A 57,671-nucleotide genomic window follows, 5' to 3' on the forward strand; every position below is an offset into this window, starting at 1 on the left:
GCAGCCGCGGGTGCAGCCGCGGAAGATCTCCACGGACATCCGCTCGTGGACCGTCTCGGCGAGCGGCACGAGGGGCTGCTTGGGGTAGGGCCACTCGTCCAGGTCCATCACGGTGTGCTTGGAGACACGCCAGGGCACGCCCGAGCGGTTCGGGACGACACGGCCGATCCGACCGTCGGGCAGGTACTCGACGTCGTAGAACCGCGGAACGTACACCCCGCCCGTCTTCGCCAGGCGCAGCAGCAGTTCGTCGCGGCCCCCGGGACGGCCCTCGGCCTTCCACTCCCGGACGATCCTGGTGATGTCGAGGACGGCCTGCTCGCCGTCGCCGATCACGGCGGCGTCGATGAAGTCGGCGATCGGCTCCGGGTTGAACGCCGCGTGGCCGCCGGCCACGACGACCGGGTCGTCGGCGGTCCGGTCGGCGGACTCCAGGGGGATGCCGGCGAGGTCGAGAGCGGCGAGCATGTTGGTGTAGCCGAGCTCCGTGGAGAAGCTGAGGCCGAACACGTCGAAGGCCTTGACCGGGCGGTGGCTGTCGACCGTGAACTGCGGGACGCGGTGCTCCCGCATCAGCGCCTCCAGGTCCGGCCACACGCTGTAGGTGCGCTCGGCGAGGACGCCCTCCTGCTCGTTGAGGACCTCGTAGAGGATCATGACGCCCTGGTTGGGCAGACCGACCTCGTACGCGTCCGGGTACATCAGCGCCCAGCGGACGTCGCAGGACTCCCACGGCTTGACCGTGGAGTTGAGCTCTCCACCGACGTACTGGATCGGCTTCTGCACGTGCGGGAGCAGAGCTTCGAGCTGCGGGAACACCGATGCAGCGGTTTCGGCAGGCATCTCGACGAACCTTCGTGAGCTGACAGGGGGGACCCTCAAGCCTAACCCGCTCCCGGACCTGTCCCGTACGCCCGGAAGGGCTCCCGCCGGCACCGCGGAAGCCCGTGGGGCATCAGAGTTCGGTCTCCCGCACGATCGACGCCCAGGTCGCGGGCAGTGCGTTCTCCGAGCGCTCCGCACGGCGTTCCTCGCGGCCGTACAGCAGGCCGTAGGTGAAGCTGCTCTCCCCCGCGTCATGGGCCTGGGCGGCGATGGCGCGGAGGGCCTCGCGGGTCATGACACTGTCCTGGTGGTCGCCCAGGAGGCTCTGGAGGGACTTCGCCGAGCGGACGAGGCCGGCGGCCGCGTCCCCGAGCGCGGGGGTGGCGGCCTCGGCGGCGTACCGGGTGCGTTTGGCCTTCTTGCGGGCCTCGTGCAGGGCCAGGTCGCGGTCGTGGCCGGGGGGCAGCTCCAGCGCGTGCTCGATCAGGCGTGAGAGGGCGGTGAAGTCCTTGCGGACCGCCTTGGCGATCACTTTCTCGGGTCGGCCGGCGGCGGCCGGGAGGAACGGGGGGTCGGCGATCAGCGCGTCGAGTGCGTCGAGGAGGGCGAGGTGGCGCGCGCCGTCCAGAACGGCGATCAGGTGGCGGCGCGAGCCGCCGCTGCGGGCGTGCGCCCAGGTGCGCAGGCGGGTGCGGACGGGACCGACGGTGAGGTGGCGGGGCAGCTCGGCGACGGCGGCGGTGAGGCGTTCGGTGAGGACCTCCTGGTCGCGGTCGATGCCGAGCTCGCCCGCGAGCCACTTCAGCTCCTCGCCGACGGGGTCGGTGACGGCGCGGTCGAGGACGCGGCGGTAGGAGCGGAAGGCGCTGCGCATGCGGCGGGTGGCGACGCGCATGCGGTGCACGGAGTCGTAGGTGTCCAGGCGCACGGCCGGGTCGAGGGCGACGATGGCGTCCCGCTGGGCGCGCAGGTACGCCAGGACGTGGTCTCCGGCGGTGAGGGGGTCCGGGGCGGGCCGGTGTCGGCGCTTCTTCTTGGGGGTCGTCTCGGCGAGTGCCCGAGCCAGTTTCGAGGACGATCCGGAGGGCCGTACGCCGGCCTTGCGCAGGCGTTTCTCGACGCGGTCGAGGAAGGCGGGGTCGCCGCCGTCAGCGAGTTCGACCTCGATCTCGGTCCATTGGGCGTGACCGCCCTTGCCGGTGAGCCGGTCGGCGCGGACGGCGTCCAGGCTCACCTCGGCGAGCAGCCGGCCGTCGGCGTCGAGGAGGTCGCGCAGGTCGCGGTCGGAGCGGAGGCGGACTGTCGGCAGCAGTTCGGCGCCGCGGACGCGGGAGCGGACCAGGGCGGCGAGGGTGCGGGGGATGCTGTCGCCCAGGGGGGCGCGGATCTCGTCGCGGACGCCGGGCGCGACGGGGACCTTGAGGTGCCAGCCGGCGTCCGGGCCGCCGGTGCGACGGCGCAGGGTGATCGAGGCGGCGGCGAGGCGCTCGTCGGCGGTGTCGTAGTAGGTGGCGTCGAGTTCGGTGACGCCCTTGTCGAGGACGGTCGCGACGCCGGCGACGCCGGTCAGATCGGGCAGCCCGCTGTCGTCGGATTCGTACTTGCGCTCGATCTCGCGTTTCGTCTCCGCCATGCACTGAATCTAATGGCAGTGAGGCGGCTGCGGCAGGGCCGACGTTCGCTCGTTTGCCGGTCGGCGGCCGGATTCCGCCCGTCGGCCGGAGGAATCCGGTCCCGCCCGGGTGGACGCCGGGCGCCGGGCCGGGTCCGGCCGCGGCCCGGTGCCGCGGCCGGAGGGGTTCACGCGCCGGTGAAGGTTGGTGAAGGTTTCCGGCCGCAGCAGGCACTAGGCGGACATGGGTCGTTGGACCCGGATCGACTGGAGAAGTCCTACGGCGACCCATATGGCGAACATGGACGAACCGCCGTAGGAGACGAAGGGCAGCGGCAGGCCGGTCACCGGCATGATGCCGAGGGTCATGCCGATGTTCTCGAAGGACTGGAAGGCGAACCAGGCGACCACGCCGGCGGCGACGATGGTGCCGTAGAGCTCGGTCGTCTCGCGGGCGATGCGGCAGGCCCGCCACAGCACCACGCCGAGCAGCGCGATGATCAGGCCGGCGCCCACGAAGCCCAGTTCCTCGCCGGCCACGGTGAAGACGAAGTCCGTCTGCTGCTCGGGCACGAACTGGCCCGTGGTCTGTGAGCCGTGGAAGAGGCCGGAGCCGGTGAGGCCGCCGGAGCCGATGGCGATGCGGGCCTGGTTGGTGTTGTAGCCGACACCGGCCGGGTCGAGGTCCGGGTTGGCGAAGGCGGCGAAGCGGTTGATCTGGTACTCGTCCAGGATGTGCAGCTGCCACACGGCGACGGCGCCGAGTGCTCCGGCACCGATCAGGCCGAAGACCCAGCGGTTGGAGGCGCCGGAGGCGAGCAGCACGCCGAGCACGATGATGACCATGACCATGACCGAGCCGAGGTCGGGCATGAGGAGCACGATCAGCATGGGCACGGCGGCCAGCCCCAGGGCCTGCAGCACGGTCCTGTGGTCCGGGTAGGGCTTGTCACCCGCGTCCACCCGGGCGGCGAGCAGCATCGCCATGCCGAGGATGATCGTGACCTTGACGAACTCCGAGGGCTGGAGCGAGAAGCCGCCGCCGAGCACGATCCACGAGTGGGCGCCGTTGACGGTGGAGCCGAGCGGGGTGAGCACGAGCAGGATGCCGAGGACCGACAGGCCGTACAGGACGGGTACCGCGTTGCGCAGCGCGCGGTGGCCGAGCCAGACCGTGCCGATCATCAGCGCGAGACCGATGCCGGTGTTCATCAGGTGCCGCACGAGGAAGTAGTACGGGTCGCCCTGGTTGATCACCGTGCGGTTGCGGGTCGCGGAGAAGACCAGCACCGAGCCGATGAGCGACAGGGACAGCGCCGACAGCAGGATCGGCCAGTCGAGGCGGCGGGCGACGGAGTCGCGGGCGAACATCCTCGTCCAGCCCGCGCGCTCCGGTCCGTACCCGGAGACGGAGAAGCCGTTGGCCCCGGTCATGTGAGCTTCCTCCGGCTTCCCCGGCGCGGTGTCTTCCGTCGCCTGCGCGTGTCCCGGTTGGCGGCCGCGGGGGACGCGGTCGTCGCGCCCGGCTGCTGCTCGTCCGGTGCGGTGGCGCCCTCCTGGTAGGCGCGGGCGTCCTTGGCCGGGTCCTTGGCGACCTTCGGGGAGGTGATGGTGCCGTCGGTCTTGATCTTCGGCAGACCCTTCTGCGGGGAGGGCAGCAGCGCCTTGCTCCGGTCGATGGAGCCCGTGTCGGTGACGCCGTACAGAGCGTCGTATATGTTGCGCACGGCCGGGCCGGAGGCGCCGGAGCCCGTACCGCCCTGGGAGATCGTCATGACGATCGCGTAGTCCTTGGTGTACGTGGCGAACCAGGAGGTGGTCTGCTTGCCGTAGACCTCCGCGGTACCGGTCTTGGCGTGCATCGGGATCTTGTCCTGCGGCCAGCCGACCTGTGCGAACCGCCAGGCGGCGGTACCGCGGGTGGCGACTCCGGCGAGGGCCTCGTCCATCTGGTCCCGCGTGGCGGCGCTTATCGGCAGCCTGCCGTGGGACTTGGGCTTGATCTCGGTGACGGTCCTGCCGTCGGGGCTGACGACGGCCTTGCCGATGGTCGGGTTGTACAGGGTGCCGCCGTTGGAGATGGCCGCGTAGATGGTGGCCATCTGGATCGGGGTCACGAGGGTGTCGCCCTGGCCGATGGAGTAGTTGATCTCGTCACCGGCGCGCATCCGGTTGCCTTCGAGGCAGTTCTCGTAGGCGATCTTCTCGACGTAGGTGCCGTCCTTCTTGCCCTGCTTGCACCAGGCGTCCTTGTTGGCCTGCCAGAACCGCTGCTTCCACTGGCGGTCGGGGACGCGGCCGGTGACCTCGTTGGGCAGGTCGATGCCGGTCTCCTTGCCGAGGCCGAACTGGTGGGCGGCCTTGAAGAAGTAGTCGTTGGCGTTCTTCTTCGGCGTGATGCCGCCGTCCCGCTGCCATTCCTTGTGCGCGAGGCCGTAGAAGACGGTGTCGCAGGAGACCTCCAGGGCGCGGCCCAGGCTGATGGGGCCGAAGTTCTCCGACTCGAAGTTCTTGAAGACCTGGTTGCCGACCGAGTAGGAGCTGGTGCAGGGGTAGCGGCCGTCGAAGGGGTAGCCGGCCTCGACGGCGGCAGCGGTGGAGATCACCTTGAAGGTGGAGCCGGGGGCGGACTGGCCCTGCGTGGCCCTGTTGAGGAGCGGGTAGTTGGAGTCCTTGCCGGTGAGCTTGGCGTAGTCCTTGGCGGAGATGCCGCCGACCCAGGCGTTGGGGTCGTAGGTCGGGTTGGAGGCCATGGCGACGATCCGGCCGGTCTTGGCCTCCATCACGACGACGGCGCCCGAGTCGGCCTTGTACTTCTCTCCGGTGACCCGGTCCCACTGCTGGCGGGCGGTCTTCATCGCCTCGTTCAGCTCGTACTCGGCGATGCGCTGGACCCGGGCGTCGATGCTGGTGACGAGGTTGGCGCCGGGCTGGGCCGGGTCGGCCTCGGCCTGGCCGATGACCCGTCCGAGGTTGTCGACCTCGTAGCGGGTGACGCCGGCCTTGCCGCGCAGTTCCCTGTCGTACTCCCGCTCCAGGCCGGAGCGGCCGACCTGGTCGGAGCGGAGGTAGGGCGAGTCGGTGTCCTGGGCGGCCTGGATCTCGTCGTCGGTGACGGGCGAGAGGTAGCCCAGGACCTGGGCGGTGTTGGCCTTGCCGGGAGCGGGGTAGCGGCGCACGGCCTCCGGTTCGGCGGTGATGCCGGGGAAGTCCTCGGAGCGCTCGCGGATCTGCAGGGCCTGCTTGGGGGTGGCCTCGTCGGTGATGGGGATCGGCTGGTAGGGCGAGCCGTTCCAGCAGGGCTGGGGGGTCTTGGCGTCGCACAGCCGGACCTTGAGCATGACGTCCTGGGGGTCCATGCCGAGGACGCCGGCGAGTTTGGTGAGGACGGCCTTGCCGTCGTCCTTCTGTTTCAGCAGGTCGGTGCGGGAGGCGGAGACCACCAGGCGGGTCTCGTTGTCGGCGAGGGGCACGCCCCGGGCGTCGAGGATGGAACCGCGCACCGCCGGCTGGACGACCCGCTGGACGTGGTTGCCCGAGGCCTCCTTCGCGTACTCGGCGCCCTCGCGGATCTGGAGGTACCACAGGCGTCCGCCGAGGGTGCCGAGCAGGGAGAGGACGAGGATCTGGATGACGACGAGCCGGATCTGCACGCGGGGCGTCCGGCCGGTCTCGGGGATGTTGGTCACTGCTGCTGCCTCCCCCTTTCAGTGCTCGGACGAGTGGCCGGGTGCGAGCGGGTGGATGTGGTCGACCGGGCGGACGCAGTCGTACGGGCGGACGCGGTCGAAGGGACGGGCGTGGTCGAGCGGACGGCGTGCCGGGCCGGGAGGGTGGGTCCGGGCGGTCGGTTGCGGCCGGGCGATCGCCGGCGTTCGTGTGTCCAACGCCCGGCCGTCCAGGCCGGGTTCCCCCCGTACTCACCCGTTCCGGTGAAGCTTGCTGTGGTCACAGCCTCTTGACCCCCTTGATGCGTCCGGCGCGGGCGGTGCGGGCGCGGGCCGCCTTCACCCGCAGCCCGTTGCGCTGCCCACCGATCTTCAGGCCGGTGCCGCCCGCCAGCCAGCCCGAGGAGATGTCGGTGGATCTGGCGGAGGAGCCGGCGTCGGAGAGCGGATCGTTCTCGGCGCGGCGGGCCAGCGCCATGACGCCCGGGACCACGAAGGGCGCGAGCAGCAGGTCGTAGAGGGCGGCCGAGAAGAGCAGGCCGGTCAGGCCGACGTGGCGGGCGGCGGTGTCACCGACGAGGGCGCCGACACCCGCGTACAGCAGCGTGGAGCCGATCGCGGCGGCGACGACCGTCACCATGGGGCCGGTGGCCGACTTGACCTGGCCGTTCTCCGGTTTGATCAGTCCGGCGCAGTAGCCGATGACGCACAGCACCAGCGCGTAGCGACCGGCAGCGTGGTCGGCCGGCGGGGCGAGGTCGGCGAGCAGTCCGGCGCCGAAGCCGATGAGGGCACCGCCGACGTGGCCGTAGACCATGGCGAGGCCGAGGACGGTGAGCAGGAGCAGGTCGGGGACGGCGCCCGGCAGGTGGAGGCGGGCGAGGACGCTCACCTGGACCACCAGGGCGACGACCACCAGCACCGTGGAGAGCAGGATCCGGTTGACGCGCATGGAAAAGTCAGCTCCTACCGCTGCTCTTGGCCGTCTTGCTGCTGTCCGCCGTCGGCGGACGGTCCGCCGTCGACGGGCTGCCGCCCCTCGACGAGTTGTTCCTCGGTGCCCTGCTGCAGGCCGTCGGCCGGCGCCGTGGCGCCGGGCGTGACGGTGACGGTGACCGTCGGTGTCGGGGTCGGCTTGGGCTTCGGCGGGAGTACGGTGTCGCGCGGGTCCTTCTTCGGCGCCTCGACGACGACGCCGACGATGTCGAGCCGGGTGAAGCCGACGAACGGCGTGACGTAGAGGGTGCGGGTCAGGTCGCCCCCGGAGGGGTCGACCCGGGAGACGATGCCGACGGGGACTCCGGGGACGAAGGGCTTGTCGGCCTGCGAGCCGAAGGTGACCAGGCGGTCGCCCTTCTTGACGTCGGCCTTGCCGTTGAGGAGCTCCACGCGCAGCGGGCGGTCGCCCTGCCCGGAGGCGAAGCCGAGCTCGTCGCTGCCCTCCATCCGGGTGCCGACGGTGAAGTCGGGGTCGTTGGCGAGCAGGACGGTGGCGGTGCCGGGTCCGACGGTGGTGACGCGGCCGACGAGCCCGTCGCCGTTGAGGACGGTCATGTCCCGCCGGATGCCGTCGTCGGCGCCGACGTCGATGGTGATGGTCCAGGAGAAGCCCTGGGCTGCTCCTATGGCGATGACCTGGGCGCCCTTGATGCCGTACTGCCCCTCGCCGGCGACCTTGAGCATCGTGTCGAGCTGCTTGAGGCGGCTGCGGTTGCGGTCATCGCTGCCGAGCTTCGCCTTGAGGGCCGCGTTCTCCTTCTCCAGCCGCGCCAGCCGGTCGTGACGCTCACCGGAGTCGCGGACCGCCGAGACGGCGTCGCCGACCGGGTTCACCGCCGACGACACGCCGTTCTCGATCGGACCGAAGACCGCGGCCGCGGCCTGCCGGGCACCGTCGACCGGGGAGTCCTTGCCGCCGCGGATGTCCACCGTGATCAGCGCGAACGCGATGGCGATCAGCAGCACCAGGAGCAGCCGGCTCTCTCGTGTGTCCCTCACGTGCGGCGGCCGTGCCCTTCCTCATAGGAATTCGGGGAGCCCCGGGGCACGCCCAGGGCTTCATGGGGAGCTTATGTCTCGATATCAACGATCCGCCGCACGAGAGGAGATCGTCTCGTACGGCGGAAGCGTCCCGGCGCGTCATCTGCGGGGGGCGGCGTCCAGCACCTGCTGGAGCGCCTCGAACTCCTCCACGCACTTGCCGGAGCCGAGGGCCACGCTGTCCAGCGGTTCCTCGGCGATGTGGATCGGCATGCCGGTCTCGCGGCGCAGCCGCTCGTCGAGGCCGCGCAGCAGTGCTCCGCCGCCCGTCAGAACGATTCCGCGGTCCATGATGTCGCCGGACAGCTCCGGCGGGCACTTGTCGAGGGTCGTCTTCACCGCGTCGACGATGGCGTTGACGGGCTCCTCGATCGCCTTCCGCACCTCAGCGGCGGAGATGACGACCGTCTTGGGCAGCCCGGAGACGAGGTCCCGGCCGCGGATTTCGGTGTGCTCGTCGGAGTCGAGGTCGTACGCCGAACCGACCGTGATCTTGATCTGTTCGGCCGTCCGCTCACCCAGCAGGAGCGAGTACTCCTTCTTGACGTGCTGGATGATCGCGTTGTCCAGCTCGTCGCCCGCCACGCGGATGGACTGGGCGGTGACGATGCCGCCGAGGGAGATGACCGCTACCTCCGTCGTGCCGCCGCCGATGTCCACCACCATGTTGCCCGTGGCCTCGTGGACCGGCAGGCCGGAGCCGATGGCCGCGGCCATGGGCTCCTCGATGATGTGCACCTGACGGGCGCCGGCCTGGGTCGACGCCTCGATGACGGCACGGCGCTCGACGCCGGTGATACCGGAGGGCACACACACGACGACGCGCGGCCGGGCGAGATACCGCCGCTTGTGGATCTTCAGAATGAAATAGCGGAGCATCCGCTCGGTGATCTCGAAGTCGGCGATCACGCCGTCCTTCAGCGGACGCACGGCAACAATGTTGCCGGGCGTGCGCCCGATCATCTTCTTCGCTTCGGCGCCGACCGCGAGGATGCCACCGGTGTTGGTGTTGATCGCGACGACGGACGGCTCGTTGAGTACGATCCCGCGACCCCTCACGTACACCAGCGTGTTGGCGGTCCCGAGGTCGACAGCCATGTCACGGCCGATGAACGACATTGAGTTCCCCATCAGGATTCGTCTGGCCTTCCCATGAGCTTTTGAGGGCTTTTCAGGTCGGCAAAGTGGGTGCTGTGACGTGAAGGGCTCCATCGTAGTGGCGCCCGCACGAACACTGCGCGAGGGTCTTCGCCATTGTCAGCAGATGGCGAGCCACCTCGCTTGTGGAGACGACCCATCGGGGGCACACGTTCCCCCGATCGGCGCGGCATATGCCAAGGGACGGCCGAAAAGGTACGGCCGTCCCTGCTTTCGACGCGGGTCGAGATGACGGAGTCTCAGAAAAAACATTTCCGAGACCTGGGTGTGACAGCTCAGGCGCGGCCCGGGAAGAAGATCTTCACCTCGCGCTCGGCGGACTCCTCGGAGTCGGAGGCGTGAATCAGGTTCTCACGCACGATCACGCCGTAGTCGCCCCGGATGGAGCCGGGCGCGGCGGCGATCGGGTCGGTCGGACCGGCCAGCCGGCGCAGGCCCTCGATGACCCGCTCGCCCTCGACGATCATCGCCACGACGGCACCGGAGGCCATGAACTCCACCAGCGGCTCGTAGAACGGCTTGCCCTTGTGCTCTCCGTAGTGCTGCTCCAGCGTGTCCTGGTCCAGCGTACGCAGCTCCAGCGCGGTGATCTGCCAGCCGGCCTTGCGCTCGATACGGCTGATGATCTCGCCGGTCAGGCCACGACGGACGGCGTCGGGCTTGAGAAGGACGAGGGTGCGCTGGGTCACGGGAGGACTCCTTTATTCCTGCCAGGTGTGCGGTGGCACGAGGTTACAGGGCGTGTCGACACGCCCGTCAGGCAGCGTCAGCCGTGGAGGAACCGCTCTGCGCGGCGAATCTCGCCCTCGCCTCGTCGACCTTCCGCCCGAAGTGCACCGAGGCCCACCACAGCACGGCGAACACCGCACCCATGAAGAACATCGTCGGCACGAAGAACCCGGAGGCGACGAGCACGAGCTGCAGCACCCAGCCGAGCGCCACCCCGCCGGGCCTGGTCACCAGGCCGCACAGGAGCAGGCACAGCACCATCGCGGTGCCGCTGACCGCCCACACCGTGCCGGTGGACAGGTCCGGGTCCTTCATCGCGACCAGCGCGGCGAACCCGATGACGAAGAACTCGCCGATCAGCGTCGAGGAGCAGAGCGTACGCACAGGTGACCTCAGCCCTTCCCGAGGAGCAGGCGGGCTTCGCCCACCGTGATGACGGAACCGGTGACGAGGACGCCACCGCCGGCGAACTCGCCCTCCTCCTCCGCGAGGGTGATCGCGGCCTCCAGCGCGTCCGGCAGCCGCGGCTCGACCTGGACGCGCTCCTCGCCGAAGACCTCGACGGCCAGCGCGGCCAGCTCGTCGGCGTCCATGGCGCGGTGAGTGGAGTTCTGGGTGACCACGACCTCCGCGAAGACGGGCTCGAACGCCTCCAGCAACCCCCGAACGTTCTTGTCGCCGCTGGCGCCGACGACCCCGATCAGACGGCTGAACTGGAACGCCTCCCCGAGTGCGTCGGCGGTGACACGCGCGCCCGCCGGGTTGTGCGCGGCGTCCAACACGACGGTCGGCGACCGGCGCACGACCTCCAGGCGGCCGGGCGAGGCCACGGACGCGAACGCCTTGCGCACCGTCTCCAGGTCCAGCGGCTCCGCCCGCTGCGCCCCCACTCCGAAGAACGCCTCCACCGCGGCGAGCGCGACGGCCGCGTTGTGCGCCTGGTGGGCGCCGTGCAGCGGGAGGTAGACCTCGGTGTACTCGCCGCCCAGACCGTGCAGCGTCATCAGCTGCCCGCCGACGGCGACCTGCCTCGCCGCGACCCCGAACTCCAGGCCCTCCCGGGCCACGGTCGCGTCGACCTCGACGGCCTTCTTCAGCAGCACCTGCGCGGCGTCCACCGGCTGCTGCGCCAGGATCACGGTGGCGTCCGGCTTGATGACCCCCGCCTTCTCCCCGGCGATCTCCGCGGTCGTCCCGCCGAGCCGGTCGGTGTGGTCCAGGTCGATGGGCGTCACGACGGCGACGTCCCCGTCGATCACGTTGGTGGCGTCCCAGGAGCCGCCCATGCCGACCTCGACGACGGCCACGTCGACCGGTGCGTCGGCGAACGCCGCGTAGGCCATGCCGGTGAGCACCTCGAAGAAGGACAGCCGGTACTCCTGCGAGGAGTCGACCATCTCGACGTACGGCCGGATGTCGCGGTAGGTCTCGATGAACCGTTCCGCCGTGATCGGCGCGCCGTCCAGGCTGATCCGCTCGGTGATCGACTGCACGTGCGGCGAGGTGTAGCGGCCGGTGCGCAGCTCGAAGGCGTTGAGCAGGGCCTCGATCATGCGGGCCGTGGAGGTCTTGCCGTTGGTTCCGGTGATGTGGATCGACGGGTACGCCCGCTGCGGCTCCCCCAGGACGTCCATGAGCGCGGCGATCCGGCTCACCGAGGGCTCCAATTTGGTCTCGCCCCAGCGGGTGGCCAGCTCCGCCTCGACCTCGCGCAGCGCGTTGTCGACCTCCGGGTCCTCCGGCCGTCCGGGCACGTCGGCCGGCGGCGGGCCGCCCTGGGTACGCAGGGTGCGGCTGCCGGCCTCGATCACGGCGAGGTCGGGGTCACGGTCGGTCTCGGCCGCGACGATCCCGTCGAAGGAGTCGAGGGGGTCGGGCTGGTCGTTCTGGTCGTTGGTGCCGGGGATGTCGCTCACAGGGCCAGTCTACGGAGCCCGGCCGGCGAAGGTGGGCGACGGCCCCGGGGCTGCGTGCGCAGTCCCGGGGCCGTCGCCTGCCGCGGTCTCGGGGATCACTGCGGCGGCAGCTTCTCCAGCTGGGCCTGGATGCGGGCGATGTCCTCGTCGGCCTTGGCCAGGCGGGTGCGGATCTTGTCCACGACGTGGTCGGGGGCCTTGGCCAGGAACGCCTCGTTGCCCAGCTTGGCCTCGGCCTGCTGGCGTTCCTTCTGGGCCGCGGCGAGGTCCTTGGCCAGGCGCTTGCGCTCCGCGGCCACGTCGATCGTGCCGGACAGGTCCAGGGCGACCTCCGCGCCGGCGATGGGCAGGGTGGCCGTCGCCGTGAAGGCGTCGCCCTCCGGCTGCAGGCGCAGCAACTGGCGGATGGCGGCCTCGTGCGGCGCCAGCGCCGTACCGCCCAGGGACAGCCGGGCCGGGACCCGCTGGCCCGGCTGGAGGCCCTGGTCGGCGCGGAAACGGCGGACCTCGGTGATGACGGTCTGGAGCGTCTCGATCTCCCGCTCCGCCGCCGTGTCGCGGAAGCCGCTGTCCGCGGGCCAGTCGGCGACGACGACCGACTCCCCGCCGGTGAGGGTGGTCCACAGGGTCTCGGTGACGAACGGGACCACGGGGTGCAGCAGCCGGAGCGTGACGTCGAGGACCTCGCCCAGGACCCGCTTGCTGACCTCGGCCGCCTCGCCGCCGGCCTGGAAGACCGTCTTCGACAGCTCGACGTACCAGTCGAAGACCTCGTCCCACGCGAAGTGGAACAGGGCGTCGGACAGCTTGGCGAACTGGAAGTCGTCGTAGTACGCGTCGACTTCGGCGACGACGGAGTTGAGCCGGGAGAGGATCCAGCGGTCCGTCGGCGACATCTGCGCGGCGTCCGGCAGCGGGCCCTCGACCGTGGCGCCGTTCATCAGCGCGAAGCGCGTGGCGTTCCAGATCTTGTTGGCGAAGTTGCGCGAACCCTGGACCCAGTCCTCGCCGATCGGGACGTCGACGCCGGGGTTGGCGCCGCGCGCGAGGGTGAACCGGAGGGCGTCGGAGCCGTACTTGTCCATCCAGTCCAGCGGGTTGACCGCGTTGCCGAAGGACTTCGACATCTTCTTGCCGAACTGGTCGCGGACCATGCCGTGCAGGGCGATGGTGTGGAACGGCGGGGTGCCGTCCATCGCGTACAGGCCGAACATCATCATCCGGGCGACCCAGAAGAAGAGGATGTCGTAGCCGGTGACGAGGACGGAGTTGGGGTAGAACTTGCCGAGCGACTCGGTCTGTTCGGGCCAGCCGAGGGTCGAGAACGGCCACAGGCCCGAGGAGAACCAGGTGTCGAGGACGTCCGTGTCCTGGCGCCAGCCCTCCGCCTCGGTGCCGGGCGGCTCCTCGTCGGGGCCGACGCAGACGACCTCGCCGCCGGGGCCGTACCAGACGGGGATGCGGTGGCCCCACCACAACTGACGCGAGATGCACCAGTCGTGGAGGTTGTCGACCCAGTCGAAGTACCGCTTCTCCATCTCCTGCGGATGGATCTTGACCTTGCCGTCGCGGACGGCGTCGCCGGCCGCCTTCGCCAGCGGGCCGACCTTGACCCACCACTGCATGGACAGGCGCGGCTCGACGGTGGTCTTGCAGCGCGAGCAGTGGCCGACGGAGTGGGCGTAGGGCCGCTTCTCGGCGACGATCCGGCCCTCGGCACGCAGCGCGGCGACGATGGCGGAGCGGGCCTCCAGGCGGTCCAGGCCCTGGAAGGGGCCGTGAGCCGTGATGACCGCGTGCTCGTCCATGACCGTCAGGGACGGGAGGTCGTGACGCCGGCCGATCTCGAAGTCGTTCGGGTCGTGCGCCGGGGTGACCTTGACGGCGCCGGTGCCGAACGCGGGATCGACGTGCGTGTCCGCGACGACCGGGATGGAGCGGTCGGTCAGCGGCAGCTTCACGGTCCTGCCGACGAGGTGCCGGTAGCGCTCGTCGTCGGGATGGACGGCGACAGCGGTGTCGCCGAGCATGGTCTCGGCACGGGTGGTGGCCACGACGATGGACTCGTCGCCGTCGCCGTAGCGCATGGACACGAGCTCGCCGTCGTCGTCCTGGTACTCCACCTCGATGTCCGAGATCGCGGTGAGGCACCGGGGGCACCAGTTGATGATGCGCTCGGCGCGGTAGATCAGCTCGTCGTCGTACAGCCGCTTGAAGATGGTCTGGACGGCCTGGGAGAGGCCCTCGTCCATGGTGAAGCGCTCACGGGACCAGGCGACGCCGTCGCCGAGACGCCGCATCTGCCCGGAGATCTGTCCGCCGGACTCGCCCTTCCACTGCCAGACCCGCTCGACGAACGTCTCACGGCCCAGGTCGTGCCGGGACTTGCCCTCCTTGGCCAGCTCCCGCTCGACGACGTTCTGCGTGGCGATGCCGGCGTGGTCCATGCCGGGCTGCCACAGCGTCTCGTACCCCTGCATCCGCTTGCGCCGGGTCAGGGCGTCGATGAGGGTGTGCTCGAAGGCGTGCCCCAGGTGCAGGCTGCCCGTGACGTTCGGCGGCGGGATGACGACGGTGAACGGCGGCTTGTCGCTCTTGGCGTCGGCCTCGAAGTAACCCCGCTCCACCCAGCGCTCGTACAGCGGCCCCTCTACGTCGGCCGGCGCGTACTGGGTCGGCAGTTCTGTGGTGGGCGCTGGTGGCTGCTGCTGAGCGTTATCGGTCACGGAGTCAGTTTAGAGGCGTCACGACGGTGTCCCGAAACGCGTTTGTTCTGTAACGGTGGGCCCCCCGCCGCCGTGTGTGCGGGATGCCTGGGCCAGGATGTCAAAGACGCATAAGCATCTGGAGGGGAACCCAGGAATGAGCCACAACCAGCCGGGCCCGTACGGCGGGCAGCCCCAGCAGCCCGGGCCGTACGGCCAGCCGGGACCTCACGGCCAGCAGCCGCAGGCCCCCCAGCCCGGCTACGGCTACCCGCAGCAGCCGCAGGCCCCCCAGCCGGGCTACGGCTACCCGCAGCAGCCGCAGGCCCCCCAGCCGGGCTACGGCCATCCCCAGCAGGCCCCGCAGGGCGTTCCGCCCCAGCCGGGCCCGTACGGCCAGGCCCCCTACGGCACCGTCCCGCAGCCGCCGGCTCCGGCGGGCGGCGGGAAGAAGACCGGGCTGATCATCGGCGCGGTCGCGGTGGTCGCGGCGATCGCGGTGGGCGCGTACTTCGTGATCGGCGGGGGCGGCGGGGGCTCCGACGTCGCGGACGACGGTCCGCACAAGCTGACGACGCCCGAGACCGTGCTGGGCGACTACAAGAAGTCCGAGAGCGACAGCAGCACCATGTCGGACGAGGACATGAAGGACGCCGAGAAGTGGGGTGTGCACAACCCCAAGGACGTCAGCGCCGCGTACCAGGCGGGCGACGCGGACAACCCGCTGAGCCAGCGGATGATCCAGTTCGGCGGCGTCTACGGCACGATCGACGACCCCGAGAAGACCGTCGACGCGATGTTCGCCTACATGAAGACGCAGAGCAAGGACGGCGGCAACGACGACGACGTCACGCTGGTCGGCGAGCCGAAGAAGTACAAGCCGGCATCGCTGGACGGGGCGGTCCTCAAGTGCCAGCAGGCGAAGGTCGACAACTCCGACGGGGGTGCCGGCCAGCCGAAGGAGATGAGCATGTCGGTCTGCATCTGGGGCGACCACAGCACGCTCGGCTTCGTCATGCCGATGGAGTTCGCCAACCTCGCGGCCGGCAAGAGCGCCGACCCGGAGGCCGACGCCGAACTGGCGGCCAAGCTGCGCAAGGCGGTCCGCGTCAAGGCCTGACGCCTCGGCGGAAACGACGGAAGGGGCCCCGGTCGACCGGGGCCCCTTCCGTCGTGCCGCTACGCGGACTTCTGCTCGCCCGAGCCGCGCCCGCGCGCGTCGCGCGGGATGAGGGTCGGGTTGACGTTGGAGTGGACGACGTCCGCCGTGATGACGACCCGCGCGACGTCCTTGCGCGACGGCACCTCGTACATCACGGACATCAGGACCTCTTCCATGATGGCCCGCAGACCCCGCGCGCCGGTCTGGCGGAGGATGGCCTGGTCGGCGATGGCCTCCAGTGCCTCGCGCTCGAAGTCCAGCTCCACGCCGTCGAGTTCGAAAAGGCGCTCGTACTGCTTGACCAGTGCGTTGCGCGGCTCGACGAGGATCTTCAGCAGTGCCTCGCGGTCCAGGTTGTGGACCGAGGTGATCACGGGGAGGCGGCCGATGAACTCCGGGATCATGCCGAACTTGACCAGGTCCTCCGGCATGACCTCCTCGAACATGTCCTTGGACTCGATCTCGCGCTTGGACCGGATCGTCGCTCCGAAGCCGATGCCCTTGGCACCCGCCCGGGACTCGATGATCTTCTCCAGGCCGGCGAAGGCACCGCCCACGATGAACAGCACGTTCGTCGTGTCGATCTGGATGAACTCCTGGTGGGGGTGCTTGCGGCCGCCCTGCGGCGGCACCGACGCCGTGGTGCCCTCCAGGATCTTCAGCAGCGCCTGCTGGACGCCCTCGCCGCTGACGTCGCGCGTGATCGACGGGTTCTCGCTCTTACGGGCGACCTTGTCGATCTCGTCGATGTAGATGATGCCGGTCTCGGCCTTCTTGACGTCGTAGTCGGCGGCCTGGATCAGCTTCAGCAGGATGTTCTCGACGTCCTCGCCGACGTACCCGGCCTCCGTCAGCGCGGTCGCGTCGGCGATCGCGAACGGCACGTTCAGCATGCGGGCCAACGTCTGGGCGAGGAGGGTCTTGCCGGAGCCCGTGGGGCCGAGCAGCAGGATGTTCGACTTCGCCAGCTCGATCGCGTCGTCGCGCCCGCCCGCGCCGCCGTTCTCACCGGCCTGCACGCGCTTGTAGTGGTTGTACACCGCGACGGAGAGGGCCTTCTTGGCCGCCTCCTGGCCCACCACGTATCCCTCGAGGAACTCGTAGATCTCGCGGGGCTTGGGGAGCTCCTCCCAGCGCACCTCGCTGGTCTCGGCGAGCTCCTCCTCGATGATCTCGTTGCAGAGATCGATGCACTCGTCGCAGATGTACACACCGGGGCCTGCGATGAGCTTCTTGACCTGCTTCTGGCTCTTGCCGCAGAACGAGCACTTGAGCAGATCGCCGCCGTCACCGATGCGTGCCACGGTGTGCTTCCCCTTCGCCTGGGAGACGCCTGGACACGTTGCGGTCCAGCGGCTCCTGGTGCTGCCTTATGTCGACGGTACCTTGCCGGGCCCCTCGTTCGGGCCCCCCTTGGCACGGTTCACTTTGTCGTGCGCCTTGCCATGCACAGTGCCACACCGTGCCAAGGGGCGGCAGACGATACAGGTCAGAAAGACCCTGCGCGTCAGCGAACCGACGCGTTGTTCATCTTCCGGGTGGAGATGATCTGGTCGATCAGGCCGTACTGGAGCGCGTCCTCGGCCGTGAGGATCTTGTCGCGCTCGATGTCCTCGCGGATCTTCTCGATCGGCGTGGTGGAGTGCTTGGCCAGCATCTCCTCCAGCTGCGAGCGCATCCGCAGGATCTCGTTGGCCGCGATCTCCAGGTCGGAGACCTGGCCGCGGCCGGTCTCGCTGTAGGGCTGGTGGATCAGCACGCGCGCGTTCGGCAGGGCCATGCGCTTGCCGGGCGTGCCCGCGGCGAGCAGCACGGCCGCGGCGGAGGCCGCCTGGCCCATGCACACCGTCTGGATGTCCGGCTTGACGAACTGCATGGTGTCGTAGATCGCCGTGAGCGCGGTGAAGGAGCCGCCGGGGCTGTTGATGTAGACCGAGATGTCCCGGTCGGGGTCCATCGACTCCAGGCACAGCAGCTGCGCCATGACGTCGTTGGCGGACGCGTCGTCGATCTGGACGCCGAGGAAGATCACGCGCTCCTCGAAGAGCTTCGCGTACGGGTCGTACTCGCGGATGCCCTGGGAGGTGCGCTCGACGAAGCGCGGGATCACGTATCGGGACTCGGCCGAGGGGCCGGTGTACTCGGCGCGCGCACGGTCGTAGAGGCCGCTGCCGGGGAAGTCGTTCACGGTGTCTCCTGAGAGGGGCTGGGGCGGTGGCTGGGGCGGTGGGTCCAGGCGGGGCCGTAGAGGGCCGCTACGGGCCTCAGGAGCCCGCCCCGGTGCCGCCGCCGCCCGGCATGCCGGCGGCCGTGGCGATCACGTCGTCGATGAGGCCGTACTCCTTGGCCTCGTTGGCGTCGAACCAGCGGTCGCGGTCCGAGTCGCGGGTGATCTGCTCGACCGACTGGCCGGTGTGCAGGGCCGTCAGCTCGGCCATGCGCTTCTTGGTGTGCAGCAGCCGCTCGGCGTGGATCTTGATGTCCGAGGCCGATCCGGCCAGGCCGGCGGACGGCTGGTGGATCAGGATCTCGGCGTTGGGCAGCGCGAAGCGCTTGCCCGGCGTGCCCGCGCTGAGCAGGAACTGGCCCATGGAGGCCGCGAGGCCCATGGCGATCGTCACCACGTCGTTCTTGATGTACTGCATGGTGTCGTAGATCGCCATGCCGGCCGTGATCGATCCGCCGGGGCTGTTGATGTACAGGTAGATGTCCTTGTCGGGGTCGGCGGCAAGGAGCAGCAGCTGTGCGGTGATCTTGTTCGCGATGTCGTCGTCGACCGGCTGGCCGAGGAAGATGATCCGCTCGTTGAGCAGCCGGTTGTAGACATGGTCGCCGAGGCCACCGCCGATGGAGGGCTCGCCGGCGGCGGAGGGCATCAGATTCGTCACGTATCCACCTGCTCGTCTTGCGACGGCGCCGGGCCGTCTCACGTTTCCCTGCGGGCTGGAGCCGTCTCGGGGACTCCACTGCCCTCGTATTCATGGACCCTAACGCGCGGGTCCCTTCGGGGAATCCCGGAGCGGGGGGTGTTCGCCGGGGGCGTAGCGCCGCGGTTGCATTCGGTTGGCCGGGCGCCTCGGGCAGCCGGAAGCGGAGGCGCGGGACCCGGACGCTCCGGGGGCCGCGAGGTGCGGGCGACGGGGCCGGGCGGCGGCCCGCGGGGGAGCCCGGCGGGGGCCGTGCGGGCAGGCCCCCGGCCCCCGGGGTGCGAGCGGGGCCGGGTAGGCGAACGGGCCCCGGGGGCGGAGTCCCCGGGGCCCGTGTGCGGCGCTCAGAAGGCGGCGGGCTCAGCCCTCGGACTTCTCCTCGGCGGCCTCCACGGCCTCCGTGGCGGCCTCGACCTCGTCCTCGTCCTCCAGGTCGACGACCTCGCCGTCGGTGTCCTTCACCGTGGCGGCCTCGACGACCAGGGCCAGGGCCTTGCCGCGGGCGACCTCGCCGACGAGCAGCGGCACCTGGCCGCCCTCGACGACGGCCTGGGCGAACTGGTCGGGGGACATGCCGGAGGAGGCGGCACGGCGCATGAGGTGCTCGGTGAGCTCCTCCTGGTTGACGTTGAGCTTCTCGCGCTTGACGAGCTCGTCCAGGACGAACTGGGTCTTGATGCCCTTGACCGCGGCCTCGCGGGTCTCGGTCTCGAACTCCTCGGCGGTCTTGCCCTGGATCTCCAGGTACTTGTCGAGGGTCAGGCCCATCTGCCCGAGCTGGTGGTGCTCCAGGTTGTGCTGGCGGGTGTTGATCTCGTCCTCGAGGAGCTTCTCGGGAACGGGGACCTCCACCAGCTCCAGCAGCTTCTCCAGGACGCGCTCCTGGGCCTGCGTGGCCTGGTCGTACTGCTTCATGTTCGCGAGGCGCTTGCGGCTGTCGGCCTTCAGCTCCTCCAGGGTGTCGAACTCGGAGGCGAGCTGAGCGAACTCGTCGTCCAGCTCGGGGAGCTCACGCTTGGCGACCTGGCTCACCTTGACGGCGACCTCGGCCTCCTTGCCGGCCCCGGTGCCGCCCTTGAGCTCGGAGGTGAAGGTGGCCTCGCCACCGGCCTCCAGGCCCTTCACGGCGTCGTCGATGCCGTCCAGCAGCTCGCCGGAGCCGATGGTGTAGGAGACACCGGTGGCGACGCCGTCCTCCAGGACCTCGCCGTCGACCTTGGCCTCCAGGTCGACGGTGATCACGTCGCCGTCCTCGGCGGCGCGCTCGACCGGCGTGGTGGAGGCGAAGCGCTCGCGCAGCTGCTCGACCGACTTCTCGATGTCCTCGTCGGTGACCTCGACGGCGTCGACCTCGACCTCGATGGAGGAGAAGTCCTCGGGGAGCTCGAGCGCGGGGCGGATGTCGACCTCGGCGGTGAAGTTCAGCGTCTCGCCGTCCTTCAGCTCGGTGATGTCGACCTCGGGCTGGCCGAGGACGGAGAGCTCGGCCTCGTTGACCGCCTCCGTGTAGAACTTGGGAAGCGCGTCGTTGACGGCCTCCTCCAGCACGGCACCGCGACCGAACCGCTGGTCGATGACCCGGGCGGGGATCTTGCCCTTGCGGAAGCCCTTCACCGTGACCTGCTGGTTGATCTTCTTGTACGCCGCGTCGAGGCTGTCCTTGAGCTCCTCGAAGGGCACCTCGACAGTGAGCCGAACCCGGGTCGGGTTCAGGGTCTCCACGGCGCTCTTCACGGTTCGGTCTCCTTGTGGCTGACTTCTCGGTCTCTGCCGGAGCCAGACCGGCTCCGGCGGAATTCGCCGCCCGGAGGACTTCAGAGGATGAGACACACGGGCGCGCAGCTTGCATAGTAACCGCAGCCGCCGAGCCACCCAAAAGGCGATCATCACCCGGGCGCGGGGGGCGCGGCCGGCCCCGGCGACCGCCGGTCGGAACACCCCCTCCGGACCGCCCCCGAGAGGACCGGGCGCGGCTCGGAGCTCAGGGAAGGGCCGAGCGCGTCGAGCAGGTGGTCGGGGTGGCGGGATTTGAACCCACGGCCTTCCGCTCCCAAAGCGGACGCGCTACCAAGCTGCGCCACACCCCGTCTGGTGCGACACGTAGGGTACATGCCCGCAGGCGGCGGGACCTCCGCATTCGCGGAGCGCGGCGGCGGGAGCCGACGGGGTGTGCGGCGAGGGGGGCCGACCCGCTACGATGCGTGCAGCGCCGTGGCCGGTCCGGCCTGCGGCGCATACTGTGCGGGCGTAGCTCAATGGTAGAGCCCCAGTCTTCCAAACTGGCTACGCGGGTTCGATTCCCGTCGCCCGCTCTGTACGTACTCAGGGCCAGGTCGGAGGTCTCCTCCTCCGACCTGGCCCTGAGTCGTTCCCCGGGCCCCGTGCCCGGGCCGGGCGGGCGTGGACACCGGAAGTCGTCGACACACGGGCAGCCGATGAGGGGCCCGCCGCCGCGGACGGGGCCGGTGAGGTGCGGCTCGGTCGCGCCGGAAGGGTCCGGGCTCAGAAGCTGATCGAGTTGATCGTCTGGGCTATCGAGTCGAGGAAACGATTGATCGACGGGGCCACGCCGGTCGAGGCGAGGAAGAAGCCGAACAGGACGGCCACGACCACGGGGCCCGCCTTGATGGAGCCCCCACGCATCATCACCACCAGGATGATCGCCAACAGCAGCACGACGGACAGTGAAATGGCCACAACTGATCACACCCTCGGTCGGTCCGCTCTCCCGGCCGGGGGTGCAGCGCCGCACTCCCCCGCCAGGACCATCGTGCCACCAACCCGGCCACCTCATGCGGCGCGTGACACATCGCCGGGCGAACCCGCCCCACCCGCCGGTCCGGGACGCGATGCACCGCATCGCCCCGCCCGCCTCTCCCCGCGCCACCCCGCACAGTAATTCGACACACCACTCGTGGGGGTAATGACGGGAGATCATTTCTCCGCCCACACATCGTGTTCGGCGCGAATTCGCGCGGTCGGTGAAGAGGCGCGCGATGAGCCCTGATGGGCCGCCAAGTCATGACGAAGTCCGACATCACGGGCGGCAGCATCGCGCCGAATGCGGGTAGCCGCAGCGAATAACACGGAATGACCGCGGAGGTTTTGCGACCGCCGTGCGCGACGCTAGGGTGCCTCAGATGTTCCACGCCGCCACGTCCCCAGAAAAACAACAGCAGCGTCAGAACACACCGAAAGCGACCGCTTCCAGACCGCGCGACGCCTTCTTCGACAACGCCAAGTTCCTGACGATCGTCCTCGTCGCCGTCGGGCACGCCTGGGAGCCGCTCAAGGCCGACAGCCGGGCCCTGGAGGCCGCCTACCGGGTCGTGTACGCGTTCCACATGCCGGCGTTCATCATCATCTCGGGTTATTTCTCCCGTAGTTTCGACATGCGCCCGGACCGGCTCCGGCGGCTGGTGACGTCCGTCGTGGTGCCCTACGTCCTGTTCGAGATCGCCTACACCTACTTCCGGCGCGATGTCGGGCACCTGCACGACCAGCCGATCAGCCTGCTCGACCCCTGGTACCTGACCTGGTTCCTGTGTGCCCTGTTCGTCTGGCGGCTGACCTCGCCGCTGTGGCGGCTGGTGCGCCTGCCGCTGCTCCTCGCGCTCGGCATGGCCATGCTGGCGTCCGCCTCCCCCGGGATCGGCAACGACCTGGACCTGCAGCGGGTGCTGCAGTTCCTGCCGTACTTCGTCCTGGGGCTGTGCCTGCGGCCCGAGCACTTCAGGTGGGTGCGCCGGCGGGCGGTGCGCGTCCTGTCCGTCCCGGTGTTCGCGGGCGCGTTCGCCGTCGCCTGGTGGTCAGTGCCGCGCGTGGACAACTCCTGGCTCTACCACAGCGACTCCGCGCAGGAGTTGCACGCCGCCTGGTGGGCCGGGCCTGTCATGGTCCTGGTCCTCTTCGGCTGCGCGGTGCTGCTGACCGCCTGCTTCCTGTCCTGGTCGCCGGGGCGCCGGCTGTGGTGCACGGCACTCGGGGCGGGCACCCTGTACGGCTATCTGCTGCACGGCTTCCTGGCCAAGGGCAGCGACTACGCCGGCTGGTACGACCACGCCTGGCTGCACGGGCCCGCCGGCGAGATCCTGGTCACCGTCCTCGCCGCGACAGCCGTGACGCTGCTGTGCACGCCGCCGGTGCAGCGGCTCTTCCGGTTCGCGATGGAGCCGCGGATGGAGTGGGCGTTCCGCCGGGAGGAGGCCGGACCGGCCCGCGAGCGGGAGCAGTCCGGGCGGGCGCCGGTACGCGAACGGGAGAAGGCCAGCGCGTAGGGCTCAGTCCGCGTCAGGTGCCAGGCCGAGGAGGGCCCGCATACGGACGTACTTGGCGGTCAGCCGGGTGCGGGTGGCCGGGTCGAGGGCGGCGAGCCGGACCGGGTCGGCGTTGTGCGCCAGGTCGGCCTCCTTCACCAGGAGGGCTCCCGGGGTGTCGAGGATCCGCTGCGCGTAGGCCTCCGGGAGTTCCGCCGGCTGCCGGGTGAGCGCGCGCACGATGTCCTTCGTGCGCCGGGTCAGGGCCGCTCGGTCCAGCCATTGTGCGCTGAGGGCGTCGTCCTCGACCGCGTCGTGCAGCCAGGCCGCCGCGATCTGCTCGGCGTCGCCGCCCCGGGCCCGCACGCCGTCGGCGACGGCCCGCAGATGCTCGGCGTAGGGCCGTCCCGCCTTGTCCGTGAGGCCCTCGTGGGCGGCGCGGGCGACGGCCTCCACCTGGGCCGGGGACAGGACGGACTCGGGCTCGGTCATGTCGTCAGTGTGGCAGCGGCGGGCGGGCCGCGCCGAGTCGCCGGCGGTTCTCACCGCACCGCGGTCGCCGTGGGCCCCTCGCGGCAGATCAGCAGCAGCGCGCGGTCGTCGTTGACGTCCTTGGCCACCGCCTCGATCAGGTGCCAGGCGGCGCCGTGGAAGCCACCGGTGACATAGCGGTCGGCCTCGCCGGTGAGGCGGTCGATGCCCTCGACGATGTCCCGGTCGGAGGTCTCGACGAGGCCGTCGGTGAACAGCATCAGGACGTCACCGGGGCGCAGGGAGCCCTTGACCGGGTCGAACTGGGCTCCGTCGTACACACCCAGCAACGGCCCCTCCGCCGCCTTCTCCTCCCAGCGGCCGCTGCCGGCGCTGAGCTGGAGGCCGGGGGGATGGCCCGCGGAGTACAGCTCGTAGTCGCCCGAGTCGAGGTCCAGGACCAGGTGGATGGAGGTGGCGAAGCCCTCCTCCCACTCCTGGCGGAGCAGATAGCCGTTGGCGGCGGGCAGAAAGGCGTGCGGAGGCAGGCTTCCCAGGAGGCCGCCGAACGCGCCGGACAGCAGCAGGGCGCGGGAGCCCGCATCCATGCCCTTGCCCGAAACATCGGTGAGGACGACTTCGAGGGTACGGCCGCCGCCGGTGCGCGCGGCGACCACGAAGTCGCCGGAGAAGGACTGCCCGCCGGCCGGGCGCAGTGCCATCTCGTGGTGCCAGCTGCGGGGCAGCCGGGGCAGCTTGCTCTGCACGCGGATGCGTTCACGCAGGTCGAACAGCATGGTGCCGCCGCGTCTCCAGGGCACCCCGACCCGGCTGCGGAACTGGGCGATCAGCAGGCCGACGAACCCGCAGGCGGCGACCACCAGTACGACGCCGGGCGTGACCCGGGACGATCCCTGGGTGTACGGCCCGAGCCGCACCGACTCCACGATCAGCGCGGTGGCCGCGGCCGCGTACAGGCCGAGCAGGCTGGCCGGACGCAGCAGGAGACCGCCCGCGACGATCGGCAGCACCAGCGCGGCCGGGGAGCACCACACCGGGTCGGCCAGGGTCAGGCTCGCGATCAGCGGGATGGTGAGGAAGAGACCGGCCAGGGCGATCCAGTCCGAGCCGTCGCCGCGGAAGTAGTCCACCGCGGCCCGGCGCACGCCGACGCGGGCCCGGTGCCACTGCATCTTCCACCGGGCCGTGAACGTCTCGCCGGCTGCACGCCGTCCTCGTCCTGCTGCCATTAGTTCGGGACCCTATCCATCCGACCGGCTGCTTGGCACGGGAGGTCCCACTTGTCCCCCGTCCGGGGTTCGCCTCCCCAGTGAACTGCACCCCGGGCCGCCGCACCGCGGTGAGGGTGAAATTCGCTGGATCGCCCGTAATGATGCTGATAGGCATGGCCCATGGCGACTGACTGGACGGCGGATCCCCGGGCTGACCTGCGAGTGTTGCAGAAGGACGACTGGGACCCGTGGTACGACAACTTGCTCCGCGCCTTCGGCGGAGTGGTGGAGACGGCCGAGGAGCGCGCGCTGTGGCGGGCGCTCTCCGAGCTCGACCGGTTCATCGGGGCCTGGGACGGGGACGCCGTCGTGGGGACGGCGGGGGCGTTCTCCTTCCGGATGACCGTCCCGGGCGGGGCCGTGGTACCGACGGCGGGCATCACCGCGGTGAGTGTGGCCGCGACGCACCGCCGGCGCGGAGTGCTGACGTCGATGATGCGACGGCAACTGGACGACGTCCGCGGATGGGGGGAGCCGCTGGCGGTGCTGACCGCCTCCGAGCCCGCGATCTACGGCCGGTTCGGGTACGCCGCCGCGTCGTACGAGGTCAGCGCCGAGATCGACACCGCTCGGGTGTCGCTGTCGGTGCCGGCCGGCACCGACGGCGTACGGCTGCGGTACGCGGAGCCCGCCGACGTCCTCGACGCCTGCGAGGCGGTGTACGCCCGCGTGGTGACCCGGCGGCCCGGGATGCTGGCCCGGCACCGGCCCGGTTGGGAGCGGCTCGGGCTGCTGGATCCGGAGAGCGCGCGGGACGGCGCGTCGGCGCTGCAGTGCGTGGTCGCCGAGCGGGACGGCGAGGTCGTGGGGTACGCCCGGTTCCGGACCCGGATGGGGTGGGGCGTCAGCGGGCACGACGGCACGGTGGCGCTGAAGGAGCTGGCCGGGCTCGATCCGGCGGCGGAGGCGGCGCTGTGGCGGTTCCTGTTCGGCATCGACCTGATGACGACCCTGCAGGTGCGCGGGCGGCCGGTGGACGAGGCATGGCAGCACCGGGTGTCGGACATCCGGCGGTGCCTCCCGCGGCTGCGGGACGGGCTGCACCTGCGGCTGGTGGACGTCGGTGCGGCGCTGGCGGCGCGCACCTACCAGGCGCCGGTGGATGTGGTGGTGGACGTCGAGGACGCGTTCTGCCCCTGGAACGAGGGGCGTTGGCGGCTGTCCGGCGACCCGAAGGGGGCGTCCTGCGAGCGGACCCGGGACACCCCGGATCTCTCCTTGTCCGTGCGGGAGTTGGGCGCGGCGTATCTCGGCGGCGTCTCACTGGCGTCGCTCGCGGCGGCCGGACGGGTACGGGAGTTGCGGCAGGGCGCGGTGCAGGAGGCGGCCGTGGGGTTCGGGTCGGCGGTGGCACCGTGGCTGCCGCACGGTTTCTAGGGCCGCGGCGGCACTGGTGCCGTGACCGGGAGACGTCCGCCGGGTGGGGCGCCGCGTGCGGGGGCGGGCGGAGCTCCGTGCGCCCGCGCGGGGCGTCGGCAGGCGGGCCGGTACGCGCACGGCCACCGTGAGCGCTCCGTGCGCCCGCGCGGGGCGTCAGCCGGACTGGCAGGTGGGGCACCAGAAGAGGTTGCGGGCGGCGAGGCCGGCGGTGCGGATCTCGCCGCCGCAGATGTGGCAGGGGCGGGCGGCCCGACGGTAGACGTACACCTCGCCGCCGTGGTCGTCGACGCGGGGCGGGCGGCCCATCGCCTCCGGGGTGTGTTCCGGCCGGACGGTGTCGATGCGGTTCAGCCGTACGCCCTCGCGCATCAGATCGGCCAGGTCGGCCCAGATCGCCTCCCACTCGGCGGGGGTGAGGGACCGGCCGGCCCGGTAGGGGTCGACGCCGTGCCGGAAGAGCACCTCGGCACGGTAGACGTTGCCGACTCCGGCGACGACCTTCTGGTCCATCAGCAGGGCGGCGACGGTCGTGCGGCTGCGGGAGATCCTGCGGTAGGCGACGGCCGGGTCGGCGTCCTCGCGCAGCGGGTCCGGGCCGAGGCGGTCGTGTATCGCCTGCTTCTCGGCTCCGGTGATCAGGGCGCAGGTGGTGGGCCCGCGCAGATCGGCGTACGCCGTCCGGTTCGCCAGGCGGAGGCGGACGGTGTCGGTGGGCGGCGGTGCCGGGGCGTCACCGATGGTGACCTTGCCGAACAGGCCGAGGTGGATATGGACCCAGTCGGCCTCGCGGAAGCGGAGGAAGAGGTGCTTGCCGTGGGCCTCGGTGGCGGTGAGCGGCGCACCGTCGAGCAGGTCGGCGGCGTCGGAGAACTTGCCCTGGGGGCTGGTCACCCGCGGGGCCGTGCCGGAGAAGCGGCCGGCGTAGTCGTACGCCAGCCGGTGGATCGTGTGCCCCTCTGGCACGGCTGCTGTTCCTTCCCGCCCCGGCAGGGCGCTGTCAGTCCTGCTGCGGGTGGTGCGCCGGGATCGGGGGAAGCTCGCCCGTGGTCTCGTACGCGGACAGCATGTCGATGCGGCGCACATGGCGCTCGTCGCCGGAGAAGGGCGTGTTGAGGAAGATCTCGACGAACTTGGTCGCCTCCTCGACGGTGTGCATGCGCGCGCCGACGGCGACGACGTTGGCGTTGTTGTGCTGGCGGCCGAGCGACGCCGTCTCCTCGCTCCAGGCGAGTGCGGCCCGCACTCCCTTGACCTTGTTCGCGGCGATCTGCTCGCCGTTGCCGGAGCCGCCGATCACGATGCCGAGGGCATCGGAGTCCGCGGCGGCCCGCTCGGCGGCGCGGAGGCAGAACGGCGGGTAGTCGTCCTGGGCGTCGTAGATGTGGGGACCGCAGTCCACGGGGTCGTGGCCCGCGGCCTTCAGCCACTCGACGAGGTGGTTCTTGAGTTCGAAGCCGGCATGGTCCGAGCCGAGATACACGCGCATGGGATGAGTGTGACATGCGGCGCGCGCGGCGGCAGCGTCGGGTTCTCGGCCCACAACATCCAAGTCCAGCCAAAGAACCTCAGGAAAACCTCAAATAACGATCAGGATTCAAAGGTTTTCGAATAGCGTTACCTCAGATTCACTGGTCCGCGCCCGTACACCGCTCGTACGGCACACCGATCAAGCGGCGCAAAGGAATTCCGTCCATGACCTCGCAGCCGACCCTGACCGAGGCCCAAGGTGGCCATGGAAGCCCCGGCGAAGCCGGTGGCTCCGGCACCGGCTCCGGCCTTCAGGCAGGACTCAAGAACCGTCACCTGTCGATGATCGCCATCGGAGGTGTGATCGGCGCCGGCCTCTTCGTCGGCTCCAGCTCCGGTATCGCCACCGCCGGCCCCGGCATCCTCCTCTCCTACGCCCTCGTCGGCACGCTCGTGGTGCTGGTGATGCGGATGCTGGGCGAGATGTCCGCGGCCGATCCGACCTCCGGCTCCTTCTCCGCACACGCCGACCGCGCGCTCGGGCCCTGGGCCGGGTTCTCCATCGGCTGGCTCTACTGGTTCTTCTGGGTCGTCGTCCTCGCCGTCGAGGCGACCGCCGGCGCCAAGATCCTCGAAGGGTGGATCCCCGCCGTCCCGCAGTGGGGCTGGGCCCTGATCGTGATGCTGGTCCTCACCGCCACCAACCTCGTCTCCGTGGGCTCCTACGGCGAGTTCGAGTTCTGGTTCGCCGGCATCAAGGTCGTCGCGATCGGCGCGTTCATCGTCGTCGGCGGCCTGGCCGTGTTCGGTGTGCTGCCCGGCGTCGACAGCGACAAGGCCGGCCTGTCCAACCTGACCGCCCACGGCGGCTTCCTGCCCAACGGGCCCGGCGCCGTCCTGACCGGCGTGCTGCTCGTCGTCTTCTCCTTCATGGGCAGCGAGATCGCGACCCTCGCAGCCGGCGAGTCGGAGGACCCGCAGCGGGCCGTCACCAAATCGACCAACAGCATCATCTGGCGCATCGGCGTGTTCTACCTGGGGTCGATCCTCGTCGTCGTGTCGCTGCTGCCGTGGAACGACAAGGCCATCCGGGACGAGGGCTCCTACGCCGCCGCCCTCGACTCCCTCGGTATCGCGCACGCCGGACAGATCATGAACTTCATCGTGCTGACGTCGGTGCTGTCCTGCCTCAACTCCGGGCTCTACACGGCGTCCCGGATGGCCTTCTCGCTCGGCGAGCGGGGCGACGCCCCGAAGGCGTTCGCCCGGACCACCGGCCGCGGTGTGCCCCGGACGGCCATCCTGGTCTCGGTCGTCTTCGGCTTCGCCGCCGTGTTCTTCAACTACAAGTTCCCCGACACCGTCTTCCTGTTCCTCGTCAACTCCTCCGGTGCCGTCGCCCTCTTCGTCTGGCTCGTGATCTGCTTCTCGCAGCTGCGGATGCGGAGGATCATCCAGCGGGAGGCGCCCGAGAAGCTCGTGGTGCGGATGTGGCTCTACCCGTACCTGACCTGGGCCGCCGCCGGGCTCATCGTGTTCGTCCTCGGCTACATGCTCACGGACACCGAGCACGACGGCCGGGAGACGGTGCTCCTGTCCCTGCTCGTGGCGGCGATCGTCCTCGTCGTCGCGGTGGTCAAGGCCCGGGTGGCCACGTCCCGTTCCCGGGAGGAGATCCCGGCCGACTGACGCGCCGGTCCGTCCCGGGAAACGACGGACAGGAGGGGGAAGGCGTCCCGCAACGCGGGGCCTCTTCCCCCTTCTGTCCTTCTTCTCATCCCTCTTGCCTCTCCCTTGCTTCCTTTGCTTCCTTCGTGCTTCCGTCTGTGCCCTCTTGCCTCCACCTCTGCCTTCCTGCCTTCCTGCCTTCCTTCTCCTCGCTCCGCCCCGCCTACAGGACCGTGAAGCTCTCCTTCACCTGCTCGTAGACCATCAGCGCCCGGTTCCCGGCGCCCGGTTGGTACCAGGTGTTCACCTGGTAGGACTTGCCGCCCGCGTCGAAGCCGAGCAGGCGGGCGTGCCAGGGGATGCCGTCCAGGGTGAAGGTGTACTCCCACACGACGGCCGGGTGGCCGCGGTACGTCGTCTCCTCCAGGCGGATCTTCACGTAGTCGCGGCCCTGGTGGGCGTTCTGTTCCGACCGCTGCCAGGTCTCCATCAGGTTGCCCCGGGCCAGGGAGGACTTGGCCGCCAGTTCCTGGCTGCCGTCCGGGGACGTGTAGTGCACCTCGGAGCCCGTCTTCACGTCCCGGCGCCATCCCGCGGGCGTCGCCCACGCGTACCCGCCGGCCTCCTCGTGCGCACCCGGGGGCAGGCTCGGCGGCCTGGAGGTACCCGCCACAGTGGGCGCGGAGTTGCCCGGATCCGGCGACGGCGACGGCGACGGCGACGGCGACGGGAACTCCCCCGAAGGGGCGGCTGACGTGACCGGCGGCGTAGAGGCGGGGGCGCCCGCCCGGCCGTCCGGTCCGCCCGTCGCCGGCAGCACGATCGCCGCGACCGCCCCGGCCGCGACCACGCCCACCGCTGCGATCAGGGCCGTGCGGCGCCGCCCGCGCCCGGGATCGGCGGGGACCGCGGGGCCGGGCGGTTCGCCCGGGGGCGGGGCCGGGTGGCTGCCCGGCGCGGACGGCGGAAGAGAGGCCCGGCGGGTGGGGACGGGACGCCGTTCGCTCCGGGCGGGTGCTCGGGTGAGGGAGACACCGGGCCCCGGCCCGGGACGGGGGCGGGGACCGGTGGGTGGAGCGTGGTGGACCGGCCCCGTGGGCGGATGTGTCTCCAGGCTGCTCCCGCCCGGGTCTTCGGCGGGCGGGACGAAAGGTGCGGGTACGGACGGGCCCGGAGCGCGGGCGGCGGACCCGGGAGTGGGAGTGGTGGACGCGGGAGAGGTGGCGGGTGTGGAGGAGGGGGGGCCGGTGGCCGGGGGCGGTGGGTCGGCCGGTGCCGCGGCAGCCGGGCTCCCGGCGGACGGCGGTCCCGCAAGCGGATGCGCCGAGCCGTCCGGGGTGGAGCGGGTCCGCGATGACGGATCCGCGCCCGCCGGTGCCGGACGGCTGGTCCGGGGGCCGTGCCGCCCGGGTATCGCGTCCTGCACCCGCTCCGGGCCGCTCCCCGGCTCCGGCCGGGAGTGCGGCTGCCGCGGATCGGGCGGCGGGGGGACGCCGGCGGCGTCCAGGGAGACGGGCGCGGGCTCCTCGTCCGGCCGGGACCGCTCGGCGGGTGCGGGCGCTTCCGCCCGGGGCGGCATCGGCACGGGGCCCGACGCACCCGCGGGTGCCGTGGACCCCGTCGGGCCGGTGGCACCCAGGCCCCCGGAGGGCGCCTCTCCCACGTCACCGCAGGACGTCGTCCCCGAGTCCCGCGCGGGCCCACCGGCCTCCACGCCTCCCGAGGTCCCCGTGCCGCCCTGGTCTCCGGCGGCCTCCGCAACTCCCGTGTTCACCGCGCGCCCCGCACCGTCCGTGCCGCTCGGGGCGTCCGGTCCGCCCGCCGCACTCGGCGCGTCCGGTCCGCCCGCCGCACTCGGCGCACGCGGCACACCCCGGTCGCCGGGGCCGTCCAGGGCCCCGGCGGCCCCCGCCGCCCCCTCGGTTCCCTCCGCCTCCGCAGGCCCGGAGCCCTGGCGCCCCTCGCCGCGCTCCGGCCGCTCGCCCGCCGCCCCGCCGAGTCCGGGCGGCGCCGGCAGTGTCGGGGGCGGCGGGGGGAAGGCGACCAGGTGCAGGGTCGACTCCAGGCGGGCCAGACCGGGGCGGGCCTCCGGCTCCTTCTGCAGCAGGGCGGTCAGGATGCCCGCCAGGGGTCCCGCCGTGGCGGGGATCTCGGGCTCTTCGTAGAGCACGGCGTGGAGGGTGGCGAGGGTCGTCTCGCGGGAGAAGGGGGACCGGCCCGCCAGGGCCGCGCACAGCGTCGCACCGAGGGACCACACGTCGGACGGCGGGCCCTGGACACGGCCCGTGACGCGCTCGGGAGCCATGTAGTCGGGCGAGCCGACCAGCATGCCGACCATGGTGAGCGCCTTGGCGTCCTGGATCGCGGCGATGCCGAAGTCCGTGAGGACCGCCCGGTCCGCGTCGGCGTCGACCAGGACGTTGCCGGGCTTGATGTCGCGGTGGAGCACCCCCCGCGCGTGGACCTGACGGAGTGCCGCGACGAGTCCGAGCCCGATGCGGGCGGTGGCGCGCGGGCCGAGTGCTCCCTCATCGGCCATGATCCGGTCAAGGGAGCGTCCCGTGACCAACTCCATGACGATCCACAGGCGCTCGCCCTCGTCGACGACGTCGTAGACGCGGACGACGTTGGGGTGGTCGATGCGGGCGGTGGCCCTGGCCTCGCGCAGGGTGCGCTCGCGCCGGGTCCGGGTGTCCTCGGTGTCGAGGCCGTCGATGCGCATCTCCTTCACGGCGACCAGGCGGTCGAGCACCTCGTCGACCGCCCGCCACACCCGGCCCATTCCCCCCTGCCCGATGCTCTCGACCAGCCGATAGCGTCCGGCCACCTGCGCCCCGGGCACACCGCCCCGGCTCGCGTTTCCGCCGCCACCCGCGTTTCCCGCGTTTCCCGCGTTTCCTGAATTTCCCGCGTTTCCCGCGTTTCCCGCCAATGCGCCGCACCCCCTCGACGACCGCCCCTACTGAAACACAATGGCCACAGTTCGTGCCGTACCAGCATAGTGCGGAGAAATCTTGTGGTACCTCTTCAAGTACTGCGAATTCAGGCGCAGTCCAGGGGGACGCAAGGGGGACGAACATGAGTTCTCGTCGCACGACGGCGATCACGGGATCGCTGGCCATGGCATCTTTCTCCGCGGTGATGATCCTCTCCTTCACCGCGCACGCCGATGACCAGCAACCCGGAAGCGGCAAGGGAGGAAAAGTCGTCGACAAGGCGCCGGCGGGCGTACAGATCACCACGCTGCTGCCCGAGAAGATCTCGGTCGACAACAGCTCGCACAAAACGGCGATCACGGCCACCGTGAAGAACGAGGGGACCAAGGACAGCGAAGACATCCGACTTCTGGTGGTCGGTTTCGACGGCCTCGAAGTCCATTCCGTGCAGGGCTGCGCGGCCATCGCCGCAAAAGATCTGCCAAAGGGGTCGAACAGCGGCTTCAGCTGCCCGGTCGGAAAGCTCGCGGCCGGCGCGTCGAAGTCGTACGACGTCGACGCGACGTACGACCTGGGCAAGGCGGGGAAGATCTGCCTTCCCGTGCAGACGAGCGACGGGAAGAAGACGTTCTGGCAGCAGGGCCCGGTGCCGTTCGGCACGACGAACCCGTCTCCGAACGCGCCCGCGACCCCGCTGCTCCTCGGCACCGACAACAAGCCCGTCGCCCCGGGCGGCGACGCGTTGCCGAAGACGGGCGTGGGCCGCGACGTGCTGCCGCTCGGTGCGGCCGGGGCCGGTCTGGTGGCTGCCGGGGCGGCGGGGCTGTGGTGGTCGCAGCGGCGCAGGCCCGGGCAGGTGTGACGTCGGTCGCGCCGGGGGGCTCGACGGGTCCGCGTGGGGCGGACAGGACGAAGGGGCCCACCGCGCTGTCGTCCTGGGACGAGGCGGCGGGCCCCTTCGGCGGTCGGCGTGAGCCCGAGGTCACTTCCTGTCGACGAGCTTCCAGGCGGTGGGCAGCGCGCCCATCGCCAGGGCGGCCTTCAGGGCGTCGCCCAGCAGGAACGGGGTGAGGCCGGCGGCGATCGCCGCGGTGGCGGACATGCCGGTGGCGACGGCGAGGTACGGGACGCCGACGGCGTAGATGATCGCCTCGCCGAGCACCATGGTGGCCGCCATGCGCCAGACGTTCCGGTCGGCGCCGCGGCGGGCCAGCGCGCCCACCACCGTCGAGGCGAGCAGCATGCCGAGGATGTAGCCGAACGAAGGGGCCGCGGCACCGGAGGCACCGCCCGCGAACCAGGGCACGCCCGCGATGCCGGCCAGCGCGTACAGGGTGAGGGAGAGGAAGCCGCGGCCGGCACCCAGGGCGGTGCCCACGAGCAGCGCGGCGAAGGTCTGACCGGTCACCGGGACCGGGGAGCCGGGGACCGGCACGGCGATCTGGGCCGCGAGACCGGTGAGGGCGGCGCCACCCAGCACGAGCACGGCGTCGCGGACGCGGGAGGCCGGGATCAGGTCGGCGAGGACCTGGCCGACGGGGGTCCCGCCGGTTCGCGCGGAGCCGAGGTCGGAGGAAAGGGCGGGGGAGGCGGCACCGGTGCTCATGGGGACTCCGCAAGGGTCGGGGCGGTCGGGGACATCGCGACGCTATCCCAGCGCCCGCGGCGTGATCACCGTCAGCCGTCGACAAAGGGGCACGCCGGGCCTTGGTCGGCTTCCGACAACCGATGGGGGTTACACCCGGTACGGCGTGATGCCGGTCACTGAGGTCGGGTGGTCGGGCGCACCGAAGGACCCCGTGGGCACACTGTAGGGTTCCACCAAAGCACACCGTGCACGTACCGCGTCACCCTCCGCATGCGCGGCGTCCGCATGATGGTCACGGCCACCGCGCGCCGACGGGGCCCGCCCAGACTGTGGGCGTTTTGCCCCTCTGATCTTCGGGACGAGTCGCGCCCATGCACAGCACCACGGTAGAGACGCCTCCGCACCAGGAGAGCGCCTCGCTCAGTCACGGCCTCAAGCAGCGCCACCTGTCGATGATCGCCCTCGGCGGCGTGATCGGCGCGGGCCTGTTCGTCGGGTCCGGCGCGGGGATCGCCGCCGCCGGTCCGTCGATCGTCGTCGCCTACGCCCTCTCCGGCCTTCTGGTGATGCTGGTGATGCGGATGCTGGGTGAGATGTCGGCGGCGTATCCGTCGTCGGGATCCTTCTCCGCGCACGCCGAGAGGGCGATCGGACCGTGGGCGGGCTTCACCGCCGGCTGGTCGTTCTGGGTGCTGCTGTGCACGGCGGTCGGCCTGGAGGGGATCGGCGCCGCGCACATCGTCACCGGGTGGCTGCCGGGCACGCCGGAGTGGGCGTGGGTGGCGCTGTTCATGGTCGTCTTCTGCGGTGCGAACCTGGCCGCGGTGAAGAACTTCGGCGAGTTCGAGTTCTGGTTCGCCGCCCTGAAGGTCGGCGCGATCACACTGTTCCTGGTGCTGGGCGTGCTGGCGATCGCGGGGGTCCTGCCCGGTACGGACTCCCCCGGCACCTCGCACCTGACGCACTTCCTGCCGAACGGCGGCGAGGGGCTGGTGATCGGCCTGCTCGCCTCCGTCTTCGCCTACGGCGGCCTGGAGACCGTCACCATCGCGGCGGCCGAGTCACAGGACCCGGTCCGGGGCGTGGCGAGCGCGGTCAGGACGGCGATGTGGCGCATCGCGGTGTTCTACGTCGGGTCGATGGCGGTCATCGTCACCCTGGTCCCGTGGGACTCCCGCGCCGTGGTGGAGAAGGGCCCGTACGTCGCCGCACTGGACGAGCTGGGCATCCCCGGTGCCGGCGAGCTGATGAACGTCGTGGTGCTGGTGGCACTGCTCAGCGCGATGAACGCGAACATCTACGGCTCCTCACGCATCGCCTACTCGCTGGTGGAGCGCGGGCAGGGGCCGAAGGCGCTGGCGCGGGTGTCCGGCGGGGTCCCACGGACGGCCGTGCTGACCTCGTCGGCGGTGGGCTTCGGCTGTGTGCTGCTGAGCTACTGGCGGCCCGACGACGTCTTCTCCTGGCTGCTGAACATGATCGGCGCGGTGATCCTGGTCGTGTGGGCGTTCATCGCGGTCGCGCAACTGCGGCTGCGCAGGCTGCTGGAGCGCGGGGCGGGCGAGGGGCCGGTGGTGCGCATGTGGGGGTACCCGTGGCTGACGTGGGTCGCACTGGGCGGCATCGCGGCTGTGTTCGTGCTGATGGCCCGGGAGCCGGGCACGCGGGTGCAGTTGTACTCGACCGGCGCGATGACGCTGACCCTCGCGGCCGTCGGCTTCGTGCGGCAGAGGGCGCGCCGCTGAGGCGGCCCGCGCGGACGGCCCCCGTGTGATCCACACGGGGGCTTTTTGCTGCTAACTTGTTGTTGCAATTCACTTGCAACAAGAGTCCCGGCGTCTCCACGGGGACTCGGAGGGGACCCGCATGCCCGTCTACACGCTGCCTGAACTGCCGTACGACTACTCCGCCCTCGCCCCGGTGATCAGCCCCGAGATCATCGAACTGCACCACGACAAGCACCACGCGGCCTACGTGAAGGGAGCCAACGACACACTGGAGCAGTTGGCCGAGGCGCGGGCGGAGGAGCAGTGGGCGTCGCTGGGCGGGCTGGAGAAGAACCTGGCCTTCCATCTGTCCGGGCACATCCTGCACTCGGTCTACTGGCAGAACATGACCGGCCCGAACGACGGCGGCGGGGAGCCGCTGGCCGCCGACGGGGTCGGTGAGCTGGCGGAGGCGATCAGAGAGTCCTTCGGCTCCTTCGCCGCCTTCAGGGCCCAGCTGTCGAAGGCCGCCGCGACCACCCAGGGCTCGGGCTGGGGAGTCCTCGCCCACGAGCCGCTGAGCGGGCGGCTGATCGTCGAGCAGGTCTACGACCACCAGGGCAACGTCGGCCAGGGCGCCACACCGCTCCTCGTCTTCGACGCCTGGGAGCACGCCTTCTACCTCCAGTACCGCAACCAGAAGGCGGACTTCGTCGAGGCGATGTGGCAGGTCGTCAACTGGCAGGACGTCGGCCGTCGCCTCGCGGCGGCGAGGTCCCGCACGGACGTCCTGCTCCTGGCTCCCCGGCCGGCACCCGAACGTCCTGCCCCGTGATCGTCTTCTCACCCTTCGCGCGGCAGGCGGAGAGAGGGAAGCCCCCGTGAGGACGTGCCTCACGGGGGTTTCCCGGTCCGCCCGGGCGCGCGCTCCGAACGCCTACAGATTGCTGAAGTCGGGGCCCTTGGTGCGGGTGCGCTTGATCTCGTAGAAGCCCGGGACCGAGGCGACCGCGAGGGCGCCGTCCCACAGGCGGGCCGCCTCCTCGCCCTGGGGGGCGGGAGTGACGACCGGACCGAAGAAGGCGATCTGCTCGCCGTCCGGACCGGGCACCGCGATGACGGGGGTGCCGACGTCCTGGCCGACCTTGTCGATGCCCTCCTTGTGCGAGGCGCGCAGCTGCGCCTCGTACGGGGTGGAGTCCCAGTGGTCGAGGAGGGAGTCGGGCAGGCCCGCGTCCTTCAGCGCGGCGGCGACGGCGCCCTTCTCCGGGCCCATGCCCTGGTTGTGGATGCGGGTGCCGAGCGCGGTGTAGAGGTCGCCGAGGACCTCGGGTCCGTGCTCCTCCTGCGCGGCGATGACGACGCGGACCGGACCCCAGGCCTGGGTGGCCAGCATCTCCCGGTACGCCTCGGGCAGTTCGTCCAGCTTGTCCTCGTTGAGGACGGCGAGGCTCATCACATGCCAGCGGACCTCGATGTCGCGGACCTTCTCCACCTCCAGCACCCAACGCGACGTCATCCACGCCCACGGGCACAGGGGGTCGAACCAGAAGTCGACGGGGGTCTTGTCCGACATGTGCTCTCCTCGACAGAAAGGGGTCGATGGTTCACCGTTCAACACTCTGGGGAACACCTGCGCCCTCCCCGCCCATTCCCGCCTCCGTCCCCGCCACTCTCCGCACAGCCCGCTCAAACCCCACCAGACCCTCCCGCTCCCCCTCTCCCCTGGACCCACGCTCCCTCTCCCCACCCTCCCCACTCGCCTTCCACCGCACCCCCGGCCGCCCGGCTCCGGCGCCGGTCCCTGCTGTGGCGCGTCAGGGGCACATGGCAGGATCGGTCCTGTTCAGCATCCGAGACGTCCTGAGGGAGACCGCCCGTGCCCGGTGAGAACCTGTCCCGTGACGAGGCCCGGGAGCGGGCCGCACTGCTGTCCGTCGACGGGTACGAGGTGTCCCTCGACCTGCGCTCCGCCCTCGGCGAGCACGAGGGCGACGGACCGCGCACGTTCCGCTCGGTGTCCGTCGTCCGCTTCCGCTGCAACGAACCCGGCGCGAGCAGCTTCGCCGACCTGATCGCGCCCCGGGTGACCGCCGTCACACTCAACGGCAAGGACCTCGACCCCGGCGAGGTCTTCGACGGCTCCCGCATCCTGCTGGAGGACCTGGCGGCCGAGAACGAACTGGTCGTCGACGCCCAGTGCGCCTACTCCCGCACCGGCGAGGGCCTGCACCGCTTCGTCGACCCGGAGGACGGCGAGGTCTACCTCTACACGCAGTACGAGCCGGCCGACTCCCGCCGCGTCTTCGCCAACTTCGAGCAGCCCGACCTCAAGGCCCCCTTCCGCTTCGAGGTACGGGCGCCGGAGGACTGGACGGTGTGGAGCAACGGCGCGGGCCGGACCGCCGACGGCGTCTGGCGGTTCGCGGAGACGAAGCCGATCTCGACGTACATCACGTGCGTGGTGGCGGGTCCGTACCACTACGTGACGGACTCCTACGAGCGCGTGCTGGCCGACGGCACCCGGCTGGAGATCCCCCTCGGCGCCATGTGCCGCAAGGGCCTGGCCCCCTACTTCGACGCCGACGACGTCTTCCTCGTCACCAAGCAGGGCCTGGACTTCTTCCACGACCACTTCGACTACCCGTACCCGTTCGGGAAGTACGACCAGGCGTTCGTGCCCGAGTACAACCTGGGCGCGATGGAGAACCCGGGCCTGGTCACCTTCCGCGAGGAGTACATCTTCCGCGGCAAGGTGACGCAGGCCTCGTACGAGGCGCGGGCCAACGTCGTCCTGCACGAGATGGCGCACATGTGGTTCGGCGACCTGGTCACCATGGAGTGGTGGGACGACCTGTGGCTGAAGGAGTCCTTCGCCGATTTCATGGGCTCCTTCTCACTGGTCGGCGCCACCCGCTTCACCGACGGCTGGATCACCTTCGCCAACCGCCGCAAGGCCTGGGCCTACCGGGCCGACCAGCTGCCTTCCACGCACCCGGTCACGGCCGACATCCGCGATCTGCAGGACGCCAAGCTGAACTTCGACGGCATCACCTACGCCAAGGGCGCCTCCGCCCTGAAGCAGCTGGTGGCGTACGTCGGCCAGGACGCGTTCCTGGAGGGCGCACGGCGCTACTTCAAGCGGCACGCCTACGGCAACACCCGCCTGGGCGACCTGCTGTCGGTGTTGGAGGAGACCAGCGGACGCGACATGGCCGCGTGGGCACGCTCCTGGCTGCAGACGGCCGGCGTCAACGCGCTGACCCCGCAGGTGCTACTGGACGGCGAGGGACGGATGGCGGAGCTGGCGGTCGTCCAGGAGGCTCCCGAGAGCCACCCCGAGCTGCGTCCGCACCGGGTGGCGGTGGGCCTGTACCGGCGGACCGCCGGCGGGACGCTGGAGCGGTACGCGCACACGGAGACGGACGTTCAGGGCGCGCGGACCGTGGTGGCGGATCTGGCCGGGACCGAGGCGCCGGACCTGGTGCTGGTCAACGACGACGACCTGACGTACTGCAAGGTCCGCTTCGACGAGACGTCGCTGGCGACCCTGCGCGCCCACCTGGGCGACATCACCGACCCGCTGGCCCGCGCGCTGTGCTGGTCGGCGCTGTGGAACCTGACACGGGACGCGCTGCTGCCGGCGCGTGACTTCGTCGCCCTGGTGCTGCGGTTCGCGGGCCGCGAGTCCGACATCGGCGTGCTGCAGATGCTGCACGCCTGGGCGGACTCGGCAGTCGTCCGCTACGCGGCCCCGGCCTGGCGCGAGACGGGCGGGCGGCTGCTGGCCGAGGGCGCGCTGCGGGAGCTGCGGCAGGCCGCGCCGGGAAGCGAGCACCAGCTGGCCTGGGCGCGCTTCTTCGCCACGACGGCGTCCGACCGGGCCGACCTGGGGCTGCTGCGGGCCCTGCTGGACGGCACCGAGAAGATCGACGGGCTGGAGGTCGACCAGGAGCTGCGGTGGGCGTTCCTGGAGCCGCTGGCGGCACACGGAGTGGCCGACGAGCAGGCGCTGGCGGCGGAACTGGCCCGCGACGACACCGCCTCCGGCAAGCGCCACCAGGTCCGGTGCCTGGCCGCCCGCCCCTCGGCCGCCGTCAAGGCGCAGGCATGGGCGCAGGTCGTGGAGTCCGACGCGCTGTCCAACGCGCTCACCGAGGCGACGATCGCGGGCTTCACCCAGCCGTCGCAGCGGGAACTGATCGCCCCGTACGCCGAGAAGTACTTCGCGGCGATCGAGCGGGTGTGGGCGCAGCGGTCGATCCAGATCGGCATGGACGTGGTGGACGGCCTCTTCCCCGCACTCCAGGACTCCCCCGGGACCCTGGCCTCGGCGGACGCCTGGCTCACGTCTCACGAGCAGGCCGCCCCGGCCCTGCGCCGCCTGGTGCTGGAGGCCCGCGACGACCTGTCCCGGGCACTGCGCGGACAGGCGTGCGACACGGAGGCGGGCACCTGAACGGGCGGCCCGACGCGCCGGGCCCCGTGGTGACGGGCGGTCGACCGCCGCGGCGGGGGCCTGCCCCGGGGCGGGACCCGGGCGCGGCGGGACGCGGGCCCGGCCAAGCCACGGACCACCCAAGCCTTGGCCTGAGCTTCGGCGCGGGGTAGCCGTTACCGAATACGGGCAATCGGGACCGTAACCCCTGGCCCCACCCGAACGGACCAGGGGTTTCCGCACCTCCTCGGCATCCGAACACCCGTCCTTCAGGGCAGGCTCGTCCTCATGTGTCGACGGGCGTGTAACAGTGGTTAAGGGGCGGATCGGGGGCGGGAATCTCTGCGGCATGAACCACAACGCCCCGGTCCCCCCGGCCGGTCCCCGCCCCCTCCACCACCTCGCCGCGGGCCGGCGGCGTGTCCTGACGATCGCGCAGCTGCGGACGTACGGTGTGACCACCGCCGAGCTGAACGAGCAGTGCCGCGCCGGCGGCGCCTGGCAGCAGGTGCTGCCCGGCGTGGTCCTGCTGCACCCGGGCCCGCCGACCAGCGAGGAGCGGCTGCACGCGGTGCTGCTGTACGCGGCGCGGGAGTCGGGGGCGCCGGGTGTGCCCGTCCAGCCGGGCGCGGAGGGGCCGCACGGCACGCCGGCCTACCGCGAGGCCATGATCACCGGCCGGGCCGCCCTGACCCTGCACGGCTTCTCCTCCACTCCCCCACTGCTCTCCCTGGAGACGATCGACGTCCTGGTCCCGCGGCTGCGCCGGCTGCGCTCGACGGGGTGCGCGCACGTGATCCGCACTCCCGCCCTGCCGACCGCGCAGCACGTCACGGGGCTTCCGGTGGCCCCCGTCCCCCGCGCCCTGGCGGACACGGTCGCCGAGTTGCCGGACGCCGACGCCGTACGCCGCCTGCTGACCGAGGCGGTGCGCGGCGGACACTGCGAACCGGCTTCGGTCGTACGGGAGTTGAACCAGGCGAAGCTGCTGAGCCGCTCCCCTGTGATGGACGCCGTGGAGTTGCTGCTCGCCGAGGGCCGCGCGATCGCCGAGGGCCGCCTGCACCGCATGGTCCGTGAACACGGTCTGCCCGATCCGGTCTGGAACGTCGATCTGCGTCTGCCGGGCGGCCCGCACCTGGGTGGCCTGGACGCCTACTGGCCCGAGCAGGCGGTAGCGGTCGAAGTGGACACCCGTGCCCCGCGCCAGGAGGAGGACGACCTGTGGTCGGAGTACGCCCGCAAGCGGGAGGTCCTGGAGCGGCTGGGCATCACGGTCGTCCACATCACACCGAAGAAGCTGCGCGACGCGATGGAGCAGCAGGCGACCGTGGTCCGTACGGCGCTGATGGCGGCCGGGGACCGCGATCCCGCCGCCTACGTCGTGGTGCTGCCCCGGTAGTGGCGGACCGGGACCGGCGTCAGGAGGGGAGAGGAGGGGCCCGCTTGCATCCGATGGCCCCTCCTCGTGCGATCACCGGGGCCGCCGGGGCCCGGGGCCGCCGCCCCCTCAGCGCGCCGTGCCCGGGTCCGCCCCCGGGTCCTTCACCGGGGAGAGGGGCGGCGACCAGCGCAGCGGGAGCGCCGACGGGGTCCGTACGGCCCGGGTGACGGTGAAGCGGACGGTCCGCTCGCCCCCGGGGCCGAACTCCGTGCGCGCCTCCCCCGTGAGCTGGAGGGTCGTCCCGGTCCTCCAGTCCAGGACGAGCAGGCCGGCGCGCGGGTCGGCGGCGAGGTTGCCGAGCGTGAGGAACATGGAGTTCCCCGGGTAGTCCCGCCAGCTCAGCTCGCGCGGGGAGTCGGCGCGCAGGAATCCGGGGTCGCCGCCGCGATGGCTGATGTCGGCCCCGTGGGCGTGCACGGTGGCCAGGAAGAAGGTGTCGGCCGACGTGACGAGCGCCCGCTCCTGCCCGGTCAGCTCCGTAGAGGTGACCGGCGTGCCTGGCATGCGGTCGACCCGTGTGCAGGTCCGCCTGCGCCGGATGTACTTCGGGCAGTTGGAGAACACCTGCTCCGCCTCCACCGCGAAGCCGTGTTCCGTCGGGCGCAGCCGGCCGTTGAGGCGCATGCGGCGGCGGGTGCGCGGATCGAGGGCGAGGGTGCCGACGGGAACGCCGTCGGTCGCCAGGGCCGTCGCCAGCGGGTCGGTGGGCAGGACCCCGCCCGCCACGGACATGCGGTGCGGCCCCGTCGCCCGGACGAAGCCCGCCGGGCCGGCCAGCGGCGAGGCCCACACGGCCCCGGTCTCCGGGTCGGCGGCGCCGAGCAGGAGCAGCGGCTGGAGCTCCAGGAAGGCCGCAGCGACGGTCCTGATGCCCGGGCCGACGGAACGGCCGACGTGATCGGCGATCTCGCGCACTCCCAGACGGTCCTGGAGGGCGCGCGAGCCGGCACGGTAGACACTCATCGTTTCCCGGTGCCTCTCGTCTAGAAGAAGCCGCAGGTCGGGGCTGTGCCGTGCGGCGCGGGAGCGGACTCCGCCCCGCTGGGGACGGAGATCTCCAGCCGGGTGCCGTCCGGGTCGTGGAAGAAGATGCCTCCGGACGCCGCGCCCTCCCGGTGCGCGACCACGCCGTCGTGGGCGAAGTCGGCACCGTGGCGGCGCAGCGCCTGCTCGTACTCCCCGAGCCGCTCGACCGAGTCCGCCTCCAGGGCGAGATGGTGCAGGCCGGCCCGTGCGCCGTCGTAGGGCTGCCGCGCCTGTTCCCACAGGGTGAGGACGAGCCGGTCGCCGTCGCCGAGGAAGGCGTACCGGCCGCCGTCGCCGCCCTCCTCACCCTCGCCGATCACGCCGAAGCCGAGGACGTCCCGGTAGAAGGCGATCGAGCGGTCCAGGTCGGTCACGTTCAGGCCGATGTGGCCGGTGCGCAGCGTCATGCGTCCCCCTTCGGGTGCCCCGGTCACGGGGTCACGGACTCCCTCGGATTCCTAACCGATGAAAGTGACATTAACGGTTAGCGTCATGACCGTCAACCGGTCACGTAACCTTGAGCGGTTAGCACGGAAGGAGCTCCGCCATGCCGCCCACAACGCCCCCCACCCGCGACCCGCGCCCCCTGACCGGTGAGCCCCTCGCGCTCGACCTGCTCAACACGCGGTGGATGCACGAGGGGGTCGTGACGGACCTGCTCCGGGACGCCGACGGACTCGCGGTGTGGCTCGCCGCGAACGGCCTGGCCGCCGAGTTCGCGGCCGACGACGCCACCCTGCGGCACACCCTCCGGGCCCGGGACGCGCTGAACGCCGCCGTGGACGGGTCACCGGCCGAGGGTGCGGTGCGCGTCGACGCCGTCCTCGCGCACGGGCGGATCCGCGCCGTCCTCACGCCCGACGGGCCGGGCGAGGTACCCGAGTTCGCCGACCGCTCGTGGGGTCCCGGCTGGCTCGCCGCGCGCAACTACCTGACGCTGCTGGCCACTTCGCCGGACCGCATCCGCTCCTGTGCGCACGAGGCGTGCATCCTGCACTTCTTCGACACCTCACGCAACGGCACCCGCCGCTGGTGCTCGATGGCGGCCTGCGGCAACCGGGCCAAGGCGTCCCGCCACTACCGGCGCACCAAGGACGCCTGACCGGGACCCCCCGAACCGAGGGCCAGGGGGACTTGTCGGACTTGGCCCTCCATCTCCCCTACGTTCATAGGGGGTTTTCCCCATCAGTCCATTTCGATTGGGTCAACCCTCCCCAAAGAACGGCCCCTTGGGCAAAGCTGTGCGCTCGTCCGGGCCCGTGCACCGGACGGCCGCGACCGGGCATGACCAGCCCGGTCGCCCTTCGCACGCACCTTCACCTGCAAGGGATGCCGATGACCCACACCCCCGAGCGCGATTCCATACGGGGCACCAGACACGTGGCCCGCATAGCCGTGGCCGCGGGTCTGGTGGCCGCGCTGTCCGCGGCCGGGCCGATACCACTGGCCTTCGCCGCAGACCAGACCCCGGCCCCGGCCACCGCCGACCCGGCCGTGAAGTCCGCCGACGACAAGCTCGGTGCGGACGACGCCGACCTCCTCGCCAAGGCCAAGGCCGCCGGCGACAAGAACGTCACCATGATGGTCGCGACCGCACCGGGCCGGACCGAGCAGGTCGCCGACGAACTGGACGACGTCAAGGGCGGCTCGGTGGGCCTGACCTACGACAAGCTCGGCTACGTCCGCGCCACCGTCCCGACCGCCAAGGCGGACGCGGCCATCGCCGCCGCCGCGAAGCTGTCCTCCGTGCACGCGATCGACCTGCGCCAGGAGATCCAGCTCGACGACCCGACGCCGGCCGCGGACACCGTGCAGGGGGCGGCGTCCTCGAAGTCGGCGAAGGGCCGGAAGTCCTACAGCGGGCCGGGCAGGAACACCCCCGCCGAGAACCCGTACAACCCGTCCTTCGAGACGGGCGCCGTCGACTTCGTGAAGAAGAACCCGAAGGCGGACGGCCGGGGCGTCACCATCGGCATCCTCGACTCCGGCGTGGACCTGAGCCACCCGGCCCTGCAGAAGACCAGCACCGGTGAGCGCAAGATCGTCGACTGGGTGACGGCGACCGACCCCATCGTGGACGGCGACGGCACCTGGCGCCCGATGGTGACCGCGGTCTCCGGGTCGTCCTTCACCTACGGCGGCAAGACCTGGACGGCGCCGGCGGGCTCGTACCAGATCAGCACCTTCAAGGAGTCCGTCACCGCGGGCGGCGACGCCAAGGGCGACGCCGACCGGGACGGCGACACCACCGACAGCTGGGGCGTGCTCTACGACGCCGCCGCCGGCACGGTCACCGTCGACCTCGACAACAACTACGACTTCAGCGACGACACGCCGATGAAGCCGTACAAGGACGGGTACCAGGTCGGCTACTTCGGCACCGACGACCCGGCGACGGACGTCGCCGAGCGCCAGCCGTTCGTGGTGGAGATCCGCAAGGACGTGCCGATGGACCCCTACGGCGGGTCCTGGGTCGGCAAGAAGGCCGACTTCGTCAACATCGGCCTCATCGAGTCCGAGCACGGCACCCACGTCGCCGGCATCACCGCCGCCAACGGCCTGTTCGGCGGCCGGATGAACGGTGCGGCCCCCGGCGCGAAGATCGTGTCGTCCCGTGCCTGCACCTGGAGCGGCGGCTGCACCAACGTCGCGCTCACCGAGGGCATGATCGACCTCGTCGTCAACCGCGGCGTCGACGTCGTCAACATGTCGATCGGCGGCCTGCCCGCGCTGAACGACGGCAACAACGCCCGCGCCGAGCTGTACACCCGCCTGATCGACACCTACGGCGTCCAGCTGGTGATCTCCGCGGGCAACTCGGGCCCCGGGGTGAACACCATCGGCGACCCCGGCCTGGCCGACAAGGTCATCTCGGTCGGCGCGTCCGTCTCCAAGGAGACCTGGGCGGCCAACTACGGCTCGATCGTGACGAAGAAGTACCAGCTGCTGCCCTTCTCCTCGCGCGGTCCGCGTGAGGACGGCGGCTTCACCCCGACGCTGGTCGCCCCCGGCGCCGCGATCAACACCACCCAGACCTGGCTGCCGGGCTCCCCGGTCACCGAGGCGGGCTACTCCCTCCCGGCCGGCTACTCCATGCTGCAGGGCACCTCGATGGCGTCCCCGCAGGCCGCCGGTGCCACCGCGCTGCTGCTGTCCGCGGCGAAGCAGAAGGGCCTGGACCTGACGCCGGCCGCCCTGCGCACGGCGCTGACCTCCACCGCCGACCACATCCGGGGCGTGCAGGCCTATGAGGAGGGCGCGGGCCTGATCAACATCGTGGACGCCTGGAAGGCCATCACCAAGGCCGACCGGAAGGGCACCAGCGCCCACACGTACACGATCAAGGCGCCGGTCGACACCGCGATCGACCAGTTCCTGAAGACGCCCGGCTACGGCACCGGCATCTACGACCGCGAGAGCGGCCTGAAGGTCGGTCAGAAGAAGACGTACGAGGTGACCATCACCCGTACCTCCGGCCCGGACAAGGCGATCCGCCACGAGCTGCACCTGGAGAACAACGCGGCGCGCACCTTCCGCATCGTCGGCTCCGACGAGGTGAACCTGCCGCTGAACAAGCCGGTGACGGTCAAGATCCAGGCCCACCCGCGCAGTGTGGGCGTCAAGAGCGCCATCCTCGAGGTCGACGACCCGAAGACCGTCGGCACCGACCACCTGGTCCTGAACACCGTGATCGTCTCGACGCCGGTGGACTACACCTTCTCCGCCTCCGGCAAGATCCAGCGCAACAGCAGCCGTTCGTACTTCGTGACCGTGCCGGAGGGCGCCAGCTCGCTGGAGGTCGCGATGAGCGGGCTGAAGGACGAGAGCCAGACCCGGTTCATCGCCATCCACCCGTACGGCGTGCCCGTCGACAACACCTCGACGATCAACTGCTACCCGCACTACAACCCGGCCAACACCTGCCGCCCCGACCTGCGCTCCTACAGCGACCCGCAGGCCGGCGTGTGGGAGATCGAGGTCGAGGCGCGCCGCACGTCGCCGCTGCTCGACAACCCGTACAAGCTGGACGTGACCGTGCTCGGCGCGGCCTTCGACCCGGCGACCGCGAGCGTGCCCGAGGCGAAGATCGACACCCCGGCCGCCGTGTCCTGGACGGTGACGAACAACTTCGCCGCGATCGACGGCAAGCTGGTCGGCGGGGCGCTCGGGTCCTCCAAGACGGACCGCCCGGCCATCAAGGAGGGCGAGACCCGGACGACCACGGTCGAGGTGCCCGAGGGCGCCACCTCCCTGGACGTCTCCATCGGCAAGGTCTCGGACACCTCCGCCGACCTCGACCTGTACGTGTACGACGCCGACGGCAACAAGGTCGGCCAGTCCGCCGACGGCGACTCGGAGGAGTCGGTCTCCCTGGCCTCCCCCGCCGCCGGTACCTACACCATCGAGGTCGACGGCTACTCGGTGCCGTCCGGCTCCACCGACTACGACTACCTGGACGTGTTCTACTCGCCCTCGCTCGGGATGGTCACGGTCGACGGGTCGGCTCCGGTGAAGCTCGCCACGGGCGCCTCGGCTCCGGTGGCCGCCACCGTCACCGCGGCGGCCGCCGCGCCGGAGGGCCGCGAGTTCTTCGGCCAGGTCCAGCTGGTCAACGCGCGCGGCACGGTCGCGGGCGTGGGCAGCGTGAAGATCGGCAAGGTCACGCCGTAGCACTTCCGGTGTGACGGGGGCGGGCGTCCGGTGCGGGCGCCCGCCCCTTCGGCGTACCGGGGTCAGTCGCAGACGACGTCCCGCGCCCGGTTCACCGCCTCGGTCAGCGGCGCCCGTTCCGGGGCGACGGCGGCCTCGCCGGTGATCCACACGTCGGCCGTGGCGGCGTGCCGCCGGACGCCGACGAGGACGTGCTGGCCCGTGCGGGGCGCCGGGGCGACCTCCTGCCCGACCGTGACGACGACCGTGGGCACGTCCCGCCCCGGTCCCGTGCCCTGCCCCGGTGCCGCGCTCTGCCCGGGCCCGGTGTCACCGGCCTGCCGCCGCGGCGCGTAGGCGCGGGTGACCCGCAGGGTGACCCGGCGCTCGGCGGTGCCGGCGACCGGTGTCACGCCGGTGACGTCGCCCTCGACGACGAGCGCGGCGCAGGCGACGTACGCCGGGTCGGCGAGGCCGACGGGTGGGGCGGCCGCCTTCGCGTCGGCGGCGGAGCCGTGCTCCCGGGCCGCGTCGTTCACCGCCGGCACGACCAGGCTCCCCGCCACCGTCACCCCGGCCGCCGCGGCGGCCAGCCCCAGGGCCGCGGCCAGGAGCCGGCGCCGGGGCCGCCGAACGGGCACGCGCGGCGCTGCGGGCGCAGGCCCGGACGGTGACGGCGCGGGGCGCGAGCGTTCCGCGGACGGCGGCTCCACGCCCGTCGGTTCGACGGGCGACGCCGTCCCGGTCGGCGCGGAGTGCGCGGACGGCACGGACGGTGCGGCATCCGCCAGGGCGTCTCCGAGGGCGGTCAGCTGCCGCCGCAGCAGGGCGACGTCCGTCTCCGCCGCGCGGTGCTCGGCGAGGAAGGCGGCATCGGCCCCGGCCGGCGGGCGCTCACCCGTGATCGCGGTCGTCAGGGGGTCCGGGGCGCAGGGGTCGTACGGGCCGCCCTCGACGGGGCGGCCGGTGTGTCCGGCACGTCCGCCGTCCCCGGCGTGACCGTCGTGTTCGGCGTGGCCGTCGGGTCGGGAGGTCACGTCACACCACCTCGTCCTCGTGCAGGCGGGCGCGCAGGGCCCGTACCGCCGTGTGAAGCCTGCTCTTGACCGTGCCCTCCGGCACACCGAGCTCATCGGCGATGGAGCGCACCGGCAGATCGGCATAGAAGCGCAGGACGAGGACCTGGCGCTGGGCGTCGGTCAGCTCGTCCAGGCCACGGGCGACGGCGAGGGACAGCAGGCTGTCGTCCTCGCCGGACGGGAGCTCGGGCCGGCGCAGGGCGGCCAGGCGCTCTCCGAGCCGCTCCTGGCGGCGCCGGGCGCGGTGCCAGTCGACGGCGAGGCGGGAGGCGACGACCGCAGCCCACGCCGAGACGTCCCGCGGTGCCTCCCGGCCGCTCGCGGCCCGCTCCAGCAGCCGCAGGCGGACCTGCTGCACCCCGTCCGGCAGGTCCGCCTGCGGCACTCCCCCGAGGGCGAGCACCGCCCGCACCCTGCGCTCCTGGTCCGCGTCCAGCGGATCGCCGGGATCGGCGGCGCCGGTGTACGCCTCCGGGGCCCGCCGGGCTCTTCTGCGCAGCACGAGCCACCCCCCTCACCGTGTTTCCCCTATGACGCCGCACGGCGGCAAAACGTTCGGGCCCGGGCCGCGCCGCGTCATGGAGGCGTACGTCACAGCAGGTGTGGCGCGCGGCGCGCCGGGCAGGCGAGCTTGCGGCGCAGGGCGCCCACCGGATGAATTCCTGCAGCTCAGTGGGGGTGAATGCCGGAGGTCCGGAACCCGGACCGTGGTAGGAGCGTCCCAGTCCTCGGGCACCGCACCCAAAGAATTGGACAGGTGGACCCGGGTCGGCCGCATGATGGAAAAGCGTCGGTCAAGTGTGGAGAGAAGAGGGAGTCGCCGTGAGGGTCGGAATCGTCGGAGCCACCGGTCAGGTGGGCACGGTCATGCGCAGGATCCTCAAGGAGCGGAACTTCCCGGCCGATGAGCTGCGCCTGTTCGCCTCGGCCCGCTCGGCGGGCACCGTCCTGGACGGCGTGACGGTGGAGGACGCGGCGACCGCCGACTACACCGGCCTGGACATCGTGCTGTTCTCCGCGGGCGGTGCCACCTCCAAGGCGCTGGCCGAGAAGGTCGCCTCGCAGGGCGCGGTCGTGATCGACAACTCCTCGGCCTGGCGCCGGGACCCGGACGTTCCGCTGGTCGTCTCCGAGGTGAACCCGCACGCGGTCGCGCACCGCCCCAAGGGCATCATCGCCAACCCGAACTGCACCACGATGGCCGCGATGCCGGTCCTGAAGCCGCTGCACCGGGAGGCCGGCCTGGAGGCCCTGGTCGTCGCCACCTACCAGGCGGTGTCCGGCTCTGGTCTGGCGGGCGTGGCCGAACTGCACGGACAGGCGCAGAAGGTGATCGCCGACGCCGACAAGCTCACGCACGACGGGGCTGCGGTCGACTTCCCCGAGCCGGGCGTCTACAAGCGGCCCATCGCCTTCAACGTGCTGCCGTTCGCCGGCAATCTCGTGGACGACGGTCTCGACGAGACCGACGAGGAGCAGAAGCTGCGCAACGAGTCCCGCAAGATCCTGGAGATCCCGGAGCTGAAGGTCTCGGGCACCTGCGTGCGGGTCCCGGTCTTCTCCGGCCACTCCCTCCAGGTCAACGCCCGCTTCGCCCGCCCGATCAGCCCGGAGCGCGCCACCGAGCTGCTCCAGGACGCCCCCGGGGTCGAGCTGTCCGACATCCCGACCCCGCTCCAGGCGGCCGGCCAGGACGTGTCGTACGTGGGCCGTATCCGCCGCGACGAGACGGTGGACAACGGCCTCGCGCTCTTCGTCTCCGGCGACAACCTCCGCAAGGGCGCCGCGCTGAACGCCGTGCAGATCGCCGAGCTGGTGGCGCAGGAGCTGAAGGGCTGAAGGACCGAGGCGCCGGTCTGCCGGAGGCGGGCCTCCGGCAGACCGGCGGCGGGCTAGGGCCGGCCGACCTCGTAGAGGAAACAGCCGTACTCGACGGCCCGGACGTGGACGAGCGCCACGGCCGGGTCGTCGAACGCGTTGTGGAGGCCTTCTGTGAAGCCCTCGGGGGTCCGCACCAGTTGCCCGCCGAGGATGCGCCCGTCGGCGGAGTAGCGGCGCAGGACCCGGTGGGTCTCGGTGAACGCCAGGCCCCCGTTCCCGGGCCCCGTGCACTCCTGCGCGTGGACGAAGACGGGCCCCTGCTCGTCGTAGGCCCCGGGTTCGGCGCCGGTGCCGGCCGCCCAGCGGCGCAGGGGAGCGTACGAGACGAGGGCGATCCGCTCACCGGGCCGGCTGCGGCGCAGGCAGCAGCGCAGCGGGGCGCCGCCCTCGGTGTCAGTGAACGGGGACGGGGCGCGTCCCGCGTCGTCGCCGGCGCGCAGCTCCCTCAGGACCTCCGCCGCGATGGGTCGTGCGATGTGGGTGCTCATGCAGTCGAGGTTCGCGCCCGCGGACCCGTTCCACCGGCGGGATCCGGACGCCGTCCTCGCCGGGGCCGTCGCGGGAGTTCTTTCCCTGCGGGGCCCGGTGGGTTCTGGTCTACAGTGGTCGCATTTCCAGATTCCGGAGGTACGCGACGCGTGAGCAGGGGGAACACGGCTTGCGCGCCGGGGACGAGGCCCCGGGCCGGGCGGAGGACACCCGCGCCCCGTACACCGGCCCGCGGTACGGCGCCTGTGATTGGATCGAGAAGGGCTCGCACACGAGGCGGGCCCGGTTCATCTGTGTGTCCTGCGGCCTCGCCCGCACTGCGGACGATCTCGCAGCCGTCGGCGTCGCGGCAGGACAGGATGGGATCTCCCGCCCCGGGCCACCAGCCTGTGCCGGAAGGGTGACGGCGGCCACGAGCCGTTCCAGCGCCCGTGAACCTCAGCCCGCCAGGGTTGGAATCCCCCTCTTCCGTGAGGGGGAGGATGTCGAACACAACGAGGAGATGACCGCGTGCCTGGCACAAACCTGACTCGCGAAGAGGCACAGCAGCGGGCGAAGCTGCTCACCGTTGACTCCTACGAGGTCGAGCTCGATCTCTCGGGCGCGCAGGAGGGCGGCACCTACCGGTCCGTGACCACGGTGCGCTTCGACGTGGCGGAGAACGGCGCGGAGTCCTTCATCGACCTGGTGGCCCCGGCCGTCCACGAGGTGACGCTCAACGGGGACGCCCTCGACCCGGCGGACGTCTTCGACGACTCGCGGATCCTGCTGCCCGGCCTGCTCGCGGGCCGCAACGTCCTGCGGGTGGTCGCCGACTGCGCGTACACCAACACCGGTGAGGGCCTGCACCGCTTCGTCGACCCGGTCGACGACCAGGCCTACCTCTACACGCAGTTCGAGGTGCCGGACGCCCGCCGCGTCTTCGCCTCGTTCGAGCAGCCCGACCTGAAAGCCACGTTCCGGTTCACCGTGCGTGCGCCGGAGGGCTGGACCGTGGTGTCCAACTCGCCGACCCCGGAGCCCAAGGACAACGTCTGGGCCTTCGAGCCGACGCCGCGGATCTCCACGTACGTCACGGCGCTCGTCGTCGGCCCGTACCACAGTGTGCACAGCGTCTACGAGAAGGACGGGCAGAGCGTGCCGCTGGGCATCTACTGCCGTCCCTCGCTGGCCGAGTTCCTGGACTCGGACGCCATCTTCGAGGTGACCCGGCAGGGCTTCGACTGGTTCCAGGAGAAGTTCGACTACGCCTACCCGTTCGAGAAGTACGACCAGCTCTTCGTGCCCGAGTTCAACGCGGGCGCGATGGAGAACGCCGGTGCCGTGACCATCCGCGACCAGTACGTCTTCCGGTCGAAGGTGACCGACGCGGCGTACGAGGTGCGGGCGGAGACCATCCTGCACGAGCTGGCCCACATGTGGTTCGGCGACCTGGTCACCATGGAGTGGTGGAACGACCTGTGGCTGAACGAGTCGTTCGCCACCTACACGTCGATCGCCTGCCAGGCGTACGCGCCCGGGTCGCGCTGGCCGCACTCGTGGACCACGTTCGCCAACTCCATGAAGACGTGGGCCTACCGGCAGGACCAGCTGCCGTCCACCCACCCGATCATGGCAGAGATCCGCGACCTGGACGACGTGCTCGTCAACTTCGACGGCATCACGTACGCCAAGGGCGCGAGTGTGCTGAAGCAGCTCGTGGCGTACGTCGGCATGGACGAGTTCTTCCAGGGCGTCCAGGCGTACTTCAAGCGTCACGCCTTCGGCAACACCCGCCTCGCCGACCTGCTGGGCGCACTGGAGGAGACCTCCGGGCGGGACCTGAAGACCTGGTCGAGGAAGTGGCTGGAGACGGCCGGCATCAACATCCTGCGTCCGGAGATCGAGACGGACGCCTCGGGCGTCGTCACGTCCTTCGCGGTCCGTCAGGAGGCCCCGGCGCTGCCGGCCGGTGCCAAGGGCGAGCCGGTGCTGCGTCCGCACCGCATCGCCATCGGCCTGTACACGTTCGACGACGAGGCGGGCAAGCTGGTCCGCGACGACCGCGTCGAGCTGGACGTCGACGGCGAGCTGACGGCCGTACCGCAGCTGGTGGGCCGCCGCCGCCCGGACGTCGTCCTCCTCAACGACGACGACCTGTCGTACGCCAAGGTGCGCCTGGACGAGCGGTCGCTGGCGTTCGTGACGGAGCACCTCGGCGACTTCGAGGCCTCGCTGCCGCGCGCGCTGTGCTGGGCGTCGGCGTGGGACATGACGCGGGACGCGGAGCTGGCGGCCCGTGACTACCTGTCCCTGGTGCTGTCCGGCATCGGCAAGGAGTCCGACATCGGTGTCGTGCAGTCGCTGCACCGCCAGGTGAAGCTGGCGATCGACCTGTACGCCGACCCCACCGGCCGCGAGGCCCTGCTGACCCGCTGGACGGACGCCACGCTGGCCCACCTGCGGTCCGCGGAGCCGGGCAGCGACCACCAGCTGGCCTGGGCGCGGGCGTTCGCGGCGACGGCCCGCACGCCGGAGCAGCTGGACCTGCTGGAGGCCCTGCTCGACGGCACGCACTCCGTCGAGGGCCTCGTCGTGGACACCGAGCTGCGGTGGGCGTTCGTGCAGCGGCTCGCGGCCGTGGGGCGCTTCGACGAGACCGAGATCGCGGGCGAGTACGAGCGGGACCGGACGGCGGCCGGTGAGCGGCACGCGGCCACCGCGCGTGCCGCGCGCCCGACGCCGGAGGCCAAGGCGGAGGCGTGGGCGTCGGTGGTGGAGTCCGACAAGCTCCCGAACGCCGTGCAGGAGGCGGTCATCGCCGGCTTCGTCCAGACCGACCAGCGGGAGCTGCTCGCGCCGTACACGGAGCACTACTTCGAGGCGGTCAAGGGCGTCTGGGACTCGCGCTCGCACGAGATGGCCCAGCAGATCGCCGTCGGCCTCTACCCGGCGGTGCAGGTGTCGCAGGACACCCTGAGCCGGACCGACACCTGGCTGGCCGCGGCCGAGCCGAGCGCGGCCCTGCGGCGGCTGGTCTCGGAGTCCCGCGCGGGCATCGAGCGGGCGCTGAAGGCCCAGGCGGCGGACGCCGCGGCGGCGACCGAGTAGCATCCGTGCGGCGGTCGCACGGATGCCGTGCGACCGGCGCGCGACCTGCGGACGGGCGGGTGGCCGGGAGCCGGTCACCCGCCCGACGTCTGTCGCGGGGTGCCCGCCGTCGCTGTCACGGGACCCGGTCGCCCGCCGCGGCCGGGCCGGTCCGACGGCCGTTCGGCCGTACCGGTCCGGTGGAGCTGGCCCGCCACGGTCGCCCCGAACGCCACCGCCATGCCCGCCGCCTGGACCGGCGTGAGCGCCTGACCGAGCGCGGCCCAGCCGACGGTCGCGGCGGTCAGCGGGGAGAGCGGGCCGAGGAAGGTGACCTGCGTGGCGGTCAGGCGGCCGATGCCGCGGAACCACAGCCAGTAGGCGACGGCCGTGTTGGCGAGCGCGAGGTAGACGTAGCCGCCGACGGCCGGGCCGTTCAGCGCGGGCGGCGCGCCTTCGACCCCCAGGGCGAGGGGGGCGACGAGCAGTCCGCCCGCGGTCAGCTGCCAGCCGGCGAGGGCGAGCGGGCCGACGCCGTCGGGGCGGCCCCACCTCTGGGTCAGGACGGTGCCGGCCGACATCGACACGGTGGCGGCGAGGGCCGCCGTCACACCGAGCACGTCCAGGGCCCCGGCCGCCCGCAGGACGACCAGGCTGACGCCGAACGCGGCCACGATCCCGGTGAGCACGGACCGCGCGGTGGGCCGCTGCCCCAGCAGCACCGCCGACAGCCCCACCACGCACAGCGGTCCGACCGAGGTGACGACGGCCGCCGTGCCGCCGGGCAGCCGGTAGGCGGACAGGAACAGCAGCGGGAAGAAGGCGCCGATGTTGAGCGCGCCGAGCACAGCCGCACGGCCCCACCAGATGCCGCGCGGCAGGACCCGGGTGAGCGCCAGGAGCAGCAGCCCGGCGGGCAGGGCCCGCATCAGGCCGGTGAACAGGGGGCGGCCGGGTGGCAGGAACTCGGTGGTGACGGCATAGGTGGTGCCCCAGGAGACGGGGGCGAGTGCGGTGAGCAGGACGGTGGCCGAGCGGTTCATGGCGGTGGATCCCTTCGGTGTCACACCGCGACGCGCGCGTCGGCGGAGCGGGCCCGGGCCTGCGGGGCCGACGGGGCCGGGGCAGGGGGCGGGGCCGGGGCGGTGGTGGAGGCCGCGGCGGCGGAGGAGGTGGACGGGCCGGCCGAGCCGCCGGCGGTGGCCGGGACGGGGCGCACCGCCTCGGCCGGCAGGCGGCGCTCGGCCCGGATCAGCAGGACGGCGGCCGCCGCCGAGGTGGCGATGAGCAGCGCCCAGGGGAGCCGTCCGTCCGCCGCGAACAGGACGGTGAACAGCGAGGGCGCCACGGCCTTCGCCAGCGACCAGGACATCTGGTAGGCGGCCGTGTACCGGCCGCGGGCGTCCTCGGGCGCCGCCGACACGGCCAGTACCTCGGCCGCCGGGCTGTGGATCAGTTCACCGAGCGTGTAGACGACGATCACGGCGGTGAGGGCGAGGCCGAGCGCCGGGCCGGAGGCCGGGCGGAGGCTGCCGAGCACGATCTGCGCGGCGAACGCGGCCGAGAACAGGATGCCGCCGAGCGCCGCGGCCCGGGTGCGCCGCGCGCCGGCCCGCCGGACCCGGCTGCCGACCCAGACGCCGGCGAGTGCGCACAGCACCGTGTTGACGGTGAACGCCGATCCGGTGAGCGCGGCGGGCGCGTGCAGCCACTCCAGCAGGAACAGCGGGAAGAGGACGGACAGGGCCGAGTAGTTGAGCGCGTTCAGGAAGTTCGCTCCGGTGACGACCAGGAAGGGCCGGTCGGTGAGGACGAGCCGGTACCCGTCCCGGCGCCGGGGCGCGGTGGACCGCACCGGGCGCAGCGGGCGCAGCAGCACCGCGGCGACGGCGAAGGAGACCGCGTTGCCCCAGGCGGCGCAGGTGTAGCCGGTGGGGCCGGCGAAGGCGATGACCAGGGAGGCGAGGAGCGCCCCGGCGCCGTTGCCGGCGTTCTGCAGGGCCCGGGTGGCCGCCTGGAGCCGATCGCGGTCCGCTCCCTGCGTCACCTCTCCGACCAGGGCCTGCTGCGCGGCGGGGAAGGCGCGGTCGGCCGCCGCGGTGACCAGCGCGACGGCGGCGAAGGCGGTCAGGGAGTGGGCGAAGGGGTACAGCGCGAAGCCGGTGGCGCGCACCCCGTACAGCACGTACTGCACGCGTTTGGCCCCGTAGCGGTCGACGGCCGCCCCGGCGAGCGGGAGGACACCGAGGCCCGAGAGGCCGGTCACGGTGAGGACGGCGCCCACGACGGTGAAGGGCAGCCCGGTGACGTGGTGGAAGAACACCAGCGTGAACGGCACGTACATACCGGTGCCGGCTCCGCTGACTGCGGCGGCGACGGGCAGGGCCCACCGGCCCGGTATGCGGTCGGGCCTGTGGTGCGGCTCTTTCACGGCGATCCCCCTCGACAGTTGCTTGATGGAATGCAGCTTAGCTCTAAGCTACTTAAGGTCAAGCCACTTTCTTGCGGCCCATCGAGGTGATGCGGATACTCGGCCCATGAACCCGAACACCGGCCCGCACCCCGGCCCGACGCCCGGGACCACCGCCGACGACCCGGTCGACGCGATCATCGAGCAGTGGGCCGCGGCCCGGCCGGATCTCGACACCCGCGCCATGGAGGTCTTCGGCCGCATCTACCGGCTCGCGCGCACCATGGGCGACCGCATGGAGACGGCCTACGCGCGGTTCGGGATCTCCCGCGGCGAGTTCGACGTCCTGGCCACCCTGCGCCGCGCCGGCGAACCGTACGCCCTGTCGCCGCGTCAGCTGTCGGCGACCCTGATGCTCACCACGGGCGGCATGACCGGCCGCCTCGACAAGCTGGAGCGCGCCGGCCTGCTGCGCCGCTCCCCCGATCCGCACGACCGGCGCGGCCTCCGGGTGACGCTGACCGACAAGGGCTTCCGCCTGATCGACGAGGCGGTCGGCGCCGGTCTGGACGTCCAGACGGAGGCCCTGCACGCCTCCCTGACCGACGAACAGGCCGGCCTGCTGGCCGGCCTGCTGAGGGAACTGCTGGCGGGAACGGCGCGGGCGGACCGCTGAGCGGTCGGCCGACGTCCACCGAGGCCCGGCAGCGCTCCGGAGGGGCGCGCGGAACCGTGCGACCGGCCACCACGGCGCCGCACTCGACGGGCCTCGGCCGCGGCGCTCCCGGCGGAGCTCAAGTCCCCGCACGTGCCCCGGGGGCGGGCACGTCGGCGGCTGCCGCGCGGAGTGCCGTTCAGCCGACGTGCGTCGTGAGCGCGGCCTCGATCGCGGCGGCGTCCGCCGCGTCCGACGCCCAGGCCGCATAGCCGTCGGGGCGGACCAGGAGGGTGGTGCGGCGGCCGCTCGGCCAGCGGGCGACGGCCAGCCGCTCCGCGCGGGCGGCGGCCGGGGCCCCGGCACACGGCTCCGGGGTGATCAGCACGAAGCGGCCCCCGCGCAGGGCTTCGTAGAGGCGGGTGCCGTCGGCCAGGGCGACGTCCGGCACACGGGTACCGGTCAGGCGGTGGGCGCCGCGGGGGGCCGGGTAGCGGTAGCCGATGCCGGTGATCTGCCCGACGGCGCGGCGGCGGGCGGGCGCGGCGTGGTCGAGGAACGCGGTCAGCGCGGCGCGCAGGGCGAGGGCCCAGGGGCGCCTGGCCATCGCCAGGCGGACGATGCCGCCGCTGCTGCGCAGCACGGACCGGCCGACCGGGTGGCGCTCGGCCTGGTAGGTGTCGAGCAGGCCGGGGGCCGCGTGCCCCTGGACGACCTGCGCGAGTTTCCAGCTCAGGTTGGCCGCGTCCTGGAGGCCGGTGTTCATGCCCTGCCCACCGGCCGGGGTGTGCACGTGCGCGGCGTCGCCGGCGAGGAAGACGCGGCCGACGCGATAGGCGGGCGCCTGGCGCTCGTCGCTGTGGAAGCGGGACATCCAGCGGGCGTCGTGCATGCCGTAGTCGCGGCCGAGCGCGAGACGCGTGATCTCCTTGACCTCCTCCAGGTCGAGGGGCTCGTCGTCGGGGACGTCGCGGCCCCGGTGCCAGCCGATGACCCGGTGGTAGCCGTCGCCGAACGGCGCGAC

At 71.7% G+C, this 57,671-nt stretch carries 46 protein-coding genes and 2 tRNA genes (2 of these 48 cut by a window edge); 15 read left to right on the top strand and 33 right to left on the bottom strand.

Annotated features, from left to right (window positions below):
* From JS756_RS19800 to JS756_RS19855, 12 genes are all read right to left on the bottom strand, one after another.
* Positions 1-843, bottom strand: partial view of a TIGR03960 family B12-binding radical SAM protein gene (locus JS756_RS19800; protein ID WP_205384457.1) — the 5' portion only. Its footprint begins 1,128 nt before the window's first position; the window shows 843 of its 1,971 coding nt (coding positions 1-843); its start codon is at positions 841-843; its stop codon lies off the left edge, out of view.
* A 112-nt stretch (positions 844-955) separates the two neighbouring features.
* Positions 956-2,458 carry a CYTH and CHAD domain-containing protein gene (locus JS756_RS19805; RefSeq protein WP_205384458.1) on the bottom strand — a complete coding sequence of 501 codons (1,503 nt, stop codon included), beginning with the start codon at positions 2,456-2,458 and terminating at the stop codon, positions 956-958.
* Between the two features lie 213 nt (positions 2,459-2,671).
* Positions 2,672-3,871, bottom strand: coding sequence for a rod shape-determining protein RodA (gene rodA, locus JS756_RS19810; RefSeq protein ID WP_205384459.1), 1,200 nt, complete (start codon positions 3,869-3,871; stop codon positions 2,672-2,674).
* Positions 3,868-6,126: a penicillin-binding protein 2 gene (gene mrdA, locus JS756_RS19815; RefSeq protein WP_205384460.1), complete on the bottom strand. Its 2,259-nt coding sequence runs from the start codon at positions 6,124-6,126 to the stop codon at positions 3,868-3,870. The genes rodA and mrdA overlap by 4 nt, the downstream gene beginning before the upstream one ends.
* A gap of 18 nt (positions 6,127-6,144) precedes the next feature.
* The gene (locus JS756_RS19820; RefSeq protein WP_205384461.1) at positions 6,145-6,324 is read right to left on the bottom strand and encodes a hypothetical protein; all 180 of its coding nucleotides are present in this window, start codon (positions 6,322-6,324) and stop codon (positions 6,145-6,147) included.
* Positions 6,325-6,385: 61 nt separating this feature from the next.
* Positions 6,386-7,057, bottom strand: coding sequence for a rod shape-determining protein MreD (gene mreD, locus JS756_RS19825; RefSeq protein WP_205384462.1), 672 nt, complete (start codon positions 7,055-7,057; stop codon positions 6,386-6,388).
* A gap of 14 nt (positions 7,058-7,071) precedes the next feature.
* Positions 7,072-8,103: a rod shape-determining protein MreC gene (gene mreC, locus JS756_RS19830; RefSeq protein WP_205384463.1), complete on the bottom strand. Its 1,032-nt coding sequence runs from the start codon at positions 8,101-8,103 to the stop codon at positions 7,072-7,074.
* Between the two features lie 141 nt (positions 8,104-8,244).
* The gene (locus JS756_RS19835) at positions 8,245-9,264 is read right to left on the bottom strand and encodes a rod shape-determining protein (RefSeq protein WP_205384464.1); all 1,020 of its coding nucleotides are present in this window, start codon (positions 9,262-9,264) and stop codon (positions 8,245-8,247) included.
* Between the two features lie 314 nt (positions 9,265-9,578).
* Complete coding sequence (ndk, locus tag JS756_RS19840) at positions 9,579-9,992, bottom strand: nucleoside-diphosphate kinase (RefSeq protein ID WP_205384465.1); 414 nt, start codon at positions 9,990-9,992, stop codon at positions 9,579-9,581.
* A gap of 67 nt (positions 9,993-10,059) precedes the next feature.
* A complete protein-coding gene (locus JS756_RS19845; RefSeq protein WP_205384466.1) occupies positions 10,060-10,416 on the bottom strand; it encodes a DUF4233 domain-containing protein in 357 nt (118 codons plus the stop codon).
* 8 nt (positions 10,417-10,424) lie between these two features.
* Entirely contained in the window at positions 10,425-11,948 is a 1,524-nt protein-coding gene (gene folC / locus JS756_RS19850; RefSeq protein ID WP_205384467.1) for a bifunctional tetrahydrofolate synthase/dihydrofolate synthase, read from the bottom strand.
* 95 nt (positions 11,949-12,043) lie between these two features.
* Positions 12,044-14,674: a valine--tRNA ligase gene (locus tag JS756_RS19855; protein ID WP_205384468.1), complete on the bottom strand. Its 2,631-nt coding sequence runs from the start codon at positions 14,672-14,674 to the stop codon at positions 12,044-12,046.
* Positions 14,675-14,810: 136 nt separating this feature from the next.
* Here JS756_RS19855 and JS756_RS19860 point away from each other — a divergent pair, with 136 nt between their 5' ends.
* Entirely contained in the window at positions 14,811-15,773 is a 963-nt protein-coding gene (locus JS756_RS19860) for a hypothetical protein (protein WP_205384469.1), read from the top strand.
* Between the two features lie 59 nt (positions 15,774-15,832).
* Here the strand turns inward: JS756_RS19860 and clpX are convergent, their stop codons facing one another.
* The 5 genes from clpX to JS756_RS19885 form a co-directional block, all read right to left on the bottom strand.
* Positions 15,833-17,119: an ATP-dependent Clp protease ATP-binding subunit ClpX gene (clpX, locus tag JS756_RS19865; protein ID WP_205384470.1), complete on the bottom strand. Its 1,287-nt coding sequence runs from the start codon at positions 17,117-17,119 to the stop codon at positions 15,833-15,835.
* A 203-nt stretch (positions 17,120-17,322) separates the two neighbouring features.
* A complete protein-coding gene (locus JS756_RS19870; RefSeq protein WP_205384471.1) occupies positions 17,323-18,003 on the bottom strand; it encodes an ATP-dependent Clp protease proteolytic subunit in 681 nt (226 codons plus the stop codon).
* Between the two features lie 76 nt (positions 18,004-18,079).
* The gene (locus JS756_RS19875; protein ID WP_205384556.1) at positions 18,080-18,691 is read right to left on the bottom strand and encodes an ATP-dependent Clp protease proteolytic subunit; all 612 of its coding nucleotides are present in this window, start codon (positions 18,689-18,691) and stop codon (positions 18,080-18,082) included.
* 411 nt (positions 18,692-19,102) lie between these two features.
* Entirely contained in the window at positions 19,103-20,476 is a 1,374-nt protein-coding gene (gene tig / locus JS756_RS19880) for a trigger factor (RefSeq protein ID WP_205384472.1), read from the bottom strand.
* A 276-nt stretch (positions 20,477-20,752) separates the two neighbouring features.
* Positions 20,753-20,829, bottom strand: a tRNA-Pro gene (locus JS756_RS19885).
* Between the two features lie 154 nt (positions 20,830-20,983).
* Here JS756_RS19885 and JS756_RS19890 point away from each other — a divergent pair.
* A tRNA-Gly gene (locus JS756_RS19890) sits at positions 20,984-21,054 on the top strand.
* A 190-nt stretch (positions 21,055-21,244) separates the two neighbouring features.
* On the opposite strand, the gene JS756_RS19895 is transcribed toward JS756_RS19890, so the two are convergent.
* On the bottom strand, positions 21,245-21,439 hold the full coding sequence (locus tag JS756_RS19895; protein ID WP_205384473.1) for a hypothetical protein: 195 nt from the start codon (positions 21,437-21,439) through the stop codon (positions 21,245-21,247).
* Between the two features lie 443 nt (positions 21,440-21,882).
* Here JS756_RS19895 and JS756_RS19900 point away from each other — a divergent pair, with 443 nt between their 5' ends.
* Positions 21,883-23,019, top strand: coding sequence for an acyltransferase family protein (locus tag JS756_RS19900; protein ID WP_205384474.1), 1,137 nt, complete (start codon positions 21,883-21,885; stop codon positions 23,017-23,019).
* Positions 23,020-23,022: 3 nt separating this feature from the next.
* Here the strand turns inward: JS756_RS19900 and JS756_RS19905 are convergent, their stop codons facing one another.
* Both JS756_RS19905 and JS756_RS19910 read right to left on the bottom strand, forming a co-directional pair.
* On the bottom strand, positions 23,023-23,490 hold the full coding sequence (locus tag JS756_RS19905) for an HD domain-containing protein (protein ID WP_205384475.1): 468 nt from the start codon (positions 23,488-23,490) through the stop codon (positions 23,023-23,025).
* Between the two features lie 50 nt (positions 23,491-23,540).
* Positions 23,541-24,719 carry a PP2C family protein-serine/threonine phosphatase gene (locus tag JS756_RS19910; RefSeq protein WP_205384476.1) on the bottom strand — a complete coding sequence of 393 codons (1,179 nt, stop codon included), beginning with the start codon at positions 24,717-24,719 and terminating at the stop codon, positions 23,541-23,543.
* A gap of 162 nt (positions 24,720-24,881) precedes the next feature.
* On the opposite strand from JS756_RS19910, the gene JS756_RS19915 reads away from it, so the two are divergent.
* Entirely contained in the window at positions 24,882-26,138 is a 1,257-nt protein-coding gene (locus JS756_RS19915) for a GNAT family N-acetyltransferase (protein WP_205384477.1), read from the top strand.
* 156 nt (positions 26,139-26,294) lie between these two features.
* Here JS756_RS19915 and JS756_RS19920 read toward each other — a convergent pair whose 3' ends face one another.
* Both JS756_RS19920 and JS756_RS19925 read right to left on the bottom strand, forming a co-directional pair.
* Complete coding sequence (locus JS756_RS19920; RefSeq protein WP_205384478.1) at positions 26,295-27,104, bottom strand: Fpg/Nei family DNA glycosylase; 810 nt, start codon at positions 27,102-27,104, stop codon at positions 26,295-26,297.
* 34 nt (positions 27,105-27,138) lie between these two features.
* Positions 27,139-27,627, bottom strand: a complete 489-nt coding sequence (locus JS756_RS19925; protein ID WP_205384479.1) for a ribose-5-phosphate isomerase — start codon at positions 27,625-27,627, stop codon at positions 27,139-27,141.
* A gap of 206 nt (positions 27,628-27,833) precedes the next feature.
* Between JS756_RS19925 and JS756_RS19930 the strand changes: the two genes are divergently transcribed.
* Positions 27,834-29,297, top strand: coding sequence for an amino acid permease (locus JS756_RS19930; RefSeq protein WP_205384480.1), 1,464 nt, complete (start codon positions 27,834-27,836; stop codon positions 29,295-29,297).
* Between the two features lie 202 nt (positions 29,298-29,499).
* On the opposite strand, the gene JS756_RS36870 is transcribed toward JS756_RS19930, so the two are convergent.
* On the bottom strand, positions 29,500-32,103 hold the full coding sequence (locus JS756_RS36870; RefSeq protein ID WP_307790812.1) for a serine/threonine-protein kinase: 2,604 nt from the start codon (positions 32,101-32,103) through the stop codon (positions 29,500-29,502).
* Between the two features lie 251 nt (positions 32,104-32,354).
* On the opposite strand from JS756_RS36870, the gene JS756_RS19940 reads away from it, so the two are divergent.
* Positions 32,355-33,074 (top strand): LPXTG cell wall anchor domain-containing protein, encoded by a 720-nt coding sequence (locus JS756_RS19940; protein WP_205384481.1) that lies wholly within the window; start codon positions 32,355-32,357, stop codon positions 33,072-33,074.
* Between the two features lie 120 nt (positions 33,075-33,194).
* Here the strand turns inward: JS756_RS19940 and JS756_RS19945 are convergent, their stop codons facing one another.
* Entirely contained in the window at positions 33,195-33,818 is a 624-nt protein-coding gene (locus tag JS756_RS19945) for a biotin transporter BioY (RefSeq protein ID WP_205384482.1), read from the bottom strand.
* Positions 33,819-34,171: 353 nt separating this feature from the next.
* On the opposite strand from JS756_RS19945, the gene JS756_RS19950 reads away from it, so the two are divergent.
* Together JS756_RS19950 and JS756_RS19955 are read left to right on the top strand one after the other, a co-directional pair.
* Positions 34,172-35,545 carry an amino acid permease gene (locus tag JS756_RS19950; protein WP_205384483.1) on the top strand — a complete coding sequence of 458 codons (1,374 nt, stop codon included), beginning with the start codon at positions 34,172-34,174 and terminating at the stop codon, positions 35,543-35,545.
* A gap of 121 nt (positions 35,546-35,666) precedes the next feature.
* Entirely contained in the window at positions 35,667-36,341 is a 675-nt protein-coding gene (locus JS756_RS19955) for a superoxide dismutase (RefSeq protein ID WP_205384484.1), read from the top strand.
* Between the two features lie 102 nt (positions 36,342-36,443).
* Here JS756_RS19955 and JS756_RS19960 read toward each other — a convergent pair whose 3' ends face one another.
* Positions 36,444-37,082, bottom strand: coding sequence for a mycothiol-dependent nitroreductase Rv2466c family protein (locus JS756_RS19960; protein WP_205384485.1), 639 nt, complete (start codon positions 37,080-37,082; stop codon positions 36,444-36,446).
* A 303-nt stretch (positions 37,083-37,385) separates the two neighbouring features.
* Here JS756_RS19960 and pepN (JS756_RS19965) point away from each other — a divergent pair, with 303 nt between their 5' ends.
* Together pepN (JS756_RS19965) and JS756_RS19970 are read left to right on the top strand one after the other, a co-directional pair.
* Positions 37,386-39,965: an aminopeptidase N gene (gene pepN / locus JS756_RS19965; RefSeq protein WP_205384486.1), complete on the top strand. Its 2,580-nt coding sequence runs from the start codon at positions 37,386-37,388 to the stop codon at positions 39,963-39,965.
* 328 nt (positions 39,966-40,293) lie between these two features.
* Positions 40,294-41,346 carry a hypothetical protein gene (locus JS756_RS19970; RefSeq protein ID WP_205384487.1) on the top strand — a complete coding sequence of 351 codons (1,053 nt, stop codon included), beginning with the start codon at positions 40,294-40,296 and terminating at the stop codon, positions 41,344-41,346.
* 108 nt (positions 41,347-41,454) lie between these two features.
* Here JS756_RS19970 and JS756_RS19975 read toward each other — a convergent pair whose 3' ends face one another.
* Positions 41,455-42,351 (bottom strand): pyridoxamine 5'-phosphate oxidase family protein, encoded by an 897-nt coding sequence (locus tag JS756_RS19975; RefSeq protein WP_205384488.1) that lies wholly within the window; start codon positions 42,349-42,351, stop codon positions 41,455-41,457.
* Positions 42,352-42,371: 20 nt separating this feature from the next.
* Positions 42,372-42,821: a VOC family protein gene (locus JS756_RS19980; RefSeq protein WP_205384489.1), complete on the bottom strand. Its 450-nt coding sequence runs from the start codon at positions 42,819-42,821 to the stop codon at positions 42,372-42,374.
* Between the two features lie 140 nt (positions 42,822-42,961).
* Here JS756_RS19980 and JS756_RS19985 point away from each other — a divergent pair, with 140 nt between their 5' ends.
* Together JS756_RS19985 and JS756_RS19990 are read left to right on the top strand one after the other, a co-directional pair.
* Positions 42,962-43,516 (top strand): CGNR zinc finger domain-containing protein, encoded by a 555-nt coding sequence (locus JS756_RS19985; RefSeq protein WP_205384490.1) that lies wholly within the window; start codon positions 42,962-42,964, stop codon positions 43,514-43,516.
* 233 nt (positions 43,517-43,749) lie between these two features.
* A complete protein-coding gene (locus tag JS756_RS19990; RefSeq protein WP_205384491.1) occupies positions 43,750-47,085 on the top strand; it encodes a S8 family serine peptidase in 3,336 nt (1,111 codons plus the stop codon).
* Between the two features lie 62 nt (positions 47,086-47,147).
* On the opposite strand, the gene JS756_RS19995 is transcribed toward JS756_RS19990, so the two are convergent.
* On the bottom strand, positions 47,148-48,101 hold the full coding sequence (locus tag JS756_RS19995; RefSeq protein ID WP_307790816.1) for a hypothetical protein: 954 nt from the start codon (positions 48,099-48,101) through the stop codon (positions 47,148-47,150).
* Position 48,102: 1 nt separating this feature from the next.
* Positions 48,103-48,645 (bottom strand): RNA polymerase sigma factor, encoded by a 543-nt coding sequence (locus JS756_RS20000; protein ID WP_205384492.1) that lies wholly within the window; start codon positions 48,643-48,645, stop codon positions 48,103-48,105.
* A 320-nt stretch (positions 48,646-48,965) separates the two neighbouring features.
* Between JS756_RS20000 and JS756_RS20005 the strand changes: the two genes are divergently transcribed.
* Positions 48,966-49,982: an aspartate-semialdehyde dehydrogenase gene (locus JS756_RS20005; RefSeq protein WP_205384493.1), complete on the top strand. Its 1,017-nt coding sequence runs from the start codon at positions 48,966-48,968 to the stop codon at positions 49,980-49,982.
* Between the two features lie 53 nt (positions 49,983-50,035).
* Here JS756_RS20005 and JS756_RS20010 read toward each other — a convergent pair whose 3' ends face one another.
* Positions 50,036-50,512: a DUF1203 domain-containing protein gene (locus JS756_RS20010; RefSeq protein ID WP_205384494.1), complete on the bottom strand. Its 477-nt coding sequence runs from the start codon at positions 50,510-50,512 to the stop codon at positions 50,036-50,038.
* Between the two features lie 511 nt (positions 50,513-51,023).
* On the opposite strand from JS756_RS20010, the gene pepN (JS756_RS20015) reads away from it, so the two are divergent.
* Positions 51,024-53,603, top strand: coding sequence for an aminopeptidase N (pepN, locus tag JS756_RS20015; RefSeq protein ID WP_205384495.1), 2,580 nt, complete (start codon positions 51,024-51,026; stop codon positions 53,601-53,603).
* A 74-nt stretch (positions 53,604-53,677) separates the two neighbouring features.
* Here pepN (JS756_RS20015) and JS756_RS20020 read toward each other — a convergent pair whose 3' ends face one another.
* Together JS756_RS20020 and JS756_RS20025 are read right to left on the bottom strand one after the other, a co-directional pair.
* Positions 53,678-54,625 carry an EamA family transporter gene (locus JS756_RS20020; RefSeq protein WP_205384496.1) on the bottom strand — a complete coding sequence of 316 codons (948 nt, stop codon included), beginning with the start codon at positions 54,623-54,625 and terminating at the stop codon, positions 53,678-53,680.
* A 20-nt stretch (positions 54,626-54,645) separates the two neighbouring features.
* Positions 54,646-56,013 (bottom strand): MFS transporter, encoded by a 1,368-nt coding sequence (locus JS756_RS20025; RefSeq protein WP_307790819.1) that lies wholly within the window; start codon positions 56,011-56,013, stop codon positions 54,646-54,648.
* A 106-nt stretch (positions 56,014-56,119) separates the two neighbouring features.
* On the opposite strand from JS756_RS20025, the gene JS756_RS20030 reads away from it, so the two are divergent.
* Complete coding sequence (locus JS756_RS20030; RefSeq protein WP_205384497.1) at positions 56,120-56,668, top strand: MarR family winged helix-turn-helix transcriptional regulator; 549 nt, start codon at positions 56,120-56,122, stop codon at positions 56,666-56,668.
* A gap of 178 nt (positions 56,669-56,846) precedes the next feature.
* On the opposite strand, the gene JS756_RS20035 is transcribed toward JS756_RS20030, so the two are convergent.
* Positions 56,847-57,671, bottom strand: the 3' portion of a protein-coding gene (locus JS756_RS20035; RefSeq protein ID WP_205384498.1) for an FAD-dependent monooxygenase. Its footprint extends 657 nt past the window's final position; only the last 825 of its 1,482 coding nucleotides appear in the window; its start codon lies beyond the right edge, outside the window; the stop codon is at positions 56,847-56,849.

The organism is Streptomyces actuosus, from assembly GCF_016921115.1.
GTDB lineage: Bacteria > Actinomycetota > Actinomycetes > Streptomycetales > Streptomycetaceae > Streptomyces > Streptomyces actuosus_A.

Coding starts and splice junctions, on each gene's coding strand:
- JS756_RS19985 (WP_205384490.1), top strand. CDS start 42,962: ATGCCGCCCACAACGCCCCCCACCCGCGACCCGCGCCCCCTGACCGGT.
- JS756_RS19970 (WP_205384487.1), top strand. CDS start 40,294: ATGAACCACAACGCCCCGGTCCCCCCGGCCGGTCCCCGCCCCCTCCAC.
- JS756_RS19990 (WP_205384491.1), top strand. CDS start 43,750: ATGACCCACACCCCCGAGCGCGATTCCATACGGGGCACCAGACACGTG.
- JS756_RS19930 (WP_205384480.1), top strand. CDS start 27,834: ATGACCTCGCAGCCGACCCTGACCGAGGCCCAAGGTGGCCATGGAAGC.
- mreD (WP_205384462.1), bottom strand. CDS start 7,057: ATGCGCGTCAACCGGATCCTGCTCTCCACGGTGCTGGTGGTCGTCGCC.
- JS756_RS19975 (WP_205384488.1), bottom strand. CDS start 42,351: ATGAGTGTCTACCGTGCCGGCTCGCGCGCCCTCCAGGACCGTCTGGGA.
- JS756_RS19860 (WP_205384469.1), top strand. CDS start 14,811: ATGAGCCACAACCAGCCGGGCCCGTACGGCGGGCAGCCCCAGCAGCCC.
- rodA (WP_205384459.1), bottom strand. CDS start 3,871: ATGACCGGGGCCAACGGCTTCTCCGTCTCCGGGTACGGACCGGAGCGC.
- JS756_RS20010 (WP_205384494.1), bottom strand. CDS start 50,512: ATGAGCACCCACATCGCACGACCCATCGCGGCGGAGGTCCTGAGGGAG.
- JS756_RS19980 (WP_205384489.1), bottom strand. CDS start 42,821: ATGACGCTGCGCACCGGCCACATCGGCCTGAACGTGACCGACCTGGAC.
- JS756_RS19940 (WP_205384481.1), top strand. CDS start 32,355: ATGAGTTCTCGTCGCACGACGGCGATCACGGGATCGCTGGCCATGGCA.
- JS756_RS19905 (WP_205384475.1), bottom strand. CDS start 23,490: ATGACCGAGCCCGAGTCCGTCCTGTCCCCGGCCCAGGTGGAGGCCGTC.
- JS756_RS19925 (WP_205384479.1), bottom strand. CDS start 27,627: ATGCGCGTGTATCTCGGCTCGGACCATGCCGGCTTCGAACTCAAGAAC.
- JS756_RS19900 (WP_205384474.1), top strand. CDS start 21,883: ATGTTCCACGCCGCCACGTCCCCAGAAAAACAACAGCAGCGTCAGAAC.
- JS756_RS19955 (WP_205384484.1), top strand. CDS start 35,667: ATGCCCGTCTACACGCTGCCTGAACTGCCGTACGACTACTCCGCCCTC.
- JS756_RS20030 (WP_205384497.1), top strand. CDS start 56,120: ATGAACCCGAACACCGGCCCGCACCCCGGCCCGACGCCCGGGACCACC.
- JS756_RS19960 (WP_205384485.1), bottom strand. CDS start 37,082: ATGTCGGACAAGACCCCCGTCGACTTCTGGTTCGACCCCCTGTGCCCG.
- JS756_RS19915 (WP_205384477.1), top strand. CDS start 24,882: ATGGCGACTGACTGGACGGCGGATCCCCGGGCTGACCTGCGAGTGTTG.
- JS756_RS19945 (WP_205384482.1), bottom strand. CDS start 33,818: ATGAGCACCGGTGCCGCCTCCCCCGCCCTTTCCTCCGACCTCGGCTCC.
- JS756_RS19835 (WP_205384464.1), bottom strand. CDS start 9,264: ATGTCGTTCATCGGCCGTGACATGGCTGTCGACCTCGGGACCGCCAAC.
- JS756_RS19875 (WP_205384556.1), bottom strand. CDS start 18,691: ATGCCCTCCGCCGCCGGCGAGCCCTCCATCGGCGGTGGCCTCGGCGAC.
- JS756_RS19910 (WP_205384476.1), bottom strand. CDS start 24,719: ATGGCAGCAGGACGAGGACGGCGTGCAGCCGGCGAGACGTTCACGGCC.
- JS756_RS19950 (WP_205384483.1), top strand. CDS start 34,172: ATGCACAGCACCACGGTAGAGACGCCTCCGCACCAGGAGAGCGCCTCG.
- JS756_RS19805 (WP_205384458.1), bottom strand. CDS start 2,458: ATGGCGGAGACGAAACGCGAGATCGAGCGCAAGTACGAATCCGACGAC.
- JS756_RS20020 (WP_205384496.1), bottom strand. CDS start 54,625: ATGAACCGCTCGGCCACCGTCCTGCTCACCGCACTCGCCCCCGTCTCC.